This window comes from Bradyrhizobium sp. Ses1 (genome assembly GCF_059512365.1).
This window is the reverse complement of record NZ_JCAMOQ010000050.1, coordinates 1-55260: the sequence shown is the minus strand read 5'-3', so window position 1 is coordinate 55260 and position 55260 is coordinate 1. Positions and strand designations below refer to the sequence as shown.

Sequence of the window (55260 nt, the reverse complement as noted above, 5' to 3'; positions counted from 1 at the left end):
TTGCCGATGCCGACGATGCGGCCATTCCTGATGCCAAGATCGCCCTTGACGATGCCGAGCACGGGATCGATTACCACGACATTGCAGAGCAGGAAATCGAGCGCGCCTTCGGCCGAGGTGATGCCGGCCATGCCGATGCCGTCGCGCAAGGTCTTGCCGCCGCCGTGCAGGCATTCATCGCCATAGACGGCATAATCCTTCTCGACCACGGCGAAGAGCGAAGTGTCGCCGAGGCGAACGGAATCGCCGGTTGTCGGCCCATAAAGCGCTGCGTAGTCGCGCCGGTCGATCATCGCCACAGGTTATGCTCCCCTGAAATCGCGCGCGCGTGCTCGCGTCAGCGCGGCGCTGCGCACGGCCGGATCGCTGCCGACACCGTCGGTGAGATTGTTGAGCCCGGTCAGTTCGCGCCGCCCGCCGAACTCGACCAGCGACACCTCCTTGGAGGCGCCGGGTTCGAAACGCACCGCCGTGCCGGCGGGAATGTCGAGCCGCATATTGAAGGCCGCGGCGCGGTCGAATTCGAGCGCCTTGTTGACCTCGAAGAAATGGAAATGCGACCCGATCTGGATCGGACGGTCGCCGGTGTTGACCGCAGTCAACTTCATCTTGCGCCGCCCGGGATTGAGTTCGAGCTGACCGTCACGCGCGGTGATGGCGCCGGGATGCTCGGTGTCGGCGGCAGCGCCCGGCGGCGGGCGGATCGGCTCATGCACGGTGACGAGCTTGGTGCCATCTGCAAACACGCATTCGACCTGGATAACATGCATCATCGCGGCAATGCCGGGCAGCACGTCATCCGTGGAGAGGATCGTGGAGCCATGGCCGATGAGGTCTGCGACCGAACGGCCGTCACGCCCGCCTTCCAAAATCTCGTCGGTGATGATCGCGACCGCTTCGGGATAATTCAGCTTCAATCCCCTGGTACGCCGGCGGCGCGCCAACTCGGCGGCATTGAAGATGGTCAACCGTTCGAGTTCCGTGGGTGTCAGCAGCATGCCTTCTCGCTTTCAATTGGCAAACAGTCGCAGGTCGGCCTGCGCATGGCGAGCCGCGGCAACGTCGAGGAAGGGCGCAAAGCTTTCGAGCTCCGCATCGGGCAATGTCTGGCTCATCGTGATCTGCTCGATCAGCGGCAGGCAATCGGCGAGCACCTCCTGCCCTTGCAGCGCCCCGACCGCCCCTAACCGGATCGCAGCAGTGATCAGGCCCGACGCGACCGTGTAACCCGAGGTCAGCTGCACCAGGTTTTCGTCGAGCCCCACCGAGGACCAGACCGCGCCCTGCATCACCGCGATATGGCCCAGGCATTCGCCCGACCGCACTGCGTCGCGCAGGATCGCCGCTAGATCGTTGCCGATCCGCGCATGTGAGGCCAGAAACGACGCGCCATTGCGGCGCGAACCCGCGCGCAGGCTCTCGACCAGCGTCGAGGCGTCCACGTCGCGATCGACAGCAGCGATGACGGCGAGATCGCCGTTGCAGCGGAAAGCGCGCAGCAACGCGACCCGGTCATAGCTGGCCCAGCGATGTTTCAGCGCCGCCGACACCAACCGCTTCAACTCGCACGCGTCTAGGCCATCGCGCAGCGCGATGAGGCCCTCGATCCCATAGGAGAAGGCGAAGGAGCCGCTGGGAAACGCCCCGTCTGCCTGCCATAGCGCGCGCAAGGTCGACAGCATCGCTTAGTGGCTCTGGTCGTGCTGGTGGACGTGATGTCCATCATGATCGTCCTCGGCCGCCGCGTGATCTGGCACGTCCTCTTCCTCGTCGAGCACGCTGATGCCGACGCGGCGCGAGGCGACCATGTCCTCCAGCCTTGCGATGTAATCCTCGGGCCGTCCCTCCAGCGCCACGAACAGAACTTCGCCGCCAAAGCGGACACGCCAGTGCAGGTTTCCGACGTGATAGCCCAGTTCGATCGCATCCGCGATCGAGCGCGGTTCGAGCTTCAGCCAGCGTTCGGTCGCCGCGCGCACGACGATCGCGCTGTCGCTCTCCAGCACGAGTACTGCGCCGTCGAACAGTTTCTGGTGGCGCGGCAGCGCGATCGCCAGTTCGACGCCGCCACGGGTGGTGATCAAAAGCCGCCGCCGCGCCAGGTCGGCAACAGGCACGTTTACAATATCGACCGCGCCGCGGTGCTCGAGCCGATGCAGCTCCTCGGACAATTCCGGCTCCAGTCGGCTACCGAGCACACGGTCGATGCGCAGCATCGCAGTCTCCTTCCCACATCTTCACCTCTCCCGCTTGCGGGAGAGGGGTGCAGCCTCGGATAGAGTTTGACCTGATGTCATCATGCTCCGGCCGTCATTTGGCGAGCAGTTCCTTCAGCTTGACGTCGATGAAGTCGACGTCAACCGGGTTGGTGCCGGGGCCGCCGGCGAAATGGCCCCAGATCGAGGGCACCGGAACGAATTCGGCGTTCGGCATATGCTCGACTTCGAACCTGCTGTCTTCGGGTGGAAAATAGAGGTCGGTCTGACCGGGCATGACGTAGGCCCTGGCCTTGATCGCGCCGAGCGCCGCCTTGAAATCGCCCTTATAGATCTCGTTGTCGCTGATATCGCCGTTCTGCCAGGTCCAAAGCATGGTCAGGAGATTGTTCGGGTCCTTGGGCAGGAAGAAACCTTCCCAGAACGCGACCAGGAAGTCCTCCAGCGAGGAGTAGCCCAACGTATCGAGATCAAGCTTCTCGCGATAGAACGCCTGCGAGAATCCCCAGCCGGCATAGACGCGCGCGGCGGCGCGCAAGCCGCGGGCCGGCTTCTCGGTGTACCAGCCTTCTTTCCAGGCCGCATCCGCCGTCAGCGCCGCCTTCACGCCTTCGAGGAAGACGAAATTATGCCGCGAGCACTTGGCCGAACCGCAGAATGGCGCGATCAGGTCCATCATGTCCGGATAGAGCGCGCCCCAGTGGAAGGTCTGCAGCGCGCCCATCGACCAGCCGGTCACAAGGCGAATGTGTGTGATGCCGAATTTCTCGGTCACCAGGCGGTGCTGGACGCGCACATTGTCGTAGGCCGTCACATGGGGAAAGCGCGGGCCGTTATACGGCTCGGGCGTGTTGCTCGGCGAAGACGACAGCCCGTTGCCGAGCATGTTCGGGATGATGATGAAGTATTTGTTCGGGTCGAGCGCGCGGCCCTCGCCGATCAGCCATTCATTGTCGTAGTGCTGGCCGGAATACCAGGTCGGATAGACGACGACGTTATCCTTCGCCGCGTTCAGCGTGCCGAAGGTCTTGTAGGCCAGCTTGCAGCCACGCAGGGTGGCGCCGCGTTGCAGCCTGACGTCGCCAAGGTCGTAGATTTCGTAATCGAGAGTCATGACGGCGCATCCTCTCTTGCTTCATGGTTTCGCGTGCGCCGGCCGACTCTCCGGCCGGCGCCGCATTATAGGCCTGTTCAGCGATGCGCGACCTTCTTGGCCGGGATTCCCTCGATCGGGCATTCCTCGGTTCCGACAGTCGAGCGGGTGAAAGATTCGACCATCTCGCGCGTTCCTTCTGGGTCGGCGATCCACTTCGAATAAAAGTCGTAGGGGCAGGTCGCGACGCCGCGATCGCCATCGCCGGAATTGATCATGCCGGTGTAGCCACGGTGGACCAGCTTGAAGAGGTGGTTCTGCGACTGGCCGTTCTTGCGCGCGTCGCGGATCAGCGACTTCGAGAGCTGGGCGTATTGCACGCCGTAATCCTCCTCGCCGCATTCGCCGAGCGTGCGGCCGTCGAAGCCGATGATCGCTGAATGGCCGAAATATGAGTAGACGCCGTCGAAGCCGGCGGCGTTCGCAACCGCGACATAGACATTGTTGGCCCAGGCCATCGCCTTGGCCATGATGACCTGCTGGTCCTTGGCCGGATACATGTAGCCTTGGCAGCGCACGATCAGCTCGGCGCCCTTCATCGCACAGTCGCGCCAGATCTCGGGATAATTGCCATCATCGCAGATGATGAGTGAAACCTTCAGGCCCTTCGGCCCCTCGGAGACGTAGGTGCAGTTGCCGGGATACCAGCCTTCGATCGGCACCCAGGGCATGATCTTGCGATATTTCTGTACGATCTCGCCCTTGTCGTTCATCAGGATCAGCGTGTTGTAGGGCGCCTTCTTCGGATGCTCCTCGTGCCGCTCGCCGGTGAGCGAGAACACGCCCCAGACCTTCGCCTTGCGACAGGCTTCGGCAAAGATCTCTGTCTCCTCGCCCGGCACGACAGACGCCGTCTCGTACATCTCCTTGGAGTCGTACATGATGCCATGGGTGGAATATTCCGGGAAGATCACCAGATCCATGCCAGGCAGACCGGTCTTCATGCCGACGATCATGTCGGCGATCTTGCGAGCGTTGGCGAGCACCTCCGCCTTGGTGTGAAGCCGCGGCATCTTGTAGTTCACGACGGCGACGCCCACCGTGTCGTTGCTGGAAGTAATATCACCGTGCAACATATAGCTCTCCTTGCGGTTTTCTGGTCACTGGTTCTGGTCCTCACGCACCGTTGCCTGCCACCGCGACGCTCCGTTCACACCGCCATGTGGCGGTGAACCAGCGCGTCGCTGAGTTCGCCTATCTTGCCCGATGCCACCACGCGCCCCTTCTCCATCATGGCGAAGCAATGCGCGGCGCGGCGGACGAACGATACGTTTTGCTCGACCAGGATGACGGTGAGTCCGACGTCCCGGTTAAGGCGGATGATGACGTTCTCGATCTCCTCGACGATCGATGGCTGGATGCCTTCGTTGGGCTCGTCCAACAGGATGATCTTCGGATCGGCGGCGAGCGCCCGCGCGATCGCGAGCTGTTGCTGCTGGCCGCCGGACAGCACGCCGCCATTGCGGTCGAGATTGCTCATGAGATACGGGAACAATTCCGCCACCAGCGGCGGAATCTCCCGCTTGCCGTCGCTGCGGGCAAACGAGCCCATCAGGATGTTCTCGCGGATCGAGAAGTCCGGGATGATCTCGCGGCCCTGCGGGACATAGGCGATGCCCGCCCGCGCGCGCTGGAAGGTCGGCTTGGCGCCGAGATCATCGCCATGGAGGCTGATTTCGCCGCCCATCCGGTCGGTGAGGCCCATCAGCGTCTTCAGCAGCGTGGTCTTGCCGGTACCATTGCGGCCCATCACGGCGGTCACCTCGCCGTCGGGTACGTCGAGGCAGACATCGTGCAGGATATGGCTGCGGTCATAGAAGCTGTCGACATGGGCGAAGGCGAGCATCACGAAATCCCCTTCGATCCCAGATAGGCTTCGCGCACCTTCGGATTGTTCTCGATCTGCTCGACGTCTCCCTCGGCCAGCACCTGGCCGAGATGCAGCACCGTGATACGCTCGGCGATCTCGCGGACGAAGGCCATGTCGTGCTCGACGACGATGATGGTGTGACGGCCCTTGAGGTTGTTGACGATCTCTGAGGTCTTGTGCGTCTCGGCCTGCGTCATGCCCGCGGTCGGCTCGTCCAGGAGGATGATCTTCGGATTCTGCGTGATCAGAAGGCCGAGCTCGAGCCACTGGGTCTCGCCATGGCTGAGATAGGCGGCGATGCGGTCCTGCTCCTCGGTGAGGCCGATCAGCTCCAGCACCTCATCGACATTGCGCTCCGCATCAGTGCCGAAGCCGAAGCGCAGATTGGCGAACACGCCGGGCTTCTTACAGCTCGCCACTTCGAGATTGCGACGAACTGTGAGTTCCTTGAACACACTCGGGATCTGGAATTTGCGCCCGATGCCGGCGCGCGCGATCTTGTGCTCTTCCCAGTTGGTGATGTCGGTATCGTGCAGATAGACGCGGCCATCGGTCGACTTGGTCTTGCCGGAGATCAAATCCATCAGCGTGGTCTTACCGGCGCCGTTGGCGCCCAGCAGCACGCGCAACTCGCCGTCATCGACGGTCATGGTCACGCCGTTGACGGCCTTGAAGCCTTCGAAATCCACGCTCAAGCCGTCGATGGTGAGTGCCGATTGCGCCATCGCCTACTCCGCCAATTGTGACGATGTGTCGCTCACCGGCAGCGCCTGCGGCGAAGCCGTAGGCTTGCGCGCCAGCAAGCGATCGATGAAATCATGCGCGAGCCCGGCAAGGCCGCGCGGCAGATAGAGCACCACCAGCACGAAGATCAGGCCGATGATCGCCTTCCAGGCCTCGGCAAAGCCTTCGGTCTCACTGACAGTGGCCGAGATCGTGTTGATCAGGATCGCGCCGATGCAGGCCCCCAGGATCGAAGCGCGCCCGCCGACGGCGGCCCACACCACCATGGTGATGGAGAAGGTGAGGTCCATGAAGGTCGGGGAAGCAAACTCCGACACGATCACGTAAAGCATGCCGGCAAAACCCGCGATCGCCGCCGAGACCGCGAAGAAGAAGGTCTGGTAGGCCGGCACGTCGAAGCCGAGATAGCGCGCCCGATTCTGGTCGTCGCGCACCGCCTGCAAGATCAGGCCGGAACGCGTGTCGATCAGGAGCCGCGTGCCGACAAGGACGAGGCTGAGCGAAACCGCGACGAGGTAATAGGTCGGGACGATGTAGGGGTCGAATTCGAGGCCCGCGACATTGAACCAGCCGAGATCGGTGAGCCCATTGAAGCCGTTGGTGACGGGCTGCGAGTCGATCACCACCAGCCGCACCAGGAGCACCAGCGCCAGCGTGATGATGGAGACGAATACGCCGGAGATGCGCTTGCGGAACACGATGGTGCCGAGGATGGTGGCGAGCAGCACCGGCAGGATCAGTCCCATGGCAACACCGAACCACTGGCTCTGGAACGGCAGCCAGAGGAACGAGGCCTTGTTGATACAGCAGAGCTCGGTCGGCGCGCCCGGCTCGGCGTTCCACAGCATGAAATCCGGCACCGGCTTGTCGGAGCCCTGCTGCAGACTGGTCGTGCTCGCGAGCTTCAGCGACATCGCCAGCATATAGGCGCCGGCGCCGAAGAACAGGCCTTGGCCGAGATTGAGAATGCCGGCATAGCCCCAGGACAGAGCCACGGCGACACCGAGCATGCCGTACACGAGATATTTCGCCACCCGATTCAGCCAGAACGCATCCATGACCAGCGGCAGGAGCATCACCAGCACCACGAACGCGGCATAGATCGCCCAGTCGATCTTGCGTTTCATCGGCATCGCTAGCGCCCCTTCAGGGCGAACAGCCCTTTCGGCTTGAGCACGATGATGGCGATGACGACGCCGAACACGACCGCACGCGCCAGGATGTCGTTAGTGGCGGCCGCCACCAGCCCGTTGATCTCGCCGAGGATGCCTGCCGACAACACCGAGCCGAGCAGGCTACCGACGCCGCCCATGACAACGACAAGGAAGCCGTCGACCACCATCGACGTGCCCATATCGGGAAACACCGTCTTGAAGCCGGACATCATCACACCGGCGACGCCGGCAAGGCCGGACCCGAACGCAAACGTCAGCGCGTTGACGCGGGTCACGTCGATGCCGCAGGCTGCCGCCATCTTCGGATTGCGGATGATGGCGCGCACCTGCGTGCCGATCGCGGTGCGGTAGATGATGAACCAAGTCACAAGCGCGAGGATCGCGGTCACCAGGATGATGAAGGTGCGGTAGCGGTTGATATCGGCGCCGAGGAACGAGAACGTGCCCTGCAGATAGGGCGGCACGGCGACATTCTGCAGACCCGGCCCCAGGCCCTGGATGTGGATGCCCAGGAACGACAGGCCGAATTCCAGCCGTACCGCCTGCTGGATCAGGATGGCGATGCCCCAGGTCGCAAGCAGCGTGTCGAGCAGGCGGCCGTAGAGCCGCCTCACCACCACGCGCTCGATCAAGAGCCCGAGCAGCGCGGTGACGATGAAGGCGAGCGGTATCGCGACAAAGATATTGGTGCCGAGCCAGATGCCCGAGAGCACCGTGACATAGGCGCCGACCATCACCATCTCGCCATGGGCCATGTTGATCACGCCCATCGCGCCATAGGTGATCGCAAGGCCAAGGGCGACCAGAAGCAGGATCGACCCGAGACTGAGACCGATAAAGAGAACTTCAAGCATGCCACCGCCCCACCCTCCACCGCGCGCGAGCAAGCGCGGCGGAGGCTGTATGCCTCGATCAGGTTTTCAGCTTGGCCGTGTCAAGCCCCTTGCCTGTGCAGAACAGGTTGGTCGGGGTCTCGCCATAGGCGACATAGGGCAACGGTACGACCGGCTCCTTATAGGCGTCGATGATCTTGCCCTGCCCGTCCGGGAGCCATTGCGCGATGCGCGGCGTGAGGTAGGTGTGCAGGTTCTCGGGATCGATCTTCACGTGGCCGTTCGGCGCATCGAACTCCTGTCCCTTCACCGCCTCGCGGATCGCGGTTGGCGCGATCTCAGCGGCTTTCTCGGCCGCCTGCTTCCACAGGAACACCTGAAAATAGGAAGATTCCAGCGCATGGTGCGTCACCGCCTTCGGATCCTTCACGAAGGCGCGGTAGCGCTCGACGAAGGCCTTGTTGCGATCGGTGTCGATCGCCTGGAAGTACGGGAACGAAGTGTAGCTACCGACCGCATATTCCGCGCCCATTGCCGCGATCTCGATCTCGGAAGTAACGGTGGCGCAGATCGGCAGCTTGTCGTGGGTCAAGCCCTGGTTCTTGTATTCGCGGTAGAAGGCGACCACGGAGTCGCCGACCACGTTGGACAGCACAACGTCGCAGCCCGAGCTCTTGATTTTGTTGACCATCGAGCCCCATTCGGAATGGCCGAGCTCGAGATATTCGTCGGCGATCCATTCGCCGCCGTTCTTCTCGATCAGGATCTTAGAGACCTTCGCCATCTCGCGCGGATAGATGTAGTTTGATCCGACGATAAAGAACTTCTTCTTGCCGAGCGTCTTGATGATCCAGGGGATGAAATTCGAAAGCTGCTGGTTTGGAACGGCGCCGGTATAGATGACGTTCTTGGAGCATTCGAATCCTTCGTAATAGGTCGGATAGAAGTAGAGATTGTTGCGCTTCTCGAACACCGGCAGCACCGCCTTGCGGCTCGCCGACGTGTAGGAACCGAACACGGTCGGCACCTTGTCCTGGATCACGAGCTTCGAAGCCTTTTCGTTGTAGGTCTTCGGATCGGATGCGCCGTCCTCGGCGATCGCCACGACCTTCATCCCTTTGACGCCGCCGGCGGCATTGATCTCGCTGATGGCCATCAGCGTGGCGTCATGCAGCGACTTCTCGATAATCGAAAGACCTCCGGTCAGAGAGAACAACACGCCGACCTTGACCTCGCCCGCCGCACGCGCGCCGGTCTGAAAGACCCATGGCGACGTGATCACCGTGCCGCTTGCGAGCAAGCCATTCCTCAGAAACCTGCGTCTGTCGATCGCCATACCTACACTCCCCATGTGTCGAGGCACACCAAGCCGTTCGCGCCGAAGCACGTTGTTTCGAAGCCAGAAAAATCCCAGATCAGGCCGCTCCCCGAAAACGCTAACGCGTCGGCGGCGAATCTCGACCCCACAAAGCAAAAAAGCCCGACAGATCCTCGCGGATCTTTCGGGCTTACCTAGCCTGAGCTGAACCAGCAGCATCGATGGTCCAGCAAAAGTCGCGAGAAGGATTTCCTCTCGCGACGCCTCAAAAGCTAATCACCTTTCACGCGGTATTGCAACAGCTCGTTTGCGTGAATGATCGCGGCCGCCATGTCGTCCATCGACAACCGCTTCGCCATCGCTTGTTTGCGGATCGTTTCGTATGCTTCCGCTTCGTTCAATCCCTGACCGTCCATCAGAATGACCTTCGCCTTCTGGATGCGCTGGATGCCGGCGAGCTTGCGCTCGAGTTTGCGCACGCGTTTGTCGGCCTCGCGCCGCTCGAGCCAGAGGCTGCGCGCGATCGTCAGGTTGGTGAGCAGACCGAACGGCCTGATCGGCCGCTCGATCACTGCGACCGCGCCGGCTTCGAGCACAAGCTGCAGCGTGGACGGATCCTCGTAGCTGACAACGGCGATCAGCGTCGGCCGGTGGTTTGCATCCGACTTCAACAGCTGCTGGATCTCCTCGCGTACGTCGTGCTCGATCGCGAGCAGCACGATGTCGGCACCCTCGGCCCAGCAGTCCGGCACCGGCCACTGAGTCTCGACCATGCACCCGATGCGGCGCAGATGCTCGACCAACCTCGTGCGCTCGGTGTCAGCCGGATGCACGACGTGAACCCGCAACCCGCGCAAGTCCCGAAGAATTTGGATGGCCACGTCCAGTTCTCCGTTACGGGGTGCTCATGAGTGCAGCAACGGCAGCTCGACCGACCAATCGTCGAGGCTCTGGACGACACAATAGGGATCGGGCTTCACCCGCACGCCGGGATTCCAGACCGTCTGGAAACGGCCGTGACGGTCGAGCCGGGCGATCCGCGGCCACAGGAAGGTGTGATTGTTCTCCGGATCGACCCTGACGCGGCCCTGCGGGGCATCGAATTCTGCGTCGCGCAAGTTTCCGAGCACCTGTTCGGGATCGTCGGAGCCGCATTTCGCCACCGCACGAAACGCCAGATGAAGCTGGAAATAGGCGGCCTCGGCGCAGGCGGTGACGGGAGCATCAGCACCATACTTCTCCTTGAAGCTGGTGACGAAGCGCTTTGCCGCCGGCGAGGAAAGCGTCTCGAAGAAGGGAGCAGCGGTGATGTGGCCTTCGGCGGCTTCGGCACCCATTTCCGCAACCTCCGCTTCGCTGGTGCTCAGGCTCGCGATCGGCATGCGCGCCGGATCCAGGCCGGCCGCGCGATAGGCACGATAAAGCACGGATGTGCCGCTGCCCACCACAGTGGAGAAGATGACGTCGGGCGAAGTCTTCTTGATGCGGCTGATGACCTTGTCAAAATCTTTCGGATCCGGGCGCAGGGGCACATAGATCTCGTCCAGCACCTTGCCTTTGCTCTGCACCACGAAGTCCGCCATCACGCGGTTCGACTCATAGGGATAGATGTAGTTGGAGCCGACGAACAGAAACCTGTTGCCATAGGCGGACAGGAGGAACTTGGCGAGCTGCAGTGAATTCTGGTTCGGCGCCGCGCCGGTGTAGATGCAATGGCGCGAGTACTCGAAACCCTCATAGAGGGTCGGATAGAACAGGAGACCACGGTGCGCTTCTACCACGGGCAAGACCTGCTTGCGCGTGCTCGACATGTAGCAGCCAAACACGAGCCTGATCCGATCGACCTGAAACAACCGCTCCGCGAAAGCCCGAAATTTCTTGGGATCGGAAGCAGGGTCGTACAACACGGGCTCGATCGGCCGTCCCAGAACTCCTCCTTTCCCGTTGATTTCCTCGATCGCGAGCAAGGTGGCATTCAGCTGCGTCCGCTCGATCGTCGATGTGACGCCTGTCTGCGAAAACAGCACGCCGACACGCCATGCACCGACACTATTCTCCATCAAATCCATAGTGAGGCAAACTACTCCACGCTCTGGGCGACTCCGTTGTCCAAGGAACGCAGCTTATTACCGATTTATTCGAATTGGAAAGCGATTGATTCGGCGGAAAATGCCTATTGCACTGCTCGTGCTACCCCTTCGACTGAAGGATCATTGACGTGGTGACATCATCCAAGCTCGTCGCCGCCAAGCGACGCCGGGTTGGTTGGTACAAGACGGCCTTGAGAGCGCACTGCAGGGACCGATCTTGACCGGTCTCGTCGACGGCGCGGATCCGCCGATTGTCTTCCATCGACATAGCCAAGTCGGATGAACATACCGTACGCAGGCGGACGCCCCACCACACGTGCATCGCACCGTTTGTCCTGCCGCTCATAACGGCTCGATCGGGGGTGGCCGTTGGTAGCGGGGGTCCGCCACATCGCTGGACCCACTATGCTGGAAGCACTGTTTTCGTACCGGAGGGCGGCTTAGCTCGCCACATAGCGCCTTGATAGTCCGCCAAAAGCCGCCGTTCGTGCGCGATCCATCACCACCAGAAATGAGCGCCGAGCAGAGTCAAACGGGCAAGCTCCTCTTGCGGTGGTGGAGCGGAGCGAACCGTCAAGAGAACGCCGCCGCGTCCTCGGAGGACAGCGGCGGCGTGAGAAGTGGGCGCCTTGAAGGCGTTGACGACGACGATCGTCAGCAGTGCCATCACGAGACGGGACACCGCATAGCCCGTCGCATAGCCCACGACCGGGACATTGCTCTTGGCGGCCTCCTGCAGCGCACCGAGTGCGGCGGTGGTCGAGCGTGCCCCAGCGCAGGCGCCGAGCATGATGCCCGGGTGGAACTTGAACACGTAGTGGCCGAGTAGCAGTCCGGCGATGATAGGCACCAGTGTCACCAGCGTGCCGGCCAGGAACAGGGTCACACCGTAGTTCTGGATGCCGCCAACGAAGCCGAGTGCCGCGTTCAGACCAATGCAGGCAATGAAGCCGTTCAGGCCGACATTGTTGAACACCCAGATGGCCGGGTCCGGGATGTGCCCGAAGGTGCGCATGGTCGAGCGCATATGGCCGCAGATGATGCCCGCGACGATCGCACCCACGGCTGTGCCCAGCGATAGCGGGATGCCCCCGATCCGGATCGTGAAGGCGCCGACCAGGCTGCCGAACACGATGCCGAACGCCATGAAGGCCATGTCGGAGCTCTCGGCTGGACGATCGGCATAGCCGAGCTTGTGCCTACCGCAAATCAAACGCGAGCATATCGGTGATGCAGTCCACCCAGGATCGGACGGCACAGAATGCGTCCTGCTGCCTCGGCGGAACGTGACATCGGCGCGTCCTTGTTCAAGGATAGGTGAGTGCGCGTGCCATTATAGTAATGGGCGTAAGATTTCAGAATGCGGCGCAGATGCACCTCGCCCAGGACAATGATGTGGTCCAGAGATTCCCGCCGAATCGATCCGATCAGCTGTTCGGCGAAGCCATTCTGGCAAGGTGAAGCGGGTGCAATCGGTTTGTCTCGAATGCCCATGGCGCGCAATCGCCGTGTGACGACGGCGCCATAGATCCGATCGCGATCACGGATCATATAACCCGGAGCCCCATCCCAAGGAAAAGCTTCGGTGATCTGGTGTGCGATCCATTCCGCCGTGGGGTTGGTTGTGACGTTGATCCAGATCAGCTCTCGACGGTCAATCCGTACGATCACGAAGCCGTACAGCAGTTTGAAGCCAATGGTCGGGACCACGAACAGATCCATGGCGGCAATGTCCGGAGCGTGGTTTCGCAGAAAGGCCTGCCATCCCTGATGTGGCGGCCCACGCCGCTTGACCATGTACTTCGCGACACTTGACTGTGCGACTTGAAACCCGAGCTTGAGCAGTTCACCGTGAATACGTGGTGCGCCCCAGAGCGGATTGTCGCCGCTCATCCGCCGGATCAACGCGCGGAGCTCCGTGTCGATCTTCGGTCGCCCTCCCCGTGCGCTCGACTTCCAACGCCAGTAGCAGCGAAAGCCGGCACGATGCCACCGCACGAGCGTCTCGGGCGGATGATGGTAAGAACTTTCAGGATTGATGGAAACCAGCGATACAGCTGGATAAAGAACCAGCGATCATGGTTCGTGAGCCCGACGCGACCATGCAGCCTACGCCTCAAGACCATCAACTGATGTCGAAGCACCGCGTTCTCCGCTTCAAGCCGCAACTTCGACTTGAATGGAGAGGCCAGGGCGGAAAGAACGAAGCAAAACAGCCCGATCATTCCGCCGGCTTAGGCGATTCCACCACGTCATCAACTCGAATGAGGTTTTCGGCACAAACACCTGGTCGAGACGGTCACTGTGTTCCGCGATCCAGGCCGCCCAGGTGGTGTAGCCGTGGAGATAGCAGGCCGACTAAATGCCCTGCTCGGGGAAAAGGCCTATCCAAACCAGGTCAAAGGAGTGTGGCAGGATTGGTAGCGGGGGAGCGCTACCACCTTTCCCCACACCAACCAAACCTACGATACCTCACCCAATCTTACGCATAAGGCCGTTCGTGAGCCCAGGGACGAGCGCAGATCTTCGCTCATACGGAGGAACATTGAAAGACCTCGGGCTACCGGTCGGGTGAGAGCGACCTCCCATCACGCAGGTCATGAAATTGTGCACGCCGGCGTTCTACTTGAGTGTCGCCTGCGGGTACAGGTCGCCGACTGAGGTGATCGAGTCGCCAACACGTCCCGTCCGCGTGGTCACCAGCGGTGCCGACAACCGCCGTCAGCTCTCGTCAAGGTTCGCGCTCGAGCGCCCGAACAGCCCGGTTACGCCGATGGCAAGTTGTCCACTCAGCACCAGCGTCGCGAACGTGTAAGTAGGATTGAGCAGCACGAGATCCGCCTGCGCATTCAAACGGAGGTTCGGATCTACGTTCGCCGTGGCCACGAATCTGCTGACCTCGATTTCCCTGGCAGCCGCTGTCCTGCCGAAGGCGCTTGCGCTCGTGTGATAATAAACTTCGGCCATAGACCAACCTGGGACCTGGGGGCGCCGCAAGGCTGCTGAAGGTGCCGGGAAGCCCATATGAAACTCCGCCTTCGTCGGCTTGGACCTCTCCCGACAATATCTGCAGGGTGGCTGCCGATACCGCGACGGCCCAGCTGTAAATCGACCGCGCGATGCGCGTACCACACCTCGACTCATCGATCTCCCTCCGTCCGCAATCCGTTAGTTCATACAGTTGATGTCACCTCCGGAAGCCACGCTATGCAAATTCAGCCCGCGACGTTGCGCCGAGATCACCGTTGGCGCCGCTACAGCAAGTCGGAATTTTTTCGTCAAGCGTTTGAGACGGGCTCTCGCCGAATGCCTTTCTGTATTCGACAGAAAAGCGCCCTAGCTCACCGAAGCCAAAAGCTGCTGCAACTTTGGTAACCGTGGTCAGCTTACGATCGGCCGCCAGAAGAACTTTCCTGGCATGTAACAACCGCAACATGCGCAGGCGCCTACAGGGCGGAACGCCGTGAACCTTGGCGAATGCATTGCGCAGCGTACGCTCACTCACCGCAAGGGTCCGACATATATCCGAAATAGATAGCGCTTGATCGGCACGGCTCAAAGCCAATTTCTCAGCCTGTCCTACCAGATCGCAACAGACATCTCGCTGTCGCGCGGATATCATTCCTCGAATGGTCGAGAGCTGATGACGCTTGGACATTCAACCTATCCCGTGTGCCAGGCACGCGACTGCGATCGCCTCGACAATGCGCCGGTCGGGACTGGCGTAAGCGCTCAGATCAGCGTGTGCATGCGCCGATTGGACGATCGCAAGGCTCGCCGACGGCGCAACGACAGTCGTCCGGCGCATGGCCCTAGCTCTTCTTGTTTGTCTCGAACGGATGGAGCTGGTTTTGCGCTCGGCCGCTCGTGCTCGGCGAAGTGACTGCATGACGCGGTGGCTACGCTGCTCGCCAGCCTGCGCCGCTCAATAGCAGGGCGGATAGGGATAGTATCCGCAGCGGGGCGCGTAGTAGTAAGGATAGGCCGCAGCTCCTGCCACGGCGGCCGCTCCCGCATAGGCAGCGCCACGGTAGAAAGCGCCGCGCCAGGCCGTCCGGCGGGCAACGCCAGCAAAGGACAGCGGCGTGAGCGGTCGCCCAATGATGTCGATAAAGACCGATGCCGGTCCGTCAGCCCCCGCAAGGTCGCCCTCGAGCACATCGACATCGAAAGTCAGCTTGTCGCCTTCAAGCTTGGGCGATTTCAGTACAACGACGGCATCTGCCACCGATGATCCGTCCTTCTTGAACCCGGAAACCGTGGCGTTCGGAGGATCTTTAGCAAAGTTGTCGCTACCGTTGCCCCAATCCTCGACAATTCGCGTTGTCAGATCGTGACCGGCCGCCCGAACCGGCCGATCTGCAAACACGATTGCATTCGGCGAAACCCCTGCCAGCACCAGCTTGCCATCCTTCAGGCTCGCACTTCGCGAATTGATGACGAAGAGCGAGGGCACGACTTCCGGCTTGGCCTGGCCGATCGCTTTCTCAAGCGGCACATGCGGCTTATGTTCGGGTGCCGATTGAGCAAAAATATCCTGGGGCCAGACCAGCGATGCGGCAGCGCAAACGGCGATCAGGGCTGAGCGAAGCGGCATGGTTGTTCTTTCTTCTATAAAGGCAGACTGCTTTTTCTTCGGCCGGCTCAGATAGCGTCCCATAGCGTCCCTGCCCTTCATTCGAACGTCGAAAACAAAATGGCTCCTTCAGGAGCCTGGAATTCTCGCCAAACGTTTCGCGCCAATTCAGATCGCGCGTCTTGCCATTTCACGCCAATCTTGCGGAATAATTCAGCTATCGGTCGCGCATGGTCGTCTGCGATGGGGCGCCTGCCCATGCTTACGGGCAAGTTGCTGCCGCCTGTAGACAACGGGTTGAACTTTCATCAAGCGCGCGAAAGTGCGGCTGAAGCTGCTTGCGTTGGCATACCCAAGGAATTTAGCTATTTCCGACAGGCGCTTGCTTGAGTCCGCGAGCAAATGGCAAGCGACGTTCAGGCGAACCTCGGCAAGCATTTTGCTGTGACTTGTGCCCATGCGGCCGAGATGACGCTGCAACGTTCGCGAACTGACTTTGAGTGCGCGGGCCGTACTATCGAGAGTTGCGTCACCGTGTTGCAGCGACGCAACAATGGCCGCGCGAACCTCCGGGGATGAAGGCAATGGGATAGCTCTCATCGGTTGATGTGGGGCGTGAAGCCCCATGTGCCCCTTAGGAAAAAACCGATGTTTCAAGGCTAAGGGCGTTTCCGGCCCGAATCTGGCCATCAGCCGCCAAATTTGCATCAAAAGGGAGCAAGTCGGGCGCCTTTCCCGCAGGGCTTGGCATTACGCGACAAAAGACAAGGCAAGAAAATCAGCAAACCTGCTAGGCTGCGAACGCGGCAAATTTTTCTGCAGGTAGTAACGACCGTAATTCCGTTGACCCGTTGTCAGTTTCTTATGCCCTTCCGAGCTTCATTCACAAATGGGCGGCCCCACAGCATCGCTTCTCGCCAAATTTCAGCTACCTACGTCTTTGGAAGAAAAGGCGGATCAGTACATGCCGCTGCTGCTAGCCATTTGCTTTGCGACGGCTGCCCTGGACAAGCAGGGCCTGTCAGAAATTGCCTTTCGATCAACCCAGCGGCTCTCGCCCAACCATCGTCGCGCGCACGGATACTGCGAAGGCAGGGGACAGGCTTCATGGACGCAGCACGAAAGGCTGAATTTCCTTCCATTCAGGTCGTCGTCTTGATTTCATGTAAGCTTATGAACGGAATTGTTGGCCGTCTGGCCATAAGCCGCCAAAAACCGACAGAGGTCGGATCGAAAGAGAGCGTCGCTGCTGCCCGATGCAACATACCGCGGCGATGCGAGACCGGAGCGTGCCGAAAGCCGGACGGCGAATTTTTCCGTTCTCGCCGGCGGTGCGAACGCCCGATCTCAACGAAATTCCGGCTGGCCGAGAGCATCAATTTTACGGTCGAGGGGTGAACCAATGGCTAGACTTCCGTTGACGCGCTGCCAGTTCCTTATGCCTTTCGCTGACGTTCTAACCGATATTGGCGCACCGACCAGTTCGCTTCTCGAAAAGTTTCGTCTCCCGTCGTCGTTGGAGGAAAAGAGCGCCCTCTACGTCCCGATACTGCCGGCAATCCGCTTCGCGGAGAGCGCTCAGAGAACGCAGGACATTGAGGATTTTGGCTTCCTCGCCACCCGGCGCCTGAACTTTTCTCACCTGAGCGAGAAAACCCGAATCCTGATCGCTCATTCCCCGACGCTGCTGGTCGCGCTACAGCACGTCTGCAAATGGGCGCCGCTGGAGGACACGAACCTGAGCATCTGGATCGAACACGCCGACGAACATGTGAGGATTTGCAGCAGGCTCGCCGGGACAAATGGGCTCTTGCATCTGGAGCATTCGCAATGGCTTCAGAACATTTTCTCCATATACATCGTCCGGCAATTCGCAGGACCCGACTGGATGCCGGCGACGATCGCCTTTGAAGCTCGCTACACTCCGCGCCCGGCGACGCAGTCCTTCTGGCCGAATACGCGCTTCCTGTCGGGCCAGCATGCCTCATGGATCGACGTGCCAATCTCGTCCCTGAGCCTCTCTAACCTTCCAAACGAAATAGGGCCTCCGCCGCACAATGACGAGGGTGGCTCTTCTGGCTATGAAATCATCGAATCACTCAAGCTGATGCTGCCATCATATCTGGATGAAGGAGTTCCAACCCTCGCTGACATCGCGGAGATGGCCGGCGTCAGCACGCGAAGCTTTCAACGCAAACTTTCGCATGCAGGCCTTACCTACTCCGACCTAGTGGATACTGTTCGATTCGATATCGCGAGCAAGCTGTTGCGCGACACCGATTCCAAGATTATCGAAATCGCATTCTCCTCCGGCTACACTGATCCGGCGCACTTCACCCGCGCCTTCCGCAGAATTGCCGGTGCCACGCCGCGGCAGTTTCGCAAACAATCGCGCCTGCGATAGGCGCCTTTCGCCTCGGGCGCCCTGCCGCCCGAGTGATTGAAAGTATCGCTTGATTCGACACGCCGTCGTCATTGGCCTGACTGAAGTCAGCAGAACCGGCCGGGGGGCTGCTGGCCAGCATGATGCTGACGCGCTGCTGCGCGGCGCCGGCACGCGGCGCTGACACTGGGGAAGATAGCGACAGTCCGGCTGCGCCGAACAAGCCGGCAATTTACTTCGAGCTCAGAACGAATGTCGCCCGTTCGCTTACGCGCGGATCATTTCCTCATCACGACCAATGGTCATGACAAAGCATCCGCGCGCCCAGAATTTATGGCCCAGGAAATTGCGCATCTTCCGTTCAAAAGTGGCACTTGGCCCGACGGCGTCGTCTTATTGCCTGCCGTTTCGGGCGCTTCTCTTGTTCGCGGGTATGTGTACTTAGAGCGCAACCAGCTTCGCGCGGCTGACGATAGAGCGACTGCTATCCGAGGAGCCTAGAAGTCCGGACCAAATACGTCATTGTTGAACTGGGCTGAGGCGTCCTCGTCATCCATGCTGTTAATCAGGTTCTGCTCGGGATCCGTAAAGCCACCTGCCGAGAGCGTAGTTGCCGGCAATGCACCATAACTGGCGCGATATTTGTCCATCGCGGCCACGCTGCCGACATACGCACAGGTACATCCGGATGGATCCGCGTAGACGTAGTAGGGACGTCCGCCCTTTTGCCGTAGTTGGAACTGATTGGGCGGGAATGACATCAGCCGATTCAACATCTCCGGCGTGGTGGCTGCGATGGGATTGAACCCCGATGATATCAACAATTGGCCTGTTGATTGCTGGGCGTAGCCGCGGGCACCGGCGTACAACCCGGCGACCAGAATGACCGAAACGATGGCTGCAGGAGCGCCTGCAGATCGAAGACCCATTTTTTCCTCCGGAGATACCTGGGTGGACTACCGATTGGTAGCTGGGAGTGAAACGGAAGGCGTCTACAAATATGCCATGTAGGAGCTGAACCAGACCAGGATCGACATCAGCAAGCCGATGACGCCGGCGTTCTCCGCGAACACAGTGGCGGTGCCTGGCATTCCAAGCCTGAGCTGGCTGCGGTCGACGGTCTTCGGTATCGAAATGGCTGCCGGATAGACCCTGGCGCCGCCGATCGATCCGACCCGCGCCAGCGTCCCTGAGACTGCGATCTGCCCCTGCCCCACACCCTGCGGAATGGTAGTGACCGTGGCTTCGTGGATGCGACCGGGGTCGTCATCGAACACGAGCTTGACCTGCGCGCCGGGCTTGATGGTCGTGAATCCGTTCGGCGGGAACATGCCGGTGATGACGATATCGTTTGCGACGATGAAGGACATCACCGGGCGCGCCGGCAGGGCGCGGTCGCCGACGGATAGCGCCATGATCGTAGCGACACCGTCGCCGACGGCGCGGACCGTCGTCTGCTCGAGCTCCCATTTGGCATTGTCGAGCTGGGCCTGAATCTGCGCGACGGTCGTGTTGACGCCGCCGATTTCCGACTCCATTGCCAATCGCGCACTTAGCTGCGCGGCTTTGGCCGCCTGGAGCTGGAACTCGACCGTGTCGTACTGCACCTGGACGTCCTGCAATTTAAACTCGGCCTGCGCGTCCTCGCTCACGAGCTTGCGGTAATCGGAAAGCCGCTGGGTGTGAAAGGCGAGCTGCTTGATCAGTCCATCGACATTCGCCGTCGCCTGCTCGTAACTGGCGCTCAGCTGCTTGACCTGCTGGCGTGCCTGGGCGAGCGATGCCTCGAGCTGGCTGACCTTGTACTGGAACGGCGCTGGATCGATGCGAAACAGCACGGCGCCGGCTTTCACCGGTTCGTTCGGCTTGACCGGGATTTCGATCACCTCGCCGGAAACATTGGGCGCGACCTCCATGACGCGGGAAATCACGACAAAGTTTCCCGACGGGGTCAGGTAGTTGAACATCGCCAGAAACATCGCAAGGATGAAAGCGCCGACGAGCCCCGCGAGGGTGCCGGACGCCCAGCCCCACCTCACCAGCTTGAGCCTGAAGAAGACGAGCCATACCAGAACGAGGTAGAGCGTCAGAACGATGAGCACGACTGAATTCCTCTATCTGGCGTGCACCGGGATTGCACACTCACAAGCCCGGTAGCACGCCAGTGTCGGCCAGATGCCGGCATCCGCGACACTGTCGCCGCGCATCCGGCCGATACAAATCCGATCTCTACGATACGCGCTTGAAGCCGGGAGGCTTCCACGTCCCCTCACCGGCCGGCAGAATCGATGGCGGCGTGGTTTTCGGCCAGTACAGTCGCATCACCACGTAGATCGGACCATCCGGCGCCGGCAGCCAGTTTGCCTCCTTGTCTGCTCCCGGAGACTTGTTCTGGATGTAGATCGTCAGCGAGCCGTCGGAGCCGAGCTTCATGTTCGGCAACATCGGCGAGTTGACCAGGTAACGGTTGAGGGGGTTCTTCACCAGCAGCTGCGTCTTGCCGTCATACATCGTGACCGACCAGAAGGCATTGACCGGCGGCAGCTGTCCCGCCGGGAAGGTCAGCGTGTAGTTCGACTTGGAGCAGTCAAGTTCTTTGCCATCGGCGTCCACTTTGCCTAGAGGATACATGGCCTCCACCGCGTCGTTGCCATAGATCCCTGCCTTCGCGGCTGCCGCACGCATGAGCCAGTCGCCATGATAGAATGCGGCATCGCCGAACGGCGCGCCGACGCGCCAGCCGTTGATGTCCTTGCCGAGGGTCGCAACGGCCTCGCTGACCTTGCGCTCGCCCTCCTTCATGCCAAGCAGAATCTCGGCCTTGTCTTCCAGCGACAGGCTCCGGAAATCAAAGCTCTTGCCCGGCCCCACGCCGATTCTAGCGAGTTGTTCGCGGATCCAGCGATCTTCCGGCAGCGCCGGTGCGAATTGAAGGGCGAAATCCAGGTATTCGAAGAACTCGGTGCGGACGAGGTCCTTCTCGAACTTGGGGAAGGAAAGCGCCGGCGCCGGCGAGGGCGCGGGCCGGTTCAGGAAGCTGGAAAGCGGTTGCATTTTGTAGCCGGCCTGTATCTTCTTGACGGCCTCGATATCGCCCGGGTCGAACAGCTGCGTGCGGAAAAGTGCCAGGCAGAAATCTGTGGTCGACCGGAACACCTTCTTGATGCCGGTTGGTGTCGAGCCAGTCCATCGCGGGCCGACGACCATATAGCTTCCGGCATCGCTACCGGTGGCGCGCGTGCCGACATAGCCAAAATTATACGTGTTAAGGTCGTTCAGCTGCAGCGCGTAGTAGCGCTTGGGATCGATCGCCGGCACCGAAAAGACAAGGGGCTCGGCCCGCAAGTCCAGCCATGCGAACGAATACGGCGTGTCACTGTTGGGCGTGACAACCGCAGTATCTTCGTAGGTGAAGACGCGCGCCACGTTGAACAGCGTATTGAACGGCGCCTTGTACTGGCCCGACGACTTGTCGACCGCGTACTCATACATGATGCCGTAAGCCATCACGGTCGGCAGGCCATAGATGAATCCGGCCTCTGCAATGTCCTTGGCCTTGAAGAAGCCGGGGCGCTCCGACCACTGGGCCCAGGCCTGGCTTGATGTCGCGCCAGCCGTGGTGATGGTCGCCAATGCGGCAGATCGCAGGAAATCGCGCTTCGTCAGCATGTACGGGCTCTGGGTCGATCGCTTTTGCATCAAAATACTCCGTTTCCATAGTGGACGGGCATGACGCGCGAAGCGTCTTCTCGTCCGCTTGCCAATTTGCCGAAAACGCAGCGACCCGCCTATGCAGATTCGGTAATCTGCAACCTGGGGCGCGAAGCAATGCCGCCAGCCGCGTCCGGTTTGTTGCCTGCGTAGGGTCTTCGAGTTCGGCATGCGCCCGCCAGGCAAGCCCCGCTTCGTCATTCAATTGATTGGATGGCCCCGATCCAGGTCAGAAACTGCATAGCCGATGCTGGGAAGCACACGCTAGCCTGCCTCGCGCGGCACAAAATGGAGCGCCGCAACGCGCCAAACAACCGTCTTGAACGAAACCAATCCCAGGAAAGACCGATGGATATCACCCGCCGTTTTGCGCTGCAGACCGGACTCGCCGCCGCTTCCTCCGCACTGACCCCGTCGATCCTCCGAGCGCACGAGGGTCCCATATTTGATATCGTTGAAGGGGCGGAAGAGTTTTGGCTCGCCACTGACGCCTATGTCTTCGGTTATCCACTTGTCACAATCGAGATGACGCGCCGAGTCTTCACCAACGTGGCCAAAGCGGAGGGCACGCGCGGCCCCATGGGGCAAATCATCAAGCTGCGTCAGTATCCGGACGCCTCGTTTCGCGACGTGACCGCACCAAACGCCGATACGCTCTACACCACAGCATTTTTCGACGTCGGCAAGGAGCCATGGGTGTTGAGCATTCCAGACATGAAGGACAGGTATTTCCTGCTGCCGATGCTCGACGGCTGGACCAATGTGTTCGCCGTACCCGGAAAACGCACAACCGGCACCGGGGCGCAGACCTATGCAATCACCGGCCCCGGCTGGAGCGGCACGCTTCCGTCCGGTATCAAGGAATTGAAGGCCCCAACCAATATCGTCTGGCTGCTCGGCCGGATCTACTGCACGGGCACTCCGGAAGACTACGCTGCCGTCCACGCCTTGCAGGACCAGTTCAAGCTGGTGCCGCTGAGCTCCTACGGAAAGGACTACACGCCGCCGCCGGGCAAGGTCGATCCGTCCATCGACATGAAGACGGCCGTGCGCGAACAGGTCAACCGAATGGATGCGGCCGAATACTTCACCCTGCTCGCCCAGTTGATGAAGGCGAATCCCCCTTCTGCTGCCGACGCGCCCGAACTCGCGCGGTTCGCGAAGATCGGTCTTGTCCCGGGCCAGGACTTCGATGCCAGCAAGCTGGACGCCGATTTCGTCAAGCGCATTCCCCGCGCCGCTTTCGATCGCATCATGCTCCAGCTCAAGGTCAACGACGCCATCAAGAAGATCAACGGATGGATCTACGACACCAAGACCGGCGTCTACGGGACCGACTATCTCAACCGCGCGCTGGTCACCGCGATCGGGCTCGGCGCGAACCGCAATAGAGACGCGGTCTATCCGATTTCGCTAAAGGACGCAGACGGCCGCGACTATCACGGCTCGAACAAGTACGTCATGCGTTTTCCAAAGGGCCAATTGCCGCCGGTGAGCGGTTTCTGGTCTGTTACCATGTATGACGCCAACTACTTCTTCGTTCCCAACCCGATCAATCGGTACTCGATCAGCCCGCGACAGAACCTCAAGACCAATCCGGACGGCTCAACGGACCTGTACATCCAGAATCAGTCGCCCGGGGCCGACAAGGAGTCGAACTGGCTGCCTGCACCGGCCGGCAAGTTCATCCTGATGTTGCGCATGTATTGGCCGAACGAGGACGATCCGTCGATCCTCGACGGTACATGGTCGATCCCGGCGGCCCAAAAAGCGACGTAACTTGAAATATGAAAGCCACGGCGCGAGGGGAGGCTTGGCGGCTTCCTCCCGCCTGAGGAAAGCATCCATGCCGATCGATACACCGACCGCCGCGCATCTGTCGCAGGTCATTTCGCAGGTGACTGCGCCCGCGTTTCTCCTTGGCTCGGTTGCGGCCTTCGTCTCGGTTCTGATCGGACGGATGAATCGCATCGTCGACAGGCTACAGGGATTGCATGCGACAATCGAGGACGACGCTTTCAGAACGCACCCCGACGTGCCGCACCTTAGGCGCCGCGCCGTGCTCTTGAACAAGGCGATCGTTCTCGCGACGACCAGCGCAATCACCTCGCTGCTGGTGATCCTGGCGTTTGTATCCTCCTTCCTTCAATTCCAGCATGAATACGGCGTTGCCCTGCTCTTTATTGTCGCCCTCAGCTTCTTCACGCTCTCGCTGGTCGATCTGGTGCGCGAGGCTCGCCTTTCACTGAACGACCTCAGCCATCGCAAACCAAATCCGTAGACGCGTCAGCCCGCAGCTAGCCCGGCGCAAAGACGCCGGGCCAGACTCCGCGCAGTTCCGTTAGTAGCATGGAGGATAAGGATAGTATCCGCAAACCGGCGGCCGATAATAATACGGGTGGTAGGCGTAGGCTGCAGCAGCGCCAGCCGCCGCGGCCGCTCCAGCATAGAACGCACCCCGATAGGCTGTACGTCGCGCCACGCCCGCAAATGAAAGCGGCGTAAAGGGAAGGCCAATGATGTCGATAAAGACGGAGGCAGGGCCGTCGGCGCCCTTGATATCGCCTTCGAGAACATCAACATCGAAGGCAAGGTTATCACCGTCGAGCTTGGGATTTTTCAAGGTGACAACGACATCGCGCACCGCGTTGCCGTCCTTCTGGAATACGGACACCGTGGCATTAGGCGGATTCTTCGCAAAATTGTCGCTGCCAGTTCCCCAGTCTTCCACGATATGACTGGTCAGATCATGGCCGGCCGAGCGAACCGGCCGATCCGCAAATATGATCGCGTTGGGCGCGACGCCGGTGAGGAGCAGCTTGCCGGGCTGCATGTTCGCGCCTTTGGAGTTGAAAACAATCAGCGATGGAACGACCTGGGGTTTGGTGGCCCCGATCGTCTTTAGCGGCACATGGGGCGACGGGTCTTGCGCCAAGGCCACGTTGGTGATCGCCAGAGCACCGAGAAAAGCAACCGCACGCATCGCATTTGACAGCATGATCAACTCCAAAATCAGGGACCACCTGGGTCCAGGCATGATGTGAAAGAATGGAGGCCGGCTGAATTGGCCGGCGTCCTCTCTTCATCAGTATCTGGCGACCACCGGACCGCCGAACCTGTAATTGACGCGAAGCGTGAGCAGATTCACGTCCGTCTTGGTATTGGTGGTGATGGAAGTGACCGCAGGCGCCAGCGCCGGCGTCAGGGAGGTGTTGCTCTCGTTCACCCGCCACAGATAGTCGTACTCGATGCCGGCCGACCAATTCGGGGCAAAGCCGTACTCGAAGCCGACACCCACGACGCCACCCCAGCGGGTCCGATCCGAAGAAGCAAGGCCCGCGCCGGTCAGAGTGTCGAAGATGGCAAAGCTCTGGCTACCAACCGCGGCACCGCCCTTGACGTAGAACAGACTCTCGTTGACCGCATAGCCAAGCTGACCCGTGAAGAGGCCCAAGCCGTTGAGGGTCGACTTGAAGGTGATGCTGTCCAGGCCCAGCCCACTGATGCGCGTGTTGCGGATGTTGGCCCAGTCGCCCTGCGCTTCCAGACCGAACACCAGTTGTCCGGCCTGCCAGCGATAGCCGAATTGGCCACCGATGACGCCGCCGCCGGCGCTCTTGCAGCCTTCCGAGAAGAAGCCGCCAAATCCGTTGATGGCGGTGATATCGATGCACTGGTTGCTCCAGCCATATCCGCCGTTCGCGCCGAGATAAAAGCCGGACCAGTTGTACATCATCGGCGCCGCGATCGGCGCCGCCTTGTAGACGGGCCGCTGTGGAAGGTCGGCGGCCTTTGCAATACCCGTGAACGAAACGGACATCATCGCCGCTGCGGTAAGTAAGCTAATTTTTTTCATCGCTTGGAGCCTCATCGAAAGTGGAAAACACATAAGCCAATTGCCATCGACCTCGGTTCAGTGGGTATGCAGAAACTGTCAGCGCCAACCATTTCGCCGCAGTGTTGCACCAAAACAGCAGTCCCACTCATAGCGAATTGCCAGACCTCAACATGCGAAACCGACGATGTGTCTCGGATGGCAACTCGCCGAACAGCCACCGGTAGCGGCCGGCGAACCTGCCAAACTCGGTGACACCATGAGCCGCCAAGATATCGACGAGTCTGGCGGATGCGCCATTCTCGCGACGGATCTCATGGTAAACGAGGTTTAGCTGCCGCAGCTTCAGATAGTGCTTTGGCGAGAAGCCGAGATAGCGCACGAAAGCGCGCAGCAAGGTTCGGTACTCAACCTTGGTAGCTTTCACGATATCCGTGATGTTGATAATCCTTGCCGGCCTTGTCCGCATGAATTCGAGTGCCTCCAGAACGATTCGCTCGGACGAGAGGGTGTACTTGTTGGGCAGGAGGGTTTCGCCCAGGCGGCTGTCCCAGACGTAAGCCAGCTCATCCATCAAGGCGCGCTCGGTCTCCCGGGCCATGATGGGCCGGTCGGCGGGAGCGGAATCGAAGATAGAACGCAGAGCCTGCCTCGATGCTTCGATCAGTCTCGATGCGATCGGCTCTGGCAGCCGCACGAGATGCTTGGCGGTCTTCGGCGACTCCTGACTTGTGGCTGCGGGAAGGATCTTCCTTGCGAGACTCTCTTCCTCCGGCAGCGACCACGCTACCCATTCGACATGGCCGGAACGAACAAAGGTGAAGTGACAGTCTGGAGGAAAAATGACCAGGTCCGACGCCTGGCATGGCGCGCCATCGAGCACGACGCGATCGTCGAAATTGGACGACTGGATTATCAGCGTCGTAAAATTCGGGTCGGTGACACCATGGACGATCCCCGGGCCACCGTCGGCTCCGAACTGAAGGATCGTGCGATTCAATGTGAGATACTTCACTCCCCAACGATGGTAGGACGGAGCTGATTTCAGAAATGTCACCCTCGCGCCCCGAATGGCCTCGGTGTACTGCCCGAAATCGTTCAAACCCAAAATCCCGCTCCGTCAGAGCGGCAGCACAGGTGAAGCAGGGTCGGAGGCTCTGCGGCTGGCAATGCACAAGCGAATTGGTCTGCCGCCGGCGACCGACGCCGGTCGCAGATGAGCTACTTCACCTGGATGCCCATCAACTCCCGCTCCGCTTTGAACACGACGGCAATGGCATCGATGATGAGTTTTTCAGGATTGGCCTTGCAGTAGACGATGACTTCGTGCTCCACGAGCTTGCCCTTGCGCAGGTCGAGGAAATGCTTCTTGGCAAGGCCGTTGTACCACCCGCTATACCAGGCCGTCAGCGCATCGGCGTCTTCCTGGTAGGTCCCTGCGAGTTGCGCGCAGGTCAGCTTCTGGACATCGATGAATCCGTTCGCATCGACATAGGCCGACAGCGGCGTCTGGGCCTTGGCTGAAGCCATAGTGGCAACCAGCAGAGTGGCGGAAAGCAGCAGTCTCGAACGCATTGGGGACCCCATTGGAATGAATCGGATGTGGAGAGATTTTAAACGATCCGGATCTCGGATTCCGCGCGCCTTCGCGGGCGACCGGCATCCGAGCTGAAACTATCGGCTCGGATGCGCGATCAGGATCAATGCAACGCTATGGTCGAATCGGTGCACCGTGTAAGCCGATGGGTCAGGGGCAGCGCATGTAAATGCGGCCATAGGCATCGACCACCTGGACGCATGCGGGTGCGACAACAACCGGCGCGGCCACGGCAGCCGCTCCGACCGCTGCTCCCGCGGCGACAGCTCCTGCCGTCACCGCTCGCCTCGTCGTGCGCCTGGCAACGCCAGCGTAACTCATGGGCGTCAAGGGCCGGCCGATGATCGCATGCGCCTGGCTGACAAGGGAGCCGGATTCAACGAGCGCCTTGTCGCTCGTGAACAGGCCGACAATCAAGGCGGCCGCGACTCCTGCGAACTGCAGGGACTTGGTGATGGAAGATGTCATTTCTTTCCTCCCTGTGGTGATCCCGGCGGCACTTCGTCGATGTTCACAAGCGAGCCGAAAGCCACCTGCTTCGCTTCAGCCGCAGGCTTGAAGGCGAAGGCGTCGGCCGGCGGCTGGATGTTCGTCTTCCAGTCTTTGATCCTCAGAGTGTATTGAGGCGCTCCGGTCACCGACTTGCTGGTGATGACGAACTTGCGGGGGATGGGATTGGCCCCAGCTTCGATCCATATCTGCCAGTCGGTGTCCGACGAACGGAAGGCGAGATGCTCGCACTCGACCCCGTCGATGACGCCACGGCCGACGTGTTTGGCATCATATACGCCCGTCATCAGTTCATCGAACGACCGCGACAGCAGCAAGTCGGCACCCGGCGCCTCGACGCCGAACTCGGAACGCATCTTGTCGATCAGCTGGTCCACGCTGCCGGAAAAATCTGCCTGGGCATAGGCGCCGACATGCTTTCCGAAGACCGTCACCTTCTTGCCGTCGAAGACCAGCTCGACGTCCGCGTAGCCTCCCGTCCGGCTGGCACGCAGCTTGTCGGGACGGCTGAGCATCACCTGCCCGGAACTCGCGAACTGAATCTTTTGCAGATCGTCCGTGATGACTTCGATATCCGAATCGAACGCCGCCTGGATGGTCGACTGACCGCCGATATAGGCGGACATTCTTTTCAGGATGAGCGAAGCGTCATCGCCCTGCGCGTTTGCGCCGCCGCCCAAAATGGCCGCGCAGAGAACAACGCCGGACGCGAAGGTGCGCCGAACAAGACCGAATATGATCATCGATGCGTCCTGTTCAGAATCGGTAGTTGATGCCGCCACGCACGACATTCAATTCATCCGTGCTGACTCCGGTGCCGACGACTTTCGTGTAGAGATACTCGGCCTTCACCGACCAATTTGGTGTGAAGCCATATTCCAGGCCCAGACCCGCGGTGATGCCCGGACGCCAGGACGAGCCCGAACAATCCGGCAGGACGCCAAGCGTGCCGCAGGGTACGCCGGCGATGGTCGACGCGCTGGCGGTCGACCTGACGAAGGCTCCGCCGCCGGTGGCGTAGATCAACACGTTGTTCATGGCGACGCCGACCCGCGCCCTCACGGTTGCCATCGCGGTAATGCTCGACGAGGTGTTCAGCATGACGCCCTGCCCGATGCCGAGAACGCTGGGTGCTACGACTGACGAGCCCTTGATGTTGGCCCAGTCCAAATCACCTTCCAAGCCGAGCACAACATATCCCTGCTGAATCTGCGCGCCGAACGTGCCGCCGATCATGCCGCCACTGATGTCGAAACTGGCACGATCGAACCTGTTGGAGAACAGCACCAGCGGATCCTGGCTGCCCCAGCCAAATCCGGCGTTGCCGCCGACATAGAATCCCGTCCAGTTGTAGACAGCGGCAACAGGAGCCTGCGCCTTGTAGACGGGCGCCGCCGGCAAATCCGCCGCGGCCGCGTAGCCGCCCATCATCAGCGAAGCCGCGATCGCGACTCCACACCTTCCAATATTGTTCATTGCCGCACCTGATTGATTGAAGAAATCGTGCAGCGGTAGTCGCATCGAATGCGCCCAACCGGCTATGCAGAATCTGACGCATGCTCTTAGTTTTCCCGACTGTGGCCAAGTTGCCGCAGCGGGCTGACGAATATGCAAATTCTGACAACCGGCGATGTTGAGCGGCGATCGCCTAATTCAACTTTGCCGAACACCGTCATCGTGACCGGCAGCCTAATTGCGCACGAAATAGAGCGGCGTCCTGAGCGTGAGCTGGTAGGCAGGCTTTGGCGTCCACATGATCTGCGCGGTCACGCCAAACAGGCGGTTGTCGTTGTCGTCCATCCGGTCGAGGTCGAGTCGCACGACCGGCTGGGTGAAGGAGGAGACCGACACGAGGTTCAAGAACTGAGCGCCGCCGAAAAACTGCACGCCCGCGCGGCCCGTAAACTTCCAATTGTTTGGCCATTGGTAGTAACCGCCAACATAGCCCATGATATCCGGATGGATCGTCACGAGCGGACTGCCGACGATAACCCGCGTGTCCTGCACCCCCGCGAGCCACCCACGAGTCTCTTCCTGGTCGAGCGCATAGTCGAATTCGAAAACGTTGGTAAATGTCGCGGTGGCAAACGGTCCATTCGGAATCGCCTGGGTAATGGTCGATTGCTAGCTCAAGGTCGGAATCGAGCCGCCGTTCTGGTTGTAGAGATTGGCCTGAAATCCGAGATTCCAGCTCGTGATCGCCACGGGCGACCAGCCGGTCGTCGGAGTGCCGGTCGAGCTGTTTGATACGCCAGCATAGAGCGAGACGTTATCGGTCACGTCGACCGTCATGGGAAGATCGACCACGACGCTCTGGGCGCCCGGCAGCGTCGCCCCGCCTGCAATTGCCGGCAAGCTACCTGCGTTCGATATGGCAGCCGATTGCAGCGCCGCGACCAAGGCCGAATTGCCAAAACCGACTGCCAGCGCACCGGCGGGCACTTTGGCGTAGGAAGTTCTTATGTCGACGTAGATGTTCGGCGTGCTCGACGCCCCCTCCGACGAATTATCGTCATCGTCGCCAGCACGGGCAATTCCGCTGGAGAGGCAAATCAAGACGGCGAGCACCACTCGCTGGAAACGAACGCGATAGCGCGCGTCCAGCGCTCGAACTTTCGCAGTAACCTGCAAGACGCTTTCCTCGAACAAGATTCTGATACGCGATGTCTCGCAGTATGATGCGGCGTAGCGGATCGATCGAGGGAGTGATGGGCTATATCTCGGGCAATCCGTGCATTATGTGCCGTCCAGTGAACCCGACTCGATATTCCGGGAGATTGCGGGATTGTTGGAACGATATCGACAACGGGCCGGAACGATCTATGCAAAATCTGCCATTGCATAAGGGCACTGCATTGGCGGCAAGCTCCTACGGCAGATCTGTCTCCTCCTTAGTGTCCTCGAATGAGGCCGGCTCGACCAATGGCGGCTCAGACGTTTCAGCGAACCAATGGTGAATGACCGTCGAAGGTATTGCCCGTCGCGGCGTGCAGGGATTGATGGTACCTGCGGTCACGATGTATCCTTCCTCGAACTTCTGACGAGCAAACTTCTGGGCGTCGAGCTCGGTCGGGAAGCCCTCACTCCGTCTCGGATGTCGTTGCGCAGACGCCTTGCGCACCTTTTTCGGCGCCTCGAACGAAACATACCATGTCTTCGACAGGTCAGTTGGCACCGGGTCTTCCGATGTCTTTCCTATGGGGCTCGCCCATCTCTGCCATCTCGCTCCCGCTATGCGCTTTCGGCATCACGAACTTGAGTCGCGTCCTATCCGGTCATGCCAAAGGGCGGTCGGACGGCGGCGCGTCAATAGATCGGACGCAGTTGGAGAGCGGAAAGGCCGACGGTCACATTGATGGCTACCGAGCCCTCTACCGAGGTGGGCTGCAACGCAAATGATCGCCCCGAGCCACCGACAAGGACATTGACGCCGGCGCCTAAGCCGAGGCCGATGTCACCTGACGCCCCGACATACTCGCCGGCGAGAGCTCCAGGCGAAGGGCCTGCCGTCGGGGCAAATACCGCCCAGGCGAGTGCGCCTCCGGCCGAAACGCCGATATCGATTCCGATAGTGCTGAGGGCGCCTTCATAGAGTTGAGTCGGGAATGGCGGATTTTGTGTAAAGCGACATGACATCGATTGATGGCCAAATATGACAAACCCGACGCTGGGGTCGAGCTTGCAAGCTAGCATGCCGACCTGGCTCCACGATGGCTGTTGGGCGCCCGCGGAAGACATGCAGCCGGACCATGCGCAGAGGGCACAGAGGACAGCCAGAATTCGTGCACGCATTCGCTTCCCGATCATCTCGCAAAACCTCGTTGATCGCGGGCAGGCGCCTAGTCCTGAACCGCCTTCTGTATTTCGCAGAGGAGCATGCGCGAAGCCGATGAGGCTATGCAAAATCGGCACGCCAAAGCCGCCGTGAGCGAAAAATCGCGCCCTCGACGGCTGAGTGCTGGGCGAGAGTCTCGTGGCCGAGCTCGCCTCGCCGCGTCGCTCTCTTGAGATGCGGCGGCACTGGACGAAAGCCGACCCTTTTGTCACATTGATCAGAAGTTGTGCGTGATATTTGATCGTAGTTTACCTTCGAAGACGGCGTTACCTCCCAAGCGATCTCTCTAACAAATCCAAATGTTGCGGGAGTATCCGAAGTGTTTTGGATTAGAACGTTAAGGATCGAGGATCCGCTTCTCTGCCCGACCGCGGTCCAAGGATGCGAGATCAACATATTTCCGACGAGACGTGGCGAGTTCGACCTCAAGATCGACCAGATTGGATTGAATCGGCTTTGGATGAGCCGGTACGAGCTGAATCTGCCTCAAGTCAATAGAATTGCCGTCCGGCCCGGGCGCAGATCCATCGGCTTCCTGACGCAAATGGGCGGCCCCTCGATTCAGCACTGCGGTATGGACGTCGCGCCGGGCGATATCGTCGTCGACAGGTTCGACGTGTCACATCAGCGTTCCGGCGCCAACCATCGCTATGGCGGGATGTCACTCCCCGAGGATGATATGAATGCAACCCTCGCGACCGTCATCGGAGCTGACTTTCTAGAAAAGTTGACGACTCGCGTGGTCCGGCCTCGTCCTGAGTTGATGTCGCGCCTGTTGAAGATGCACCAGATCGTCGGCGATTTGGCCCACAGGACACCCGATGCTCTAGAGTCGCCGGAGCTACTTCGCGGGGTCGAACAACAATTGTCTCACCTGATGGTTCGATGCCTTGCGGAAGGCGCCGGCGTCGAGATCACCGCTAGCAGGCGGCGCCACGATACGATTATCGCGCGGCTTGAGGATCACCTGGCCGAAAACCCCGACCGAGCCGTCTATCTGACCGAACTGTGCGCTGCGACCGGCGTTTCCGAACGGATGCTGCGATCGGCCTGCGAAGAACATCTCGGCATGGCTCCGATGCGCTATCTCACCCTGCGAAGAATGCATCTGGTCCGGCGCGCACTGCTGCGCGCGGATGCATCCACGGCTACGGTTACCCGTGTCGTGACCGACTACGGGTTCTGGGAACTCGGGCGCTTCTCGGTCGCCTACCGCACGCTGTTTGGAGAGCTGCCGTCGGAAACACTGCGTCGCCCCGCGCAGGATCCCGATCTCCATCTCATTCGTCCCACAACGCTGCCAGCCGAAGTCATCGTGGGACGGCTTCACTAGCGCAGCATTGCCTTACCCGACCGCGCAAATCGACCGGCCGATTTCCGCCAGCTCGGCCTTCGCTCGAAATATTCCTTCGCGCTTCTTTAAACGCGTCAATTCGTATCGCGCCGGAATTGCATAGTCGCACCCTATCCATTGACTGATGGTGTTCCATCGAGGAAGCCCATGGGCATGAAATGGCCGCAAGAGCCATTCGCCCGTCCGATGGGACAGGGGATATGGCTGAACACTCCATTTCAAGATTTGACGATGCCGGAGCCTACGAAGCCGCGTTTGATGACGCCGGTGTCAATCTCACGATAACTGGTCCCGGAGATTTCGAAGCGGAGCTGCTGCGGCTGAAACTGGATCATCTCGTCATCATACGGTTGCGCGAATGGCTGCCGCGCATTGCCTGCATTTCGCTTGCAGCCGACAGGGTCTTTTTGTCCTTTCCGGTGGGCCGAGCGTGCCTGAAATGCGACGGGTTTTCTTTCCAAAGTGACCAGATCGCCTTTCATGGCCCAGGCCAGCAGATGCATCAGCTATCGAGCGGAAAATGCAAGTGGGGTCTGATATCCCTGCCCGTGGATCAACTCGCAGACAGTGGTGCGGCATTGACCGGCCAGCCGATCCTGCCACCGCGCTCCACCAGAATGCTCCGTCCTTGCGGCGCGGACCTGTCCCGTTTTCAAGACCTGTTCCGGCACGCCTGCCACCTGGCCACTCCCGGAGGCAAACTGATCGAGCGGTCCGAGGTAGCAAGAGCGCTTGAACAGGACTTGCTTCATGCCGTGATCCATTGCCTGAGCGGCGACGGGACGGAAGACAGCTCCAGGACGCGCTCCAACCACGCCGCCTTGATGACGCGCCTCGAAACAGCGTTGCACAAATCAGTCGACCGGAAGCTTACGCTGCCCGACCTTTGTGCCGAAATCGGCGTGGCTGAACGCACATTGCGGATGTGCTGCCGCAAGTTTCTCGGCGTCAGCCCGATGCGATACCTCTTGTTGCGCAGGCTGAACAAGGCCCGCGCCGCGCTGCGGCGCGCCGATCCTGCCACCGCGAGCGTCGCCAAGATCGCGCGGGGGCATCACTTCTTTGAGCTCGGACGCTTTGCTGCGACGTATCGCGCCGCCTTCGGAGAAGCACCGCTGACGTCGCTTCAGCGCAAGGCCTAGCTGTGTTCGAAGAGCTGGTCGATGACAGCGATCAGACTGCTGGCCTGGAGTGACGGCGCCGCCGGGCGATAACATGACGACGCTGCCGCGAGCAGAAGCCTGATTCGTGCGCACTGGGCTATGCTGAGAGCGTCATAATCAAACTGCGTTCACTTCTGCCGATTTTGCATTAGGCGGCCGGTTTTGCAAGGGCGGCTCGGTCAAGAACGCTGTGGTCGTCCTGAAGAATCCGAAGCTGGACGGGGACAAGCTGGTCTTCACCGTCCAGACACTTGAGGGCGATCTCACCGGTACCGACGGAGCGGCCTCGATCTTCATCGATATCATCGGCCGTCCCTTTACACCGCTTTCCTTTGCGGGCTTTGCGCGGCACACTGCGTACCGGGGCGCGATGTATGCCGGAGCCGCGGCCGTCGGAGCTGCCGCCCGTTCAATCCTTCCCAATTAGACAGCCAGAATCAGCGATAGCGCTTGTGATTGAGAGGCTCCCGCGGCCGCAACGCGAAACGGGGGTGGCGAAGAAGTATTGAGGGGCGAGCTTCGAACAAGGAGCGGCACCGGCCCTGCGTGATGCTACCATCGAGCGCACGAAATCGTAGATTGGCGTAGAAAATCGTACGATTGGTAGCGGGGGAGCGTCTCGCACCCTATAGCCAGCAAGTAAAGTCCGAAGAAACTCCAACTATTGCCGTTTTGATCGTAAGTTTTGAGGGATATCGTCTGGCCGTCGAGGGCTTCCGCTCAAGTCGGATAGCGGCGGTCATAAGATAACGCGATGGACGCCGATCCCCCTTTGCTGATTTCTATTCGTGAGGCCGGACGCCTTCTCGGTTGTCGCGCAGCGTGATCTATAAGTTAATCAATCGCGGCGACCTTCGCCCCGTCAAAATTCTTTCGCGGACGTTGTTCGCTCGGGGGAGAGGATAGCGCGCGCAAGCCGACGCGCTGATGATCGAGGCTCGCGCCAAGATACGGCTAGCGGAGGAATACGACGCGGCAAAGGAAGCTGGTGAAGTTCAGCAGCATGGCGGGCAAGGCAAAAGGGATATTGCGGACCAGAATATCCCTTCAGCCAAGGATATCGATCCGGCCCTTCCGAAGCTTGCCTTTGAGGGACGGCAGCTTATTGCCGCCGAAAAGGCTGATCCCGGCATAGCTCAGCGGGCCATCAACGCAATACTCGCTCGTGTCGAGGAGCCGACGAGGCCGTTTTAGCCGGAAACCATCTTGGGCGCATGGTGCCAAGGTGCGCGGGGATCATCCCCGCGCCTAAAACCTGAAGGCACTGAAATGAAAAACTTCGTCAGCATAGGCAGCGTGTGCGGTCAGCATTACGTCGCTTCAATCGAGAACTTCAAGCAAACGCTGCTTGGTCCGTTCCAGTCGGCCGGGGAAGCTATGACGATCGCGAGCAACGAATGCGACCGCCTCGGACTGCCGCCGGCCTATCGCGGCATTCCTTCGGGAAAGAACGACTGAAGCCTCACCGAAGCACGCGGACCACTTCGCCTAACAGCACATCCAGGTCCTGACGAAAGTCCACTTGGCTTGCAGTCGGCAGACTTTCACGCGCTCGTATCTGCTGATGTAGAATGCCGTCCGCGATATGTCGGAGGGAGGCGTCTAAGTGCTGCATCGATCCCTTGTGCGAGCGGCCCGCGCAGTTGCTGGCATATTCCCGGAAGCTCGGTGCGCCGAAGATAGGCGGCACATGATCGGCGATTGCTCTTAGCAGCATGGCAACGGACAGGAAGTTGCCGCCGGCAAAGGCAGCATTGATCTCCTCGCTGAGCCGGACGAGCTTCCGTAAGTCCCAGCTCGTGGAATTGATCGCGCGCAACTCGCCGATCCGAACAGGGCTGACGTAAGGCGGCTCTGTAGGTTGGGAAACGGTCAAGGCAGTTTGGCGAGGTCCAAGCGTTGCCTCGCTTCGGATCGTATCCGCCGCCGCGCGGACAATACCGATGGACTGCTCGACGGAATGAAATGACTGCGACCCAAGATAATTGCTGACCCCCTCAATTCGGGTCCGCTCAAGCGACCAAGCAAAGTCATTTGGTAGGCCGAGCCGTCTTGTCATTAGAGATTTCGCTCTGAGGACTAAGCCAGTGAATTTTCCTTCATCCCCATCAGCGATATACAGGCCGTCGCGCGTATGGCTAAAGCGGGAGAGGATCGCATCCATCTCATCCGCAATTTGGTCTAGATGCCCCGCTTCGTCCATCGATAGCCCCGCTCCGGATCAACTTGCCGAAGAATAGAGGGACAGCAGCCGGCGCGGAATGCGCGGCGCAAATAGGCTCCGACTTTTACCCAAGTATCGGCGACCCTTTTTGTATTGACGTTTTGCTCTGGACTTCCTATTTTTAGCACCCCAAAAGAAGTCCATGAGGATTATTTGGGATGAACCGAAGCGGAAGGCGAACATCGACAAGCACGGCCTCGACTTTGCCCAGCTGACCGAGGAGTTCTTCGCCACCGCGACTATCAAGCCGGCGAAGTTGGGCCGCAAGAAAGCAATCGGCGTGTTTCTCGATGCGACGCTTGCCGTCATTTACGCCGAATACGGCAGCGAGGCGGTTTCGATCATCAGTATGCGGGACGCCAGTCCGAAAGAGCGGAAGGAACTCGAATGACGAAGAAACTCACGCGCCATCCGACCCGCAAGGAATTCGCGCCGGGGCGCGGCTATACCAAAGCCGATTGGGATGCAGTCTCTGACAATCCTGAATGGACCCGCGAAGAGATAGCCAGCGCGCGGCCATTCGCGGAAGCTCATCCCGAGCTTGCGGCCTCGATCAAGCGGCGCGGTCCCGGCAAGAAGGCGCGGAAGGAAGTCGTTACGCTGCGGCTCGATCCAGATGTTGTCGCCGCATATAAAGATGAGGGCGAAGGCTGGCAGTCGAGGATAAACGCCGATCTGCGCAAGGCCAAGAAGCTGCGAAAAGCCTCGTGAATGAAGGCTGCCGTCGCCACGGCGGCGATAGCCTTTCAGCTTTAATCTTCCCCCTCTACGTACTGCTCCGCTTTTTCCCCGAGCAGGGCCAGGTACGCACGTTTCGTGATCCGGATCCGTAGCCGCCGTGGACGTTGCCAAATAACGGGCTGCACGAAAGACCACCTGAGTTCTGTCTCGATAATGTTGTCGGGGTCGATTTCCCTCATCTTGTTTGGCGTCAGCAATTTGAGATCAGCAGTTTCATTCCCGTCAATGACGTGGATCGGCTCGCCCGGAAAAAACGCCGAGACGATTTCCCTAACACTGTCATCCCTAGCGATATGAAGGGCGTTGTCGTGAAAACCGGAGCGCCATGAAATAAGAAGCGGTCGAACGCTCCGATTGATGATACGCAAGCAGGCGACTTTGTTGACATTTCCCGGCGTTAACGGCTGCGCCACGATGAAGATGAGCGGACGCTCCTTGACTAGCCGTTCCCACAGCACGAAGCAGCCGGTTATCAGACCGACGATCGCGCCGAAGCCTTTCACAATCTCCCAAAAATCGGCCATATCAGCGGCGCGCAGTTCTTACTTAAAACCGTAGTAGCGGAGCGCCGCTTCCTTCAGCAGATCGGTCGCTACAGCGGAGCCGATCTTCCAGACCCCGGAAGCCGCCTTTGGCGCGTTCTTCGCGATCCAGTCTAGGGCCTTCGGCCCGAGAGGCTTGTCCGCGTCCTGCGGCTTCTCCGACGAAACGATGTCGGTGATCTCCTTCGCCGCGTGATCCGGCAACCCCGCCTTTACAAGCTCACTGACCATCGAACCACTATCGCCGGCTGTGATTGCAAGGGTCACCTGAGCGCCGTCCGTTGCCGTGACGTGCGTGACGTTTCCATAAACCGTCTGATTGAAAATCTGCGTTACTTTCGCCGCGTCCTCTGGCGTCTTGTTCGCCGCGCGCTCCAAAGTGACCTCAACTGCAACCGGCATTCGCTTTTCGAGTTCTATCGTGAATTCGAGGATGCGAGAGCGCACGGCCTGCATGACCTCTCGCAGGGCGACCGGCGACATTTTGGCGCTGATCTCGTTGCATGCCCAATCCTCATAGACCTTGCCTTGTAAAAGGAGGATCAGGTTTGAGGTATTGATACCCAGCGTCTTCCCGCTGGCCGCCATCTCCTGGACGCTGGCTATACTTTCCCTGACCTTATACTGGGTCCAATTTTTCCCAGCGTGCTTCTCGATTAGATATGACGGAATTGGCGTGTTAGTGATGCCAGACCCCCAAGGGCCGGACCAACTACCAGTAAAGGATAGCCCGACTATTCGATATTCGGGAAGGTCTCCGTCCGGTGGGTATCCTTCCGCCTCGTATCTCACTCAATCCGCGAGCGGCTCGCTTCCAAGTCGCGAGGCCAAGAACCGCAGCTTCAGCAGGATCGTCCCCAGGTCCGGATTGTCCTGAAGGATAGCTCCTTGGATTTCGCGCAGTATGCTCATGTCGTCCCCCTAGCCAGGGGCTAGACTATTTCGGCGGCTGGCGCTCGCCAAGGTCGTAAAACCGCCTGTGGATTAGCGCTCCATAGCGCGCGATCTTGATCCAAGGCTCTCCCACCCCCGCGCGCTGCGCGAACACGCGTAGGCGACGCGCTACGCCGCGAGCGCGATGGTATCCGGTGATGCTGTAACGCGACGTTTGCAATATGCGCGGGATTGAAGGTATCCCTTCATTTGCGCGCAGATGGATGATGATCATGAGCCGTTCCAGAAAGAAAACGCCGATCGTCGGCATGACCACCGCCGAAAGCGACAAGCCATTCAAAGAGGCGGAACATAGACCCGAGCGGCGAGCCGTGCGATCCGCAATCAAGGCTGGCGAGCCTATTCCCGATGTGCGTGAATTCGGTGATCCGTGGGCCAGCGAGAAAGACGGAAAGCAATTTCTTGCCGATGCCGATGAGCGCCATCTGCGGAAATAGTGCCGGTTGTTCCGGCGGATTGCGGCCTATAATGAAAAGGGCCTCGCTTGCGGCGAGGCCCCTTCTATTTCCGGCGGTCGATCACCTTTTCCTCTGGAGCTGACATCTGGGCGAGGAGGTGATCTTTTTGCAGCGACGCCGCCGGCCGCCACCAAGGAGTTGCCCAGATATTTCTTACGTCCCCGCGATGCTCCGGGGCTTAAACGTAACGACATCTGCGCCGTCCGTGACGCGTTCCGGCAGTGCTGTGACGCGCAACGCGTCGATCACGCCGGCACCATTCATAAGAGCGGTCAGAACTTCAACCTCGCGACCCTTGGCCTCGGAGGCTGCGGTTGCAGGCGCGGCGGAGATCGTTGCAACCGGAATGGACGCCGTGGTGATTGGTGCGGCAGGCGTTTCCGCGGCGGGCTCGAACGCCGCGGCCTGACGGATCATAAGCTTGCGCGCGGACTCGCCGACCGGCTTATCGCTTTTCCAGGTTCCCCAGATGATCAGGAAGGCGAATGCGGTGAGCGCGAGCGCGCCGAAGCCGCGTTGAGCATCGCCGTTCGACCGCTGTCCCTCCTCCCACCGGAGTAATTCCGCGCTCGCCGGCAAGCGTCTCATTCTCCATCTCGGTCATGTGCGCCTGCCTATTGTGCATTAAGGGTTGCAGATGGCTTCTTCGCCCGCCGCTCGACCGAGGGACTTGTGGTGTTTGTGCCGGGATTGACGCCGACAGCGTCGAACGCTTCGTTGAAGATGCAGAGCACGGTCTCGCCCTTCCGCAGCCGAAACTCGCGGGCCGTGGCATGGACCACTACGAGCTCGCCACGGACATCCTTAGGGACAAGACTTTCAGAGCCGTCCGAGTTGATCAGGTAGATCGCCGGGATCTCGCGATTGCCAGCGAAGCGAAACGTGGTCTCCTTGCCGTCGTCGAACACGGCTTCGGGTTCGAGGCCGACCGAGCCCTGGGTCGAAAAACGCCAGTTGCGCGCGCCATAGGCATGATGCAGGTCAAACGTCTGATCGATCAGCGCGCCTTCCCGCTCGGCGCCGCGGGCAGCCGCATCGACGCGCCGACGCTCGATCTCGTCGCTGGGATAGGTAAAGCGGACGACGAAGTAGCTGTCCGCGAGCGTCGTCTCGGCGGTAGACAGCTCGAATTGATAGGAGCGCTTGCGTCCGTCGGGCCGGGTGGTGACAACCTGCAGATTGGTCGGCGGATGTTTTTCGCGCGGCTTGAGGAACAGGATCGAACCAGCCGGCGCGACTTCCCATGCGATCGCGTCACCAATCGCGACATGCGCGATTTCCTCGTCATCGGCAAACACGACCTGGGTCGAGGCGCGGACGACGCCGTTGAGGCGGACCACATTGGCTGGGTCATAGGTCACAGTACGTACGCGCGCATCGTGTTGCCCGGGCGCTGGCTGCTGCAGCGCCAGCACGGGCCCGGCGAATGCGAGAGCTGAGAGATCAGAAGCGAAAAACGTTTCATGGCACGACCTCCGGATCGGCGCGATACTCCGAAACCAGAAAGCCGAGCGGATTGATCAGGCGGTCTGCGGAGGACATTGGCGCGTTGGCGTAAGAGAATGTCAGGGTCGAGACCCAGTGGGTCACATGGGTTTCCTCGCCCTTGCGGCTCTCTTTCATGAACCGTACAGACGCGACGTTGTCGGCCAGGAGCGAGATCGCTTTGATCCGAACCGTGGCCACGCCAAAACGGCCCTGAACGACTTGCGGGCTTTCGGGATTGGAGCCACGGTACCATGCAACGAAGCGGGCCTGCTCGCCTTGCGCCGAAAGAAGCGAAATCGTCCGAATTTTTGTTTCAGCTTCTGGGTAGCTGTAACCTTCGCGCGCTCGGACATAGCGCCCGAGGAGATACTTGGTGACGGCTTCGTCGTAGCGTGCCGGCGTCGAATTGAGGGCCGAGATGGTGTCGACGATGCCGGTGGCATTGTCGACTCGAATGACGAACGGTTCGACCGTCTTCAGCGGCGCCAGCGCTGCGACCGCACCGACCGAGGCCACTGCCAAGGCGCAGGCGCCAGCGGCAACTACCCACGCTGTTCGCCGCGAGCGATGGGCGGACAGAAGCAGATCCTGTTCCCATCGCCGCGCATTGTCGAAGTAGCTCTTCAGGTCATCATGCCCGACCATTTCACGCCTCCTTGCCGCAGGAGCGATAAGAGGCCGCCAGGTGCCAGCGGGCCGAGGCGGCGCGATGGGGCGAAGGTGCCGGCGAGCCGCCCTCTCCCTTCCGGATGAGGGGCTCGGACGGCGAAGCTTGCGGCTCCGGTGCCGCCGGCGGCGCCCCGGACTCCCAATCCCACAGCGAGCGATTGAGCGGCCGCCGAGCTAGTCCATCACAGGACGGCGGCCCCTTTGACCAGTTCGCGCAGCCGCCAAGCTGCCAAGCGATGACGCAAATGATCGATAGTCGACGCCACATCGTTCTGATGCCCTGCTCTGCCCCAGTCGCCCGATTCTGGCGATCTCTTGCGCTCTCAAGCACGCGAGTCGTTTTGCCCATTCCGCCTGCTCGACAAGCGTGGTCTGAATTAGAAGGTCAGAGTCGGCTGTACTGATGACCTGTCTGTTTTGGCAGGGCTCAAGAAGTCTCGGACTCAGCAGGTCGCGTTGAAATCGCCTGAGTGGGGCTTGAGGCAAGCAATCGGTGCAATAAGCACGCCATGACGTCGAATAGGGCTGCAAATGATTCTCATCTTCGGACCAGCGGCACCGCCGCGCCGCTGTCCACCACGTCAAGCCCTTCGACTTGCGCATGCACACCGTCTATGAGGACAGTTCGCCCAACACGCCTCATTCCGCAAGGCGGCCATTACCGGACGACATGAAATCCGCCCCCAGACTCCCGGCTCGGTCCAGCGCCAGAACCGAATGTGGACGGTGAACCAGTTGCCGTACGCCTCCGGCAGATCGCGCCATCGCGAGCCTGTGCGCGCAATTCAAAAGCCCGCCTCGACAAAAAGGCCGGTTGCGCGCCATTACTGCCAGGCCACCGGCCTTACCCGCTAGTTCCGGCGCAATGCGCTCCCACTGGGCAGCGCTCAACACCAATCGAATAGGCTGGTCTCCATTTTCAGCCTTTAATCGAGCGCCAGCTATCCCCGATGGAAATGCTGCAATCGCGAGCTGGGCAATTTAGTCCTACTCGCGACCGCCATTCATTGCATGAAAGTTTTAGTTTTCTAACGCATCAGCTCGACTTAGTCGCGTCACGGCTTGCAAATAGGGGCCTGCGCAAGCCAATTCCATATTTCCGGAGTATGTTGGTAAGCTCGTTCGCATCGAACGGCTTGGTTAGGATGTCCAGACACGCGTCCTCTGCGAAGCGCGCACGGACATCGTCCTTGGCATATCCGGTCGTCAAAATGACTGGCAGGTTCGGACGCAAGGCTCTGAACGCGGGCACCAATTCGTCGCCGGGTCGGTCGGGCAGCCCGAGATCGACGACCGCTGCCACAAGATGCTCGCTGCTGCTTTGAAACTTGGCGAGAGCCTCTTTGAAGCTGGCGGCGGTCTCTGCCTGAAGACCGTGCTCGGCGAGTCCATCGACCAGGAAATCTTGCAGCAGCAATTCGTCCTCGACGACGAGAATTCGGCCTGCGGCGTGTTCCCCTCCCACAACGTCTCGATCCAGCGCCTTGCGCACGCGGGTTGCGAGCGCGGTAAAGGTAAAGGGCTTGATCAGGAGGTCGACGTCGGGGGCAAGCCGCCCCTCCTGAATCAGGGAACTGTCAGCGTAGGCGGACGTGACCAACACCCGTAACGACGGACGAATCCGTCGCGCTTGCTCCGCCAGGTTTTTTCCATCGATGCCGCCCGGCAGGCCCAGATCGGTAAAAAGCAAATCGATATCAGGCTGGTCTTGAAGGACTGCCAGCGCGGACTTGGCGTCAGCGGCGTCGAACACGGTATACCCAAGCTCTCTCAGGCTGTTTACAACATACTGGCGGACGCCCTTGTCGTCTTCGACAACGAGGATCGTTTCCGTAGTTCTCGCTGCCGGAACAGGCGCGACACTCTGCGATTGAACGGATTGCGGTTCGGCCGCGTCGATGCGGGCGGTGGCCTTCGGCAAATAGATGCCGACCGTCGTCCCGACGTCGGGCTGGCTACGTACTTTGACGTAACCGCCACTCTGCTTGGCGAAGCCGTAGACTTGGCTCAGGCCGAGGCCGGTTCCGCGCCCATCGGTCTTGGTGGTGAAGAACGGCTCGAATACGTGACGGAGCACCTCAGGTGTCATGCCGCTGCCGGAGTCGGTGATCGAAATCAGCACATGAGGCCCTGCCTTGGCCGCGCCTTCCGTCGCCTCGGGATCCAGGCCGAGTTCAATATTTGCTGTCTCGATAATAAGCTCGCCACCGGAGGGCATGGCATCTCGCGCATTGACCGCGAGGTTGAGGATCGCCGCCTCCAGCTCGGTTGGGTCAGCTTCGACCGTGCCAGAGATCCGTGGCGATCCTGGCTCGAACAACAATTCTTTCTCCGAGAGTACGCTGAAGCAGATCGGTCATTCTCCGGATGACGGCGTCGAGTTCAAGGCGACGGGACTCCAACGGTTTGCGTCGCGCGAATGCCAATAGCCGCTCGGTGAGAACAGCGGCCTGTTGAGCGCCGCGCGTGGCATTCTCCAGAGCGCGCGTCGCGGTGGGATCGAGATTGGCGAATCGCCGTTGCACGCTTTCGAGATTGCCCAGAACCACTGTGAGCAGGTTGTTGAAATCATGGGCGATGCCGGCCGTCAGCCGGCCGATTGCCTCCATCTTCACGGAGTGCCGCAGTCGCTCCTCCAGCGCTCTGCGTGCGGAAATATCGCGGAGGCTGGCGAGACGGGCAGGCCGCCGATCCCAGCTCGTCTCCACGACGCGGATTTCGGCATCGACTTGTCCGTCCCCGGGCTTGTGAATGGTGATCTCGGTCGTATCGTCGGTGACGAAGGGTATTCCAATTGGCGAACCGATCAGAGATCCCGACGACCGGCCGAAGATCTGCTCGGCCGCCGGATTCGCGAACAACACCGTGCCGCTCTCGTCGACGACGATGATGCCGTCGGCGTTCTTCTCGATGAGAAATCTGATCTCGGTCTGGTCAATGCCGGAGCCGCTGGAAGCACTAGTCATATTCATCGTGCATGCCTTGATGTGGCCTGTCTTGACTTGGCCTCGCTCGAGCGCTCCTACTCCTTGAACACATTCGGCGCCGTCTCGCATGCCCCGCCGAGATGCATGCCGGCCCCGTCGATGGTAAACCGGCGGATCTCCTTGGCGTGCTCGCTGCCGCGCATCTTGAGCACCATGAGACCCCGGTTCATGGTCTCCTGCTCCTGGATGTAACGCAGCAGGATGATCGAATCGGTCAAGGTCGAGATATGCTGCTCGCTGACGCTTTCACCGCCGATGAGAGACTTGCTGGTTGCGGTGCAGAGTCCCGCTATTTCACGCTTCTTGATGAAGGAGGTCAGGCTGATCAGGAATTCGCGGAAGCCGCTGTCAGGAGCAATGCGCTCCAGCGCCGAGAGGCTGTCCACCGCGATTCGATTGGGCTGGAATTCATCGACCAGGCTCTGAATTGTGAGCAGGTGATCGGGCAAGCCCTGGGCCTCTGGATAAAGGCAGATGATCTTGAGCTTGCCCTCCGCTTCCATCTGAGCAAAGTCTGTGCCCCAGCCGCTCGCGTTTCGAAATAATTGACCCTTGCTTTCCTCGTAACCGAAGAGAATCGCCTTTTCGCCCGATGCCACCCCGCCCGCGAGAAAGTTGGTGACCAGGAGGGTCTTGCCCGTGCCGGTGGCGCCGCTCACCAGCGTGACACTGTCGCGGAACAATCCGCCGCCGCACATCTCGTCAATGGCGGGATTTCCGCTGGTGACGCGCATCGTGCTCGACTGCTGTTCGAGGCGGAGCGAGGATAGGGGGACGGCGACCACCCCCTTGCTCGCGAGCAGCGTGAACGGCGCCTCACCCTCGGCGTGATGACTGCCGCGCATTTTGAGGACCTCGATCGTTCGCCGCCGTTTTTCCCGGTGAAGCACGTTGCGCAGGATCACGACGTTGTCGGCGACGAATTCCTCCAGCCGGTGTCGCGTGATCTCTCCGTACTCGCTGTTGCGTTCCGCCGTCATCAGCACGGTGAGTCCCTCCTTCTTCAGCGCGCTGCTGATATGAAACAGCTCGCGGCGCAAGATCTTGGGATCGCCAATGAAGTGGTCAAACAGCTGCGTGAGCGAGTCCAGCACGACGCGCTTGCCCTGGACGCCCCTCACCGCATGCTGGATCCGCGAAAGCAGGCCGGTGAGGTCGAAATCTCCGATCACCAGTTCATCATTGGCCGGAGGGCTTGCATCGACGAACGCCAATCGGCCTTCCCTGCGCCACCGACCGAGCTCCCACCCGAATCCGCGCATATTGGCCTCGATGTCGGCAGGCGGCTCCTCGAACGTCACCAGCACGCCGTTTTCGCCGAAGGTCGTGATTCCGTGCGCCAGAAACTGCGTTGCGAAAACCGTCTTCCCGCTTCCGGGCGTGCCGCCAACAACGGTTGTGCGGGCCCGCGGAAGCCCACCCATAACGAGATCGTCGAAGGCCTCGACGCCGGTTTTGACCCGCTCCAACACATCCGGAACGTCGCTATCCTGTGCGGTCATGCAGGTCTCCCGCTATCTCGATCCCCAGAAATTCAAGAACCCGCTTGGCATCGCTGAGATCGCCGACGATGCGCCGTGGACGAATGGAGTGTTCGTAGGACAGTGTCGGTGTGGCGATGACCCCGGCCTTCTCCGCGAGATCGGGCTTGCTCAGCACGTCAATGATCTCGACGCTCCAGCCTTCGGCCTCAATGAGCCCCAATATGCGTTGAAGATTTTGCTCGGCTCGACGAGAGCTGGCCGAATTCCCGGCAACGTAAAGACGGAGCACGAGTTCGGCCACAGAGGTGCCTTGTCATCGTTGGATGGTGCGCGATGCCTGAGAGCACAATAACGCCCGAGGCTGCCGAAAAGACGGAGCCTCGGGCGAACGAGCTGACGGGCCGGCGCAGAAAACAACGCGCGTGGTTCCCGCGCAAGGGAGCGAAAACTACTAGTAGGTTTCATCCTTGCGCCGAGCCGTCCGAGGGGTGCCTCTGTTGCTTGAGGTCCAGGCTCGCCTTGCTCGTGATGGCTCGCTCCCGGGCCCAGATGATCGCGGCGCTGCGACGGTTGACACCGATCTTTCGATACAGCGAGGCGATGTGATTACGCACGGTGTTTTCCGAGAGGTTGAGTTTCTTGCTCATCTCGAAATCGCTGTGGCCTTCGCATATGAGCCCGAGAACCTCTCGCTCGCGGTGGGTGAGGAAATCAACATCCAGAGACGGTCTGGCCGGCTCGGAGACCTCTGCCTTGGCCCCTTGGCGAAGTCCCTTTAGTCTGCCGACGATGCTGCGGGTGGTATCGGCGAGCACCGATTCAATGACCGAGACCAGATCGTGATCCGGTGTCTTTGTTTCCTGAATCACGGAGACCGTTGTTTGCTCATGGCCAAGCGTCACCGGCACGGCTGAAACGAAACAGTCGATTGCAGGCGCCTCGCCCTTTTGGATCGGCAGCGCTAGATCCTTCAGGCCGCCGTCCAAGCGGCGGCGCGTGCCTTCGTCGATCCAGACGATCTGTCCGTCGGGATCGACAAAGATTACGCCGCCGCCGAGGGCAGATGCGACCCGCTCCCGCGGGTCGTTCTCACGTGCAACATCGCTCGCAGCCTGGTCCATTGCTGTCCCCCGCTATTGGTGGATGTATCGATTTGCTTGGATCGTCAGAACAACGCGGGCCAGGGAAGTTGGTTCCTGGCTACTAAGTAGCTAGTTCAAAAGCACTATTCTGAAGCCGCGGTAAGCCGAAGCGCCGACACGAGGCTTCGCGGGTCGGCAAGCGAAGCGCGGCCCGGTCACGCTGCAGGCGGGACGTGCCCTCTCGCTCAAGGAGTGGAGGCCAGTTGCGCTGCGGCTCGCCGTCGTCTTGGCCTCTGCACGCGGCGGCGGGCTCGTCCTGCGCCGCGGCCGCAGCGCTCTGACCGTTTCATGGATGAGTGGCTGGCCGGTGCGAACGCGCTTCTCGACCTGGACCCGCGAACTCGTTGAACCGCGCCGCACCTCTTGCGCCGGCGGCCCGCAGTTTCCTGTCGGCGAATTCTGGTGCGACCGCAAGATGGTAGCGCGCATGCAGCGCCACGGTTTCATTGACGTATCGGAGTTCTCGCTCAAGACAATGAAGCTGACGGCTCATACACGCGAGCCGCCCTTCAATCGACGTCTGCTCATTATGAGCACTGCCGCCTCCAAGAAACTGCCTCACGGCGAGAGCGGCAATATCCGCTTCGGTCGTGCCGTACTCCGCGGCGGCCGCGGAAAGACATGCGGCGAGGCCGTCATCGAGATAGATGCACTGATCTTGTGACATGATGGTGCTGGATAGGCCAAATGCGTCGCTCCGGGACACAGACCCTCTGACTATTTGGGACGCAACGGAATGATGGTCGCGTCGCCCCTGTCCTGACCGAGACCCGCGACGGCATCGGTGTGCGATCTCTGGTTTAGGCAGCGCGTTCCTGTCTGCTCTGTGCGTGATGTGGGATAGGATCGGCGCCACGTATTTCGTTCGACAGCGCTCAAGAATGCGTCGACCTGGGCATTGAATACCGCCGGCTCTTCGAGGTTGATGCCATGCCCCGTGTTTGGCACGACCGAAAGACCGGCATTGAGGAGCATGGATTTCAGCATCAGGTTTGCCTCAAGACATGGCGTGTCTTCATCTCCGACCAGCAGGAGAACAGGTGTCGCCATTTTCGAGAATGCGTCCCGCAATTCATGGAGTGGCGGTCGCATCGCCTGGCATCGGACAAGCGTATTGGCCATACCTCGCGCGAGCTGCTCCTGCAATTGATCGATGAATTGCTGCCAGCGTTTCGGGTCTTTGTATTTGAGCTGCACTCGGATCGCGCTTTTTGCCATTTGCTCGGCGATGCTCCGCAAGCCTCGCTCCACGAAGCCTCGCGCCAGAATCTCGGTCTCTCGCAGCCAGGTCCCGCGCTGCGAGGGAAGTGAACCAGAGCCTGCCGCCGCGCCGACGATGGCGCTGACGCAACCCTGATATTTCAGCCCGTAATGCAGCGCCGTATATGCGCCCATGCTTTGGCCGACAATATGGGCACGGCTCAGATCGAGCTCCTGCATCAGCGATGCGAGGTCCTCGACCGCCCGCTCCCAACCATAGGCGGCGGGATCATCCGGGACATCGCTCGGCGGATAACCGCGGGCATTGTAGGCGATGCAGCGAGGCCCGCGAAAAGTGGCGAACCTGATCCTCCCACAGACGCAGATCTGCCCCGAATTCATGCAAGAAGATGATTGGATAACCGACGCCGTGGTCCTCAAAATAGAGCCTTGTCCCCGATACATCGATGTATGGCATCGCGTTGTCCTCAGCCAGAAGCGTTCGCCGTTAACAAAGTGCCGCCAATCGAAAAATAGCAACCCCTATTCCGCCTTGATCGTGTTTTGGCGCAAGACAGCGTGTACTGACCGGGGGCATGATTTTTTGTCACCAGTTTCTTTGAATCGGGACGTCATCGTTATGACAGGAAGACAGCGTTTGATATGGTCACGCTTCGCGTCCCATTCTCGCAACCGGGATTTCAAAGATGCGCTACGCGACCGCGATCGGAGTTTTGGTCACCTGCCTGAACATGGTGGCGTCACTTGCATTCGCCTGGTGGGACGAAGGCCACATGCAGATTGCCTATGTCGCCTACAAGCACCTCGATGACACCGTGAAAGACAAGGCTGATGCGCTGCTCAAGCTGAACAAGGATTACGCCAAGTGGACCGCAGGCACTCCTGACGAGAAGACCGCCAAGCTCTATGCCTTTGTCCATGCGGCAACCTGGGCCGATGACATCAAGACCAAGGAATATGGATACACACGCGACAACGTCCATAGCCCCACGGCAGGGCAAAACATCGGCTATGCCGATCACAATCAGCACGCCCATTGGCATTTCATGGATGTGAAGTTTTCGCCCGATGGAACGACCCTGCCCGCCTCGGACCCAGTCGACCTTGTCACGCAGCTCAAGCTCATGATCGCAGCCCTGCCCGCCACATCCGGCGCGTCCGACGACGTGCGCTCGTATGATCTTGCGTGGATCCTTCACCTCGTTGGCGACGCCCACCAACCGCTCCATGCGGTAGGCCGGTTCACAAAACAGATTCCGAACGGAGATGCCGGCGGCAACGCCGAACCCGTGATCCCGGCTACGGGCGAGACGCTTGCCCTCCATGCTTATTGGGATCGCATATTTGGCGGGTATTCCTCGCTCTATGGCGCCGTGTTCGATGCAGACGATAAGGATGGACTTGCGAGCCACGGCGTCAGCTACGGTGCTGCGAAGATCTCCGATCCAGAGGCTTGGGTCCAGGAGAGCGCGGAACTCGCCAAACAGTTCGCTTATGCAGCCCCGATCAGTCTCGGCAAGAACGCCGTGCAGCTCACACGCGACTACGAGACGAATGCGCGTAATATCGCTCGTAGCCAGGCCGCATTGGCAGCCGCCCGTCTGGCCAACCTCCTGAATGCGGCGTTAAAATAGAATTGGGATCGCCGGCGCGAGCTGGCGATCCGAACCATTGATACGTCCTGTCTTGTTCGGCTCTCGGGCTAAAGCTCGTTGATGAAGGGAACGCACATAAGAAAGTGGATTGTCGCAGTGCTCGCTGCCGTTATCTCGGCAGTTGGCATAAGCGTCGGATGTTTTGCCGAGACGGCTTTCGGCGCCACCGCCGCGACCTTCGTTCAGCTCACTCCCACGGCGGGATCGCCTATCTTCTTCGATCCGGCGCGGATCACGGCCGTTGTCGCGCTCCCCACCTATGACGCACGCATTTCAGTCAGTTGCGCCACAAGTGTCATCTGAGATTTTCTTTCCCGTTTCGGCCGAAGTGACATCGGACACGGAGACAGGCAAGCCGCCGGTGACACTGGTTCTGGGGATCTTCGCCAATCTGATGCCCGTGGAGGAAGAGCGTCGACGACATCGTCAAACTTGCCGGGAGCGACCAGTTGATTCAGGTAACATTGCTGTCCGGGGCGAAGGCATGGATGAAAGCCAGTCCCATCGGCTGGGTCATATGCATCAATATCCGGGCGAGGCGAATTCAAGGGCGGGCAGCTATATCGGTTTGGGCTTGCAGCCAGGACGTCCCATGGCCGTCAAGGAAGATGCCGACACAGTCCGTCAGTTGATCGAAGCGGCTCGCCGCAAGGCTCACGCGGCGCAATAGTCTTGGATTCGAAACCCAAAAATTGCTCGATCTGTAGAGGCAATCAGCTTGCCTCAACAGATTTGCGGCTTGCGATATCCCCACAGTCCATTGATGCGAAGTCTCCGCTCGGTGCGATCGCGCCAATCGCAAGTATCTCTACGCCAATCTACGACGACCATGATTGGCTTGTTGCTACCCTCCCGATGATGCCTTTTCTATTCGTCCCCGACGTTCGGCGCGATCGCGCCGGTCATTTTGGGGGGCGCGATGGCCCCGATAGGACAATGCGACAACTCCGCCTCGCGCGGTGCGCGGATGCTGCGTACCGCGCTTGGCCCAGCTATCGCGACGTTCCTGCAGGATGCCTCCGTCGTCGAGGTGATGCTCAATCCTGACGGCCGGCTCTGGATCGACCGTCTCAAGGGAGGGCTGGAGGACACCGGCGAACGGCTGTCGCCCGCCGACGGCGAGCGCATTGTCCGCCTTGTCGCGCACCACGTCGGAGCTGAGGTGCATCCTGCCTCCCCACGCGTGTCGGCCGAACTGCCGGAGACAGGGGAGCGCTTCGAAGGATTGATCCCGCCGGTCGTGGCCGCTGCGACCTTTGCCATTGGGAAACCGGCGATCGCCGTCTTCACGCTCGATGATTACGTTACGTCCGGCATCATGCAGCCGGACCAGGCCGAGTTGCTGCGGCAAGCCGTTCAAGCCCGCCGCAACGTGCTGGTCGCCGGCGGCACCTCGACCGGCAAGACCACGCTCGTCAACGCGCTGCTCGCCGAAATCGCCAAAACCTCGGACCGGGTCATTCTGATCGAGGATACCCGCGAACTGCAAGCGCCGCGCCGAACCTCGTGGCGCTGCGGACGAAAGATGGCGTCGCTCGCTCTTGGACCTTGTCCGTTCGTCGCTGCGGCTCCGCCCGGATCGCATTCCGGTCGGCGAGGTGCGCGGCAGCGAAGCGTTGGAGTTGCTCAAGGCGTGGGGCACCGGCCACCCCGGCGGCATCGGCACCATTCACGCGGGAAGCGCGATCGGCGCGCTGCGGCGGCTGGAGCAACTGGTCCAGGAAGCCGTCACTACAGTGCCGCGCGCGCTGATCGCCGAGACGGTCAACGTTATCGTTGTGCTCGCCGGCCGCGGCAGCGAGCGCCGGGTGGCCGAACTCGCAATCATCGAGGCCCTGGCCCCGACCGGCGACTACGCCCTCACTTCCCATCATCCCGAACATTCAAGTGACTGACATGACCAGATTTCGGCGTCCGCCAGGACTTATTTCGACAACCACGGTGGCCGGTCTCATACTTGCGGCCAGCACCGCCCTTTGCCTTTGCTGCCGGTTCCAACATGCCGTGGGAACAGCCGCTCAATCAGATCCTTCAGTCGGTCGAAGGCCCCGTCAGCAAGATCATCGCGGTGATCATCATTATCACCACCGGCCTGACGCTGGCGTTCGGCGACACCTCGGGCGGCTTTCGCAGGCTGATCCAGATTGTGTTCGGGTTGTCCATCGCGTTCGCAGCAAGCTCCTTCTTCCTGAGCTTCTTCTCGTTTGGTGGCGGGGCGGTGATCTGATGACCACGCTCAACGAACCCGGCGCCGGCTTCTTCGCGACCGTGCATCGCTCGCTGTCCGAGCCGGTTTTGCTGGCGGGCGCACCGCGGACGGTGGCTATCGCCAACGGCACACTCGCCGCTGCGATCGGCCTCGGCCTGCGGCTCTGGATCCCCGGCATTCTCTTGTGGGCGCTTGGTCACGCAGCCGCGGTCTGGGCCGCCATGCCCAATTCGTCGATGTCGTGCGGCGTCACTTGCGCTATCCGGCGTATTTCGGGGTGTGAGCAGCCATGATGAACCTCGCTGAATACCGCACCCGCCCCTCGCTGCTGGCCGACTACCTGCCCTGGGCCGCGCTGGTCGCGCCGGGCACAGTCCTCAACAAGGACGGCAGCTTCCAGCGCACGGCGCGTTTTCGTGGCCCCGATCTCGACAGCGCGACGACGGCGGAACTCGTCGGCACCACGGCACGCCTCAAAAACGCACTGCGCCGGCTCGGCTCCGGCTGGGCGATCTTTGTCGAGGCGCAGCGCAACGCCGCCAACACCTATCCAAAAAGCGATTTCCCCGATCCGGTCTCCCGGCTGGTTGAGCTCGAGCGCAGGGCGAAGTTCGAGCAGGACGCCGCGCATTTCGAGAGCGCGTATTTCCTCACCCTGTGCTGGCTGCCGCCGGCGGAGGATGCGGCGCGCGCCGAGGCCTGGCTCTACGAGGGACGCGCGCAAGGCGGCGTCGATCCACGTGAGATCCTGCGCACCTTCGTCGATCGCACGGGTCGCGTCCTGCAATTGATCGAGGGGTTCGTACCGGAAGCGGCTTGGCTCTCCGACAGCGAGACGCTGACCTACCTGCATTCCTGCATCTCGACCAAGCGTCAGCGCGTGCGCATTCCAGAAATGCCGATGCATCTCGACGCGGTCCTGGCCGACCAACCGCTCGTCGGCGGCCTCGACCCACGGCTTGGCGAGCAGCATCTGCGCACGCTGAGCGTGATCGGATTTCCGACCGTCACCTTTCCCGGCGTGCTGGATGAACTGAACCAGCTCGCCTTTGCGTACCGGTGGTCGACGCGGGCGATCATGCTCGACAAACTAGAGGCGACAAAGCTCCTCACCAAGATTCGCCGGCAGTGGTTCGCCAAGCGCAAATCCGTCGCGACGATTCTGAAGGAGGTGGTGACCAACGAAGCCTCGACGTTGCTCGACACGGATACCGCCAACAAGGCGGCCGATGCGGTCGCCGCACTGCAAGAGCTGGGCAGCGACATGATCGGAGAAGCCTACGTCACCGCGACGCTCGCCGTCTGGGATAGCGATCCGCGCATCGCTGACGAGAAGCTCCGCTTGGTCGAGAAGACGATCCAGGGCCGCGATTTCACCTGCATCCATGAGACCGTCAACGCGATCGAAGCGTGGCTCGGGTCACTGCCCGGCCAGATCTAGGCCAACGTGCGGCAACCACCGGTCTCGACCCTCAGCCTTGCCCACATCGTTCCGCTGTCGGCGGTGTGGGCCGGGCCTGAACGGGACGAGCATCTCGGCGCGCCCCCCTTGTTCTTCGCCAAGACGGAGGGCTCGACCCCGTTCAGGCTCTCGATTCATGTCGGCGATGTCGGCCACACCATGATCGTGGCGCCGGCGCTTGCCGGCCCCTGGCTATCCGGTGGTTCAGCTCAGAAGATGCGGCCTCTTGTTGGCCGCTCGAGGGCCAGCGTCCCTTCCTTCCTCGTGCTGCGCAAACCTGATTTTGGCCTTGCGTGCCGTCCTTTAGGAGGACGACGTTCTGACTTTGCACGGGTCGTCGCTGTGCCGAGTAAATCTCGCTCGCGGCCTGCGGATTCACTTTCGGGCCGCGTGGCTCTCTTGACGGCAGAGCAGCACGCCTACCTTCCCGTTTCGGGCATCGACCCGGACGCCCGAGCAGTTGAAAAATGTGTGCCGCGAGCGGTGATCGGGTTCTTTTGTCGCTCAAGTTTCGATGGTCGACATTGTCGTGTTCCTCGGCCGTTTCTTCTGGCACACCCACGTCGTCCTCGATTGGCATGTCTGAGCGAAGGGCGCCGTCGCTTAAGCGCCGCCTCGCTCTTATCCGCGCAACAGCCGGTTACGACTTTCTTCCCCTGGCCGCTGCGCGTCCATTCCTCGCGCAAGCCAAGAAAGTCGTGCCCTGGCTGCCCTCTACTGCGTGCCGGCGCCTTCGGGGTGCGGGTCGATCGCCTCCGGTCTGTCGCCAGCCATCGAGGCCGCGATGGGCGGCCCGGGAAACTGAAAGGACAGGACAATGGCGACCATCGGCACCTTCACCTCGACCGGCAACGGCTTCACCGGCACGGTTCGCACCCTCGCTCTCAATGCCAAAGCCAAGCTGGTTCGGGTCGAGAACCCCTCCGACAAGGGACCGCATTTCCGCATCTTCGCCGGCAATGTCGAGTTGGGGGCGGCTTGGCAGAAGACCGCCAGGGACACCGAGCGCGATTACCTCTCGGTCAAGCCGGACGATCCGAGCTTCCCGGCTCCGATCTATGCCACCCTGATCGAGGTCGAGGGCCAGGACGGCCTCCAGCTCATCTGGTCCCGGCCGAAGCGGGATTGAGGGCCCACGGCAACGGCCCCGCCGAAAGGCGGGGCCATTTGCCCGCTGTCACAGCCTCGGGTCACGGGGCCGTGATAGCCTCTGGTGCATGTCATTCAAATGTATTACACTCAGCTGCGAATAAGGGAGATCGTTATGGCTTCGAATGCCCTCGTCCAAACCCGCATCGATGCGGACGTGAAGGAAAAGGCCACTGCGGTTCTGGAAAACATGGGTCTCACGGTATCCGATGCCGTGCGGATCCTGCTGACCCGCACGGCCAATGAAGGGATGCTTCCGCTGGAACTCGTGAGCAACAGCCAAGCTTACGATACCTGGTTTCGTGAGAAGGTGCGCCAGGTGTTGGCCGACACGCGGCCTGATATCGATGATTGCGAGGTCGAAGCGCATTTCGCACAACGCCGTGCCGCTGCGCTTCGAAAGGCACCGGAGCAGGAACGGTGAAACTAGATCGTGATGAAGTTAGGTTCGTGCATATCCTGAGTTTGCCAAGTAGCTTGCGCATTCTTTGGGCGTGAAGAGCTGCAGAACC

61 protein-coding genes and 5 pseudogenes (1 of these 66 only partly in view) are annotated in these 55260 nt (G+C 60.6%); 20 read left to right on the top strand and 46 right to left on the bottom strand.

Going from position 1 to position 55260, the window contains the following annotated elements:
* The 19 genes from ureC to AC5ZG5_RS36620 all read right to left on the bottom strand — a co-directional run.
* On the bottom strand, positions 1-299 hold the 5' end (the start) of the coding sequence (gene ureC, locus AC5ZG5_RS36710) for an urease subunit alpha (protein ID WP_456645584.1). Its footprint begins 1411 nt before the window's first position; 299 of the gene's 1710 nt are visible here — the first part of the coding sequence; its start codon is at positions 297-299; its stop codon lies beyond the left edge, outside the window.
* A gap of 3 nt (positions 300-302) precedes the next feature.
* Complete coding sequence (locus AC5ZG5_RS36705; protein ID WP_456645585.1) at positions 303-998, bottom strand: urease subunit gamma; 696 nt, start codon at positions 996-998, stop codon at positions 303-305.
* Positions 999-1010: 12 nt separating this feature from the next.
* Positions 1011-1682 (bottom strand): urease accessory protein UreF, encoded by a 672-nt coding sequence (locus tag AC5ZG5_RS36700; RefSeq protein ID WP_456645586.1) that lies wholly within the window; start codon positions 1680-1682, stop codon positions 1011-1013.
* Positions 1683-1685: 3 nt separating this feature from the next.
* Entirely contained in the window at positions 1686-2216 is a 531-nt protein-coding gene (ureE, locus tag AC5ZG5_RS36695; RefSeq protein ID WP_456645587.1) for an urease accessory protein UreE, read from the bottom strand.
* A gap of 94 nt (positions 2217-2310) precedes the next feature.
* Positions 2311-3330: an alpha/beta fold hydrolase gene (locus tag AC5ZG5_RS36690; RefSeq protein WP_456645588.1), complete on the bottom strand. Its 1020-nt coding sequence runs from the start codon at positions 3328-3330 to the stop codon at positions 2311-2313.
* Positions 3331-3407: 77 nt separating this feature from the next.
* Positions 3408-4445 (bottom strand): aliphatic amidase, encoded by a 1038-nt coding sequence (locus tag AC5ZG5_RS36685; RefSeq protein WP_456645589.1) that lies wholly within the window; start codon positions 4443-4445, stop codon positions 3408-3410.
* Between the two features lie 74 nt (positions 4446-4519).
* Positions 4520-5215 (bottom strand): urea ABC transporter ATP-binding subunit UrtE, encoded by a 696-nt coding sequence (gene urtE, locus AC5ZG5_RS36680; protein WP_456645590.1) that lies wholly within the window; start codon positions 5213-5215, stop codon positions 4520-4522.
* Entirely contained in the window at positions 5215-5964 is a 750-nt protein-coding gene (urtD, locus tag AC5ZG5_RS36675) for an urea ABC transporter ATP-binding protein UrtD (protein ID WP_456645591.1), read from the bottom strand. The genes urtE and urtD overlap by 1 nt, the downstream gene beginning before the upstream one ends.
* A gap of 3 nt (positions 5965-5967) precedes the next feature.
* Complete coding sequence (gene urtC, locus AC5ZG5_RS36670; protein ID WP_456645592.1) at positions 5968-7116, bottom strand: urea ABC transporter permease subunit UrtC; 1149 nt, start codon at positions 7114-7116, stop codon at positions 5968-5970.
* A gap of 2 nt (positions 7117-7118) precedes the next feature.
* Positions 7119-8012: an urea ABC transporter permease subunit UrtB gene (gene urtB, locus AC5ZG5_RS36665; protein WP_456645593.1), complete on the bottom strand. Its 894-nt coding sequence runs from the start codon at positions 8010-8012 to the stop codon at positions 7119-7121.
* Positions 8013-8070: 58 nt separating this feature from the next.
* Positions 8071-9327 carry an ABC transporter substrate-binding protein gene (locus AC5ZG5_RS36660; RefSeq protein WP_456645594.1) on the bottom strand — a complete coding sequence of 419 codons (1257 nt, stop codon included), beginning with the start codon at positions 9325-9327 and terminating at the stop codon, positions 8071-8073.
* Between the two features lie 254 nt (positions 9328-9581).
* Entirely contained in the window at positions 9582-10190 is a 609-nt protein-coding gene (locus tag AC5ZG5_RS36655; RefSeq protein ID WP_456645595.1) for an ANTAR domain-containing response regulator, read from the bottom strand.
* A 24-nt stretch (positions 10191-10214) separates the two neighbouring features.
* Positions 10215-11378, bottom strand: coding sequence for a transporter substrate-binding domain-containing protein (locus tag AC5ZG5_RS36650; protein ID WP_028165350.1), 1164 nt, complete (start codon positions 11376-11378; stop codon positions 10215-10217).
* A gap of 520 nt (positions 11379-11898) precedes the next feature.
* The gene (locus AC5ZG5_RS36645) at positions 11899-12555 is read right to left on the bottom strand and encodes an aspartate-alanine antiporter-like transporter (RefSeq protein ID WP_456645596.1); all 657 of its coding nucleotides are present in this window, start codon (positions 12553-12555) and stop codon (positions 11899-11901) included.
* Between the two features lie 53 nt (positions 12556-12608).
* Positions 12609-13292, bottom strand: coding sequence for an integrase core domain-containing protein (locus tag AC5ZG5_RS36640; protein WP_456645597.1), 684 nt, complete (start codon positions 13290-13292; stop codon positions 12609-12611).
* Between the two features lie 828 nt (positions 13293-14120).
* On the bottom strand, positions 14121-14366 hold the full coding sequence (locus AC5ZG5_RS36635; protein WP_456645598.1) for a hypothetical protein: 246 nt from the start codon (positions 14364-14366) through the stop codon (positions 14121-14123).
* A 238-nt stretch (positions 14367-14604) separates the two neighbouring features.
* Positions 14605-15057 carry a helix-turn-helix domain-containing protein gene (locus AC5ZG5_RS36630; RefSeq protein ID WP_456645599.1) on the bottom strand — a complete coding sequence of 151 codons (453 nt, stop codon included), beginning with the start codon at positions 15055-15057 and terminating at the stop codon, positions 14605-14607.
* A gap of 267 nt (positions 15058-15324) precedes the next feature.
* On the bottom strand, positions 15325-15996 hold the full coding sequence (locus tag AC5ZG5_RS36625) for a hypothetical protein (RefSeq protein ID WP_456645639.1): 672 nt from the start codon (positions 15994-15996) through the stop codon (positions 15325-15327).
* Positions 15997-16188: 192 nt separating this feature from the next.
* Positions 16189-16575 (bottom strand): helix-turn-helix domain-containing protein, encoded by a 387-nt coding sequence (locus AC5ZG5_RS36620; protein WP_496165505.1) that lies wholly within the window; start codon positions 16573-16575, stop codon positions 16189-16191.
* Positions 16576-17377: 802 nt separating this feature from the next.
* On the opposite strand from AC5ZG5_RS36620, the gene AC5ZG5_RS36615 reads away from it, so the two are divergent.
* Positions 17378-18379, top strand: a complete 1002-nt coding sequence (locus AC5ZG5_RS36615; RefSeq protein ID WP_456645601.1) for an AraC family transcriptional regulator — start codon at positions 17378-17380, stop codon at positions 18377-18379.
* 476 nt (positions 18380-18855) lie between these two features.
* Here AC5ZG5_RS36615 and AC5ZG5_RS36610 read toward each other — a convergent pair whose 3' ends face one another.
* The 3 genes from AC5ZG5_RS36610 to AC5ZG5_RS36600 all read right to left on the bottom strand — a co-directional run bounded on the left by AC5ZG5_RS36610 (position 18856) and on the right by AC5ZG5_RS36600 (position 22027).
* Positions 18856-19287, bottom strand: a complete 432-nt coding sequence (locus AC5ZG5_RS36610; RefSeq protein WP_456645602.1) for a hypothetical protein — start codon at positions 19285-19287, stop codon at positions 18856-18858.
* Between the two features lie 63 nt (positions 19288-19350).
* On the bottom strand, positions 19351-20460 hold the full coding sequence (locus tag AC5ZG5_RS36605; RefSeq protein ID WP_456645603.1) for an HlyD family secretion protein: 1110 nt from the start codon (positions 20458-20460) through the stop codon (positions 19351-19353).
* 127 nt (positions 20461-20587) lie between these two features.
* Positions 20588-22027 carry a DUF1254 domain-containing protein gene (locus AC5ZG5_RS36600; RefSeq protein WP_456645640.1) on the bottom strand — a complete coding sequence of 480 codons (1440 nt, stop codon included), beginning with the start codon at positions 22025-22027 and terminating at the stop codon, positions 20588-20590.
* A gap of 390 nt (positions 22028-22417) precedes the next feature.
* Between AC5ZG5_RS36600 and AC5ZG5_RS36595 the strand changes: the two genes are divergently transcribed.
* Positions 22418-23848, top strand: coding sequence for a DUF1254 domain-containing protein (locus AC5ZG5_RS36595; RefSeq protein WP_456645604.1), 1431 nt, complete (start codon positions 22418-22420; stop codon positions 23846-23848).
* 67 nt (positions 23849-23915) lie between these two features.
* Positions 23916-24350, top strand: a complete 435-nt coding sequence (locus AC5ZG5_RS36590; protein ID WP_456645605.1) for a DUF2721 domain-containing protein — start codon at positions 23916-23918, stop codon at positions 24348-24350.
* A gap of 60 nt (positions 24351-24410) precedes the next feature.
* Here the strand turns inward: AC5ZG5_RS36590 and AC5ZG5_RS36585 are convergent, their stop codons facing one another.
* The 10 genes from AC5ZG5_RS36585 to AC5ZG5_RS36540 all read right to left on the bottom strand — a co-directional run bounded on the left by AC5ZG5_RS36585 (position 24411) and on the right by AC5ZG5_RS36540 (position 31749).
* Positions 24411-25067, bottom strand: coding sequence for a hypothetical protein (locus AC5ZG5_RS36585; protein WP_456645606.1), 657 nt, complete (start codon positions 25065-25067; stop codon positions 24411-24413).
* Between the two features lie 87 nt (positions 25068-25154).
* On the bottom strand, positions 25155-25925 hold the full coding sequence (locus AC5ZG5_RS36580; protein WP_456645607.1) for an outer membrane protein: 771 nt from the start codon (positions 25923-25925) through the stop codon (positions 25155-25157).
* Between the two features lie 127 nt (positions 25926-26052).
* Positions 26053-27006 carry a helix-turn-helix domain-containing protein gene (locus AC5ZG5_RS36575; RefSeq protein WP_456671253.1) on the bottom strand — a complete coding sequence of 318 codons (954 nt, stop codon included), beginning with the start codon at positions 27004-27006 and terminating at the stop codon, positions 26053-26055.
* 119 nt (positions 27007-27125) lie between these two features.
* Positions 27126-27479, bottom strand: coding sequence for an HdeA/HdeB family chaperone (locus AC5ZG5_RS36570; RefSeq protein WP_456645609.1), 354 nt, complete (start codon positions 27477-27479; stop codon positions 27126-27128).
* A 172-nt stretch (positions 27480-27651) separates the two neighbouring features.
* Positions 27652-27969 (bottom strand): hypothetical protein, encoded by a 318-nt coding sequence (locus AC5ZG5_RS36565; protein WP_456645610.1) that lies wholly within the window; start codon positions 27967-27969, stop codon positions 27652-27654.
* On the bottom strand, positions 27966-28802 hold the full coding sequence (locus AC5ZG5_RS36560) for a DUF2092 domain-containing protein (RefSeq protein WP_456645611.1): 837 nt from the start codon (positions 28800-28802) through the stop codon (positions 27966-27968). The genes AC5ZG5_RS36565 and AC5ZG5_RS36560 overlap by 4 nt, the downstream gene beginning before the upstream one ends.
* Positions 28768-29487: an outer membrane protein gene (locus AC5ZG5_RS36555; RefSeq protein WP_456645612.1), complete on the bottom strand. Its 720-nt coding sequence runs from the start codon at positions 29485-29487 to the stop codon at positions 28768-28770. Before AC5ZG5_RS36555 ends, AC5ZG5_RS36560 begins: the two co-directional genes overlap by 35 nt.
* Before the next feature lie 213 nt (positions 29488-29700).
* Entirely contained in the window at positions 29701-30018 is a 318-nt protein-coding gene (locus tag AC5ZG5_RS36550; RefSeq protein WP_456645613.1) for a hypothetical protein, read from the bottom strand.
* Positions 30019-30135: 117 nt separating this feature from the next.
* Positions 30136-30642 carry a hypothetical protein gene (locus AC5ZG5_RS36545; protein WP_456645614.1) on the bottom strand — a complete coding sequence of 169 codons (507 nt, stop codon included), beginning with the start codon at positions 30640-30642 and terminating at the stop codon, positions 30136-30138.
* Positions 30643-31317: 675 nt separating this feature from the next.
* The gene (locus tag AC5ZG5_RS36540) at positions 31318-31749 is read right to left on the bottom strand and encodes a DUF992 domain-containing protein (protein ID WP_496165504.1); all 432 of its coding nucleotides are present in this window, start codon (positions 31747-31749) and stop codon (positions 31318-31320) included.
* A gap of 557 nt (positions 31750-32306) precedes the next feature.
* On the opposite strand from AC5ZG5_RS36540, the gene AC5ZG5_RS36535 reads away from it, so the two are divergent.
* From AC5ZG5_RS36535 to AC5ZG5_RS36515, 5 genes and pseudogenes are all read left to right on the top strand, one after another.
* Positions 32307-33179, top strand: a complete 873-nt coding sequence (locus AC5ZG5_RS36535; RefSeq protein ID WP_456645616.1) for an AraC family transcriptional regulator — start codon at positions 32307-32309, stop codon at positions 33177-33179.
* A 179-nt stretch (positions 33180-33358) separates the two neighbouring features.
* Positions 33359-34342: an AraC family transcriptional regulator gene (locus AC5ZG5_RS36530; RefSeq protein WP_456645617.1), complete on the top strand. Its 984-nt coding sequence runs from the start codon at positions 33359-33361 to the stop codon at positions 34340-34342.
* Between the two features lie 190 nt (positions 34343-34532).
* Positions 34533-34790, top strand: a pseudogene (locus tag AC5ZG5_RS36525) (hypothetical protein); the annotation flags it as partial.
* Positions 34791-35290: 500 nt separating this feature from the next.
* Entirely contained in the window at positions 35291-35557 is a 267-nt protein-coding gene (locus AC5ZG5_RS36520) for a hypothetical protein (protein ID WP_456645618.1), read from the top strand.
* 75 nt (positions 35558-35632) lie between these two features.
* Positions 35633-35821, top strand: coding sequence for a hypothetical protein (locus AC5ZG5_RS36515; RefSeq protein WP_456645619.1), 189 nt, complete (start codon positions 35633-35635; stop codon positions 35819-35821).
* 4 nt (positions 35822-35825) lie between these two features.
* On the opposite strand, the gene AC5ZG5_RS36510 is transcribed toward AC5ZG5_RS36515, so the two are convergent.
* Positions 35826-36566 (bottom strand): hypothetical protein, encoded by a 741-nt coding sequence (locus tag AC5ZG5_RS36510; protein ID WP_456645620.1) that lies wholly within the window; start codon positions 36564-36566, stop codon positions 35826-35828.
* Positions 36567-36729: 163 nt separating this feature from the next.
* On the opposite strand from AC5ZG5_RS36510, the gene AC5ZG5_RS36505 reads away from it, so the two are divergent.
* Positions 36730-36978: a BrnT family toxin gene (locus AC5ZG5_RS36505; protein WP_456645621.1), complete on the top strand. Its 249-nt coding sequence runs from the start codon at positions 36730-36732 to the stop codon at positions 36976-36978.
* Positions 36975-37298: a BrnA antitoxin family protein gene (locus tag AC5ZG5_RS36500; RefSeq protein ID WP_456645622.1), complete on the top strand. Its 324-nt coding sequence runs from the start codon at positions 36975-36977 to the stop codon at positions 37296-37298. The genes AC5ZG5_RS36505 and AC5ZG5_RS36500 overlap by 4 nt, the downstream gene beginning before the upstream one ends.
* 41 nt (positions 37299-37339) lie before the next feature.
* Here AC5ZG5_RS36500 and AC5ZG5_RS36495 read toward each other — a convergent pair whose 3' ends face one another.
* The 3 genes and pseudogenes from AC5ZG5_RS36495 to AC5ZG5_RS36485 all read right to left on the bottom strand — a co-directional run bounded on the left by AC5ZG5_RS36495 (position 37340) and on the right by AC5ZG5_RS36485 (position 39074).
* The gene (locus tag AC5ZG5_RS36495; protein ID WP_456645623.1) at positions 37340-37852 is read right to left on the bottom strand and encodes a hypothetical protein; all 513 of its coding nucleotides are present in this window, start codon (positions 37850-37852) and stop codon (positions 37340-37342) included.
* A gap of 18 nt (positions 37853-37870) precedes the next feature.
* A pseudogene (locus AC5ZG5_RS36490) lies at positions 37871-38782 on the bottom strand (AbiTii domain-containing protein).
* Positions 38783-38807: 25 nt separating this feature from the next.
* Positions 38808-39074, bottom strand: coding sequence for a hypothetical protein (locus tag AC5ZG5_RS36485; protein WP_456671254.1), 267 nt, complete (start codon positions 39072-39074; stop codon positions 38808-38810).
* Here AC5ZG5_RS36485 and AC5ZG5_RS36480 point away from each other — a divergent pair.
* Entirely contained in the window at positions 39073-39261 is a 189-nt protein-coding gene (locus AC5ZG5_RS36480; protein WP_456671255.1) for a hypothetical protein, read from the top strand. The genes AC5ZG5_RS36485 and AC5ZG5_RS36480 overlap by 2 nt on opposite strands.
* 174 nt (positions 39262-39435) lie before the next feature.
* Here AC5ZG5_RS36480 and AC5ZG5_RS36475 read toward each other — a convergent pair whose 3' ends face one another.
* From AC5ZG5_RS36475 to AC5ZG5_RS36435, 9 genes are all read right to left on the bottom strand, one after another.
* Positions 39436-39870 (bottom strand): hypothetical protein, encoded by a 435-nt coding sequence (locus tag AC5ZG5_RS36475; protein WP_456645625.1) that lies wholly within the window; start codon positions 39868-39870, stop codon positions 39436-39438.
* 26 nt (positions 39871-39896) lie between these two features.
* Positions 39897-40697, bottom strand: a complete 801-nt coding sequence (gene virB9, locus AC5ZG5_RS36470; RefSeq protein ID WP_456645626.1) for a P-type conjugative transfer protein VirB9 — start codon at positions 40695-40697, stop codon at positions 39897-39899.
* A gap of 46 nt (positions 40698-40743) precedes the next feature.
* A complete protein-coding gene (locus AC5ZG5_RS36465) occupies positions 40744-41415 on the bottom strand; it encodes a VirB8 family type IV secretion system protein (RefSeq protein WP_456645627.1) in 672 nt (223 codons plus the stop codon).
* 605 nt (positions 41416-42020) lie between these two features.
* Positions 42021-42224 carry a transposase gene (locus AC5ZG5_RS36460; protein ID WP_456645641.1) on the bottom strand — a complete coding sequence of 68 codons (204 nt, stop codon included), beginning with the start codon at positions 42222-42224 and terminating at the stop codon, positions 42021-42023.
* A gap of 251 nt (positions 42225-42475) precedes the next feature.
* Complete coding sequence (locus tag AC5ZG5_RS36455; RefSeq protein WP_456645628.1) at positions 42476-43762, bottom strand: response regulator; 1287 nt, start codon at positions 43760-43762, stop codon at positions 42476-42478.
* Entirely contained in the window at positions 43713-44411 is a 699-nt protein-coding gene (locus AC5ZG5_RS36450; RefSeq protein WP_456645629.1) for a PAS domain S-box protein, read from the bottom strand. The genes AC5ZG5_RS36455 and AC5ZG5_RS36450 overlap by 50 nt, the downstream gene beginning before the upstream one ends.
* 50 nt (positions 44412-44461) lie before the next feature.
* On the bottom strand, positions 44462-45928 hold the full coding sequence (kaiC, locus tag AC5ZG5_RS36445; RefSeq protein WP_456645630.1) for a circadian clock protein KaiC: 1467 nt from the start codon (positions 45926-45928) through the stop codon (positions 44462-44464).
* The gene (locus AC5ZG5_RS36440) at positions 45912-46211 is read right to left on the bottom strand and encodes a circadian clock KaiB family protein (protein ID WP_456645631.1); all 300 of its coding nucleotides are present in this window, start codon (positions 46209-46211) and stop codon (positions 45912-45914) included. Before AC5ZG5_RS36440 ends, kaiC begins: the two co-directional genes overlap by 17 nt.
* A 160-nt stretch (positions 46212-46371) precedes the next feature.
* Positions 46372-47031 carry a helix-turn-helix transcriptional regulator gene (locus tag AC5ZG5_RS36435; protein WP_456645632.1) on the bottom strand — a complete coding sequence of 220 codons (660 nt, stop codon included), beginning with the start codon at positions 47029-47031 and terminating at the stop codon, positions 46372-46374.
* Positions 47032-47278: 247 nt separating this feature from the next.
* On the opposite strand from AC5ZG5_RS36435, the gene AC5ZG5_RS36430 reads away from it, so the two are divergent.
* Positions 47279-47716, top strand: a complete 438-nt coding sequence (locus AC5ZG5_RS36430) for a hypothetical protein (RefSeq protein ID WP_456645633.1) — start codon at positions 47279-47281, stop codon at positions 47714-47716.
* 53 nt (positions 47717-47769) lie between these two features.
* Here the strand turns inward: AC5ZG5_RS36430 and AC5ZG5_RS36425 are convergent, their stop codons facing one another.
* Positions 47770-48654 (bottom strand): alpha/beta fold hydrolase, encoded by an 885-nt coding sequence (locus tag AC5ZG5_RS36425; protein WP_496165503.1) that lies wholly within the window; start codon positions 48652-48654, stop codon positions 47770-47772.
* Between the two features lie 305 nt (positions 48655-48959).
* Here AC5ZG5_RS36425 and AC5ZG5_RS36420 point away from each other — a divergent pair, with 305 nt between their 5' ends.
* The 8 genes and pseudogenes from AC5ZG5_RS36420 to AC5ZG5_RS36385 all read left to right on the top strand — a co-directional run bounded on the left by AC5ZG5_RS36420 (position 48960) and on the right by AC5ZG5_RS36385 (position 55172).
* Entirely contained in the window at positions 48960-49907 is a 948-nt protein-coding gene (locus AC5ZG5_RS36420) for a S1/P1 nuclease (protein ID WP_456645635.1), read from the top strand.
* A 313-nt stretch (positions 49908-50220) separates the two neighbouring features.
* Positions 50221-50598: a hypothetical protein gene (locus tag AC5ZG5_RS36415; RefSeq protein ID WP_456645636.1), complete on the top strand. Its 378-nt coding sequence runs from the start codon at positions 50221-50223 to the stop codon at positions 50596-50598.
* A 297-nt stretch (positions 50599-50895) separates the two neighbouring features.
* Positions 50896-51823, top strand: a pseudogene (trbB, locus tag AC5ZG5_RS36410) (P-type conjugative transfer ATPase TrbB).
* Between the two features lie 104 nt (positions 51824-51927).
* Entirely contained in the window at positions 51928-52155 is a 228-nt protein-coding gene (locus AC5ZG5_RS36405) for a TrbC/VirB2 family type IV secretion system protein (protein WP_456645637.1), read from the top strand.
* Positions 52155-52420, top strand: a pseudogene (locus tag AC5ZG5_RS36400) (VirB3 family type IV secretion system protein). Before AC5ZG5_RS36405 ends, AC5ZG5_RS36400 begins: the two are co-directional and overlap by 1 nt.
* 6 nt (positions 52421-52426) lie before the next feature.
* A pseudogene (locus AC5ZG5_RS36395) lies at positions 52427-53785 on the top strand (VirB4 family type IV secretion/conjugal transfer ATPase); the annotation flags it as partial.
* A 631-nt stretch (positions 53786-54416) separates the two neighbouring features.
* Entirely contained in the window at positions 54417-54728 is a 312-nt protein-coding gene (locus AC5ZG5_RS36390; RefSeq protein ID WP_456645642.1) for a DUF736 domain-containing protein, read from the top strand.
* Between the two features lie 135 nt (positions 54729-54863).
* Positions 54864-55172 (top strand): type II toxin-antitoxin system RelB/DinJ family antitoxin, encoded by a 309-nt coding sequence (locus tag AC5ZG5_RS36385; protein ID WP_456645638.1) that lies wholly within the window; start codon positions 54864-54866, stop codon positions 55170-55172.
* The last annotated feature ends 88 nt before the right edge of the window (positions 55173-55260 follow it).

Bases quoted from the DNA above. Each gene is read 5' to 3' on its own strand.
- AC5ZG5_RS36705 (WP_456645585.1), bottom strand. From the start codon at position 998: ATGCTGCTGACACCCACGGAACTCGAACGGTTGACCATCTTCAATGCC.
- AC5ZG5_RS36700 (WP_456645586.1), bottom strand. From the start codon at position 1,682: ATGCTGTCGACCTTGCGCGCGCTATGGCAGGCAGACGGGGCGTTTCCC.
- ureE (WP_456645587.1), bottom strand. From the start codon at position 2,216: ATGCTGCGCATCGACCGTGTGCTCGGTAGCCGACTGGAGCCGGAATTG.
- AC5ZG5_RS36690 (WP_456645588.1), bottom strand. From the start codon at position 3,330: ATGACTCTCGATTACGAAATCTACGACCTTGGCGACGTCAGGCTGCAA.
- AC5ZG5_RS36685 (WP_456645589.1), bottom strand. From the start codon at position 4,445: ATGTTGCACGGTGATATTACTTCCAGCAACGACACGGTGGGCGTCGCC.
- urtE (WP_456645590.1), bottom strand. From the start codon at position 5,215: ATGCTCGCCTTCGCCCATGTCGACAGCTTCTATGACCGCAGCCATATC.
- urtD (WP_456645591.1), bottom strand. From the start codon at position 5,964: ATGGCGCAATCGGCACTCACCATCGACGGCTTGAGCGTGGATTTCGAA.
- urtC (WP_456645592.1), bottom strand. From the start codon at position 7,116: ATGCCGATGAAACGCAAGATCGACTGGGCGATCTATGCCGCGTTCGTG.
- urtB (WP_456645593.1), bottom strand. From the start codon at position 8,012: ATGCTTGAAGTTCTCTTTATCGGTCTCAGTCTCGGGTCGATCCTGCTT.
- AC5ZG5_RS36660 (WP_456645594.1), bottom strand. From the start codon at position 9,327: ATGGCGATCGACAGACGCAGGTTTCTGAGGAATGGCTTGCTCGCAAGC.
- AC5ZG5_RS36650 (WP_028165350.1), bottom strand. From the start codon at position 11,378: ATGGATTTGATGGAGAATAGTGTCGGTGCATGGCGTGTCGGCGTGCTG.
- AC5ZG5_RS36645 (WP_456645596.1), bottom strand. From the start codon at position 12,555: ATGGCCTTCATGGCGTTCGGCATCGTGTTCGGCAGCCTGGTCGGCGCC.
- AC5ZG5_RS36640 (WP_456645597.1), bottom strand. From the start codon at position 13,292: ATGAGCGGCGACAATCCGCTCTGGGGCGCACCACGTATTCACGGTGAA.
- AC5ZG5_RS36635 (WP_456645598.1), bottom strand. From the start codon at position 14,366: ATGGCCGAAGTTTATTATCACACGAGCGCAAGCGCCTTCGGCAGGACA.
- AC5ZG5_RS36630 (WP_456645599.1), bottom strand. From the start codon at position 15,057: ATGTCCAAGCGTCATCAGCTCTCGACCATTCGAGGAATGATATCCGCG.
- AC5ZG5_RS36625 (WP_456645639.1), bottom strand. From the start codon at position 15,996: ATGCCGCTTCGCTCAGCCCTGATCGCCGTTTGCGCTGCCGCATCGCTG.
- AC5ZG5_RS36620 (WP_496165505.1), bottom strand. From the start codon at position 16,575: ATGAGAGCTATCCCATTGCCTTCATCCCCGGAGGTTCGCGCGGCCATT.
- AC5ZG5_RS36615 (WP_456645601.1), top strand. From the start codon at position 17,378: ATGGCTAGACTTCCGTTGACGCGCTGCCAGTTCCTTATGCCTTTCGCT.
- AC5ZG5_RS36610 (WP_456645602.1), bottom strand. From the start codon at position 19,287: ATGGGTCTTCGATCTGCAGGCGCTCCTGCAGCCATCGTTTCGGTCATT.
- AC5ZG5_RS36600 (WP_456645640.1), bottom strand. From the start codon at position 22,027: ATGCTGACGAAGCGCGATTTCCTGCGATCTGCCGCATTGGCGACCATC.
- AC5ZG5_RS36595 (WP_456645604.1), top strand. From the start codon at position 22,418: ATGGATATCACCCGCCGTTTTGCGCTGCAGACCGGACTCGCCGCCGCT.
- AC5ZG5_RS36590 (WP_456645605.1), top strand. From the start codon at position 23,916: ATGCCGATCGATACACCGACCGCCGCGCATCTGTCGCAGGTCATTTCG.
- AC5ZG5_RS36585 (WP_456645606.1), bottom strand. From the start codon at position 25,067: ATGCTGTCAAATGCGATGCGTGCGGTTGCTTTTCTCGGTGCTCTGGCG.
- AC5ZG5_RS36580 (WP_456645607.1), bottom strand. From the start codon at position 25,925: ATGAAAAAAATTAGCTTACTTACCGCAGCGGCGATGATGTCCGTTTCG.
- AC5ZG5_RS36570 (WP_456645609.1), bottom strand. From the start codon at position 27,479: ATGCGTTCGAGACTGCTGCTTTCCGCCACTCTGCTGGTTGCCACTATG.
- AC5ZG5_RS36565 (WP_456645610.1), bottom strand. From the start codon at position 27,969: ATGACATCTTCCATCACCAAGTCCCTGCAGTTCGCAGGAGTCGCGGCC.
- AC5ZG5_RS36560 (WP_456645611.1), bottom strand. From the start codon at position 28,802: ATGTCGTGCGTGGCGGCATCAACTACCGATTCTGAACAGGACGCATCG.
- AC5ZG5_RS36555 (WP_456645612.1), bottom strand. From the start codon at position 29,487: ATGAACAATATTGGAAGGTGTGGAGTCGCGATCGCGGCTTCGCTGATG.
- AC5ZG5_RS36540 (WP_496165504.1), bottom strand. From the start codon at position 31,749: ATGTCTTCCGCGGGCGCCCAACAGCCATCGTGGAGCCAGGTCGGCATG.
- AC5ZG5_RS36535 (WP_456645616.1), top strand. From the start codon at position 32,307: ATGAGCCGGTACGAGCTGAATCTGCCTCAAGTCAATAGAATTGCCGTC.
- AC5ZG5_RS36530 (WP_456645617.1), top strand. From the start codon at position 33,359: ATGGCCGCAAGAGCCATTCGCCCGTCCGATGGGACAGGGGATATGGCT.
- AC5ZG5_RS36520 (WP_456645618.1), top strand. From the start codon at position 35,291: ATGATCGAGGCTCGCGCCAAGATACGGCTAGCGGAGGAATACGACGCG.
- AC5ZG5_RS36515 (WP_456645619.1), top strand. From the start codon at position 35,633: ATGAAAAACTTCGTCAGCATAGGCAGCGTGTGCGGTCAGCATTACGTC.
- AC5ZG5_RS36510 (WP_456645620.1), bottom strand. From the start codon at position 36,566: ATGGACGAAGCGGGGCATCTAGACCAAATTGCGGATGAGATGGATGCG.
- AC5ZG5_RS36505 (WP_456645621.1), top strand. From the start codon at position 36,730: ATGAGGATTATTTGGGATGAACCGAAGCGGAAGGCGAACATCGACAAG.
- AC5ZG5_RS36500 (WP_456645622.1), top strand. From the start codon at position 36,975: ATGACGAAGAAACTCACGCGCCATCCGACCCGCAAGGAATTCGCGCCG.
- AC5ZG5_RS36495 (WP_456645623.1), bottom strand. From the start codon at position 37,852: ATGGCCGATTTTTGGGAGATTGTGAAAGGCTTCGGCGCGATCGTCGGT.
- AC5ZG5_RS36480 (WP_456671255.1), top strand. From the start codon at position 39,073: ATGACCACCGCCGAAAGCGACAAGCCATTCAAAGAGGCGGAACATAGA.
- AC5ZG5_RS36485 (WP_456671254.1), bottom strand. From the start codon at position 39,074: ATGCCGACGATCGGCGTTTTCTTTCTGGAACGGCTCATGATCATCATC.
- AC5ZG5_RS36475 (WP_456645625.1), bottom strand. From the start codon at position 39,870: ATGAGACGCTTGCCGGCGAGCGCGGAATTACTCCGGTGGGAGGAGGGA.
- AC5ZG5_RS36465 (WP_456645627.1), bottom strand. From the start codon at position 41,415: ATGGTCGGGCATGATGACCTGAAGAGCTACTTCGACAATGCGCGGCGA.
- AC5ZG5_RS36450 (WP_456645629.1), bottom strand. From the start codon at position 44,411: ATGAATATGACTAGTGCTTCCAGCGGCTCCGGCATTGACCAGACCGAG.
- kaiC (WP_456645630.1), bottom strand. From the start codon at position 45,928: ATGACCGCACAGGATAGCGACGTTCCGGATGTGTTGGAGCGGGTCAAA.
- AC5ZG5_RS36435 (WP_456645632.1), bottom strand. From the start codon at position 47,031: ATGGACCAGGCTGCGAGCGATGTTGCACGTGAGAACGACCCGCGGGAG.
- AC5ZG5_RS36425 (WP_496165503.1), bottom strand. From the start codon at position 48,654: ATGAATTCGGGGCAGATCTGCGTCTGTGGGAGGATCAGGTTCGCCACT.
- AC5ZG5_RS36420 (WP_456645635.1), top strand. From the start codon at position 48,960: ATGCGCTACGCGACCGCGATCGGAGTTTTGGTCACCTGCCTGAACATG.
- AC5ZG5_RS36405 (WP_456645637.1), top strand. From the start codon at position 51,928: ATGCCGTGGGAACAGCCGCTCAATCAGATCCTTCAGTCGGTCGAAGGC.
- AC5ZG5_RS36390 (WP_456645642.1), top strand. From the start codon at position 54,417: ATGGCGACCATCGGCACCTTCACCTCGACCGGCAACGGCTTCACCGGC.
- AC5ZG5_RS36385 (WP_456645638.1), top strand. From the start codon at position 54,864: ATGGCTTCGAATGCCCTCGTCCAAACCCGCATCGATGCGGACGTGAAG.